This is a genomic window from Pseudogulbenkiania sp. MAI-1 (genome assembly GCF_000527175.1).
Classification (GTDB): Bacteria; Pseudomonadota; Gammaproteobacteria; order Burkholderiales; family Chromobacteriaceae; genus Pseudogulbenkiania.
In genome coordinates this window covers 3063882-3121412 of sequence record NZ_AZUR01000001.1, presented here as the reverse complement: position 1 = coordinate 3121412, position 57531 = coordinate 3063882, and the positions used below count along the sequence as shown (strand labels likewise).

General features: G+C 65.0%; 46 protein-coding genes, 2 rRNA genes and 1 pseudogene (2 of these 49 running past the window's edge). 21 read left to right on the top strand and 28 right to left on the bottom strand.

Going from position 1 to position 57531, the window contains the following annotated elements:
* The 10 genes from PSEMAI1_RS0114530 to PSEMAI1_RS20680 all read left to right on the top strand — a co-directional run.
* Positions 1–1755 (top strand): 23S ribosomal RNA (locus tag PSEMAI1_RS0114530); it begins 1136 nt to the left of the window's first position.
* Between the two features lie 115 nt (positions 1756–1870).
* Positions 1871–1984, top strand: a 5S ribosomal RNA gene (rrf, locus tag PSEMAI1_RS0114525).
* A 415-nt stretch (positions 1985–2399) separates the two neighbouring features.
* Positions 2400–6017 carry a trifunctional transcriptional regulator/proline dehydrogenase/L-glutamate gamma-semialdehyde dehydrogenase gene (putA, locus tag PSEMAI1_RS0114520; protein ID WP_024303584.1) on the top strand — a complete coding sequence of 1206 codons (3618 nt, stop codon included), beginning with the start codon at positions 2400–2402 and terminating at the stop codon, positions 6015–6017.
* A gap of 140 nt (positions 6018–6157) precedes the next feature.
* Positions 6158–7387: a branched-chain amino acid ABC transporter substrate-binding protein gene (locus PSEMAI1_RS0114515; RefSeq protein ID WP_024303583.1), complete on the top strand. Its 1230-nt coding sequence runs from the start codon at positions 6158–6160 to the stop codon at positions 7385–7387.
* 68 nt (positions 7388–7455) lie between these two features.
* Entirely contained in the window at positions 7456–8484 is a 1029-nt protein-coding gene (locus tag PSEMAI1_RS0114510) for an adenosine deaminase (protein WP_024303582.1), read from the top strand.
* 24 nt (positions 8485–8508) lie between these two features.
* Complete coding sequence (locus tag PSEMAI1_RS0114505) at positions 8509–8880, top strand: DUF1289 domain-containing protein (RefSeq protein ID WP_024303581.1); 372 nt, start codon at positions 8509–8511, stop codon at positions 8878–8880.
* A gap of 119 nt (positions 8881–8999) precedes the next feature.
* Positions 9000–9635 carry a DUF1326 domain-containing protein gene (locus PSEMAI1_RS0114500; RefSeq protein WP_036986312.1) on the top strand — a complete coding sequence of 212 codons (636 nt, stop codon included), beginning with the start codon at positions 9000–9002 and terminating at the stop codon, positions 9633–9635.
* Positions 9632–10396 (top strand): DUF2182 domain-containing protein, encoded by a 765-nt coding sequence (locus PSEMAI1_RS0114495; RefSeq protein ID WP_029770740.1) that lies wholly within the window; start codon positions 9632–9634, stop codon positions 10394–10396. The genes PSEMAI1_RS0114500 and PSEMAI1_RS0114495 overlap by 4 nt, the downstream gene beginning before the upstream one ends.
* 10 nt (positions 10397–10406) lie before the next feature.
* On the top strand, positions 10407–12974 hold the full coding sequence (locus PSEMAI1_RS0114490) for a cation-translocating P-type ATPase (protein ID WP_024303578.1): 2568 nt from the start codon (positions 10407–10409) through the stop codon (positions 12972–12974).
* 362 nt (positions 12975–13336) lie between these two features.
* Positions 13337–15184, top strand: a complete 1848-nt coding sequence (locus tag PSEMAI1_RS20680; RefSeq protein WP_232219925.1) for a methyl-accepting chemotaxis protein — start codon at positions 13337–13339, stop codon at positions 15182–15184.
* A gap of 266 nt (positions 15185–15450) precedes the next feature.
* On the opposite strand, the pseudogene PSEMAI1_RS20675 reads toward PSEMAI1_RS20680, so the two are convergent.
* The 15 genes and pseudogenes from PSEMAI1_RS20675 to xsc (PSEMAI1_RS0114410) form a co-directional block, all read right to left on the bottom strand.
* Positions 15451–15889 (bottom strand): annotated as a pseudogene (locus PSEMAI1_RS20675) (SDR family oxidoreductase); the annotation flags it as partial.
* Positions 15890–16001: 112 nt separating this feature from the next.
* The gene (locus tag PSEMAI1_RS0114475; protein WP_024303576.1) at positions 16002–16376 is read right to left on the bottom strand and encodes a lipoprotein; all 375 of its coding nucleotides are present in this window, start codon (positions 16374–16376) and stop codon (positions 16002–16004) included.
* A gap of 103 nt (positions 16377–16479) precedes the next feature.
* Positions 16480–17406 carry an ABC transporter permease subunit gene (locus PSEMAI1_RS0114470; RefSeq protein WP_084612706.1) on the bottom strand — a complete coding sequence of 309 codons (927 nt, stop codon included), beginning with the start codon at positions 17404–17406 and terminating at the stop codon, positions 16480–16482.
* Entirely contained in the window at positions 17399–18211 is an 813-nt protein-coding gene (locus PSEMAI1_RS0114465; RefSeq protein ID WP_024303574.1) for a taurine ABC transporter ATP-binding protein, read from the bottom strand. Before PSEMAI1_RS0114465 ends, PSEMAI1_RS0114470 begins: the two co-directional genes overlap by 8 nt.
* An 86-nt stretch (positions 18212–18297) precedes the next feature.
* Positions 18298–19329, bottom strand: coding sequence for a taurine ABC transporter substrate-binding protein (gene tauA / locus PSEMAI1_RS0114460; RefSeq protein ID WP_024303573.1), 1032 nt, complete (start codon positions 19327–19329; stop codon positions 18298–18300).
* Positions 19330–19557: 228 nt separating this feature from the next.
* Positions 19558–20994 carry an FAD-binding oxidoreductase gene (locus PSEMAI1_RS0114455; protein WP_024303572.1) on the bottom strand — a complete coding sequence of 479 codons (1437 nt, stop codon included), beginning with the start codon at positions 20992–20994 and terminating at the stop codon, positions 19558–19560.
* A gap of 39 nt (positions 20995–21033) precedes the next feature.
* On the bottom strand, positions 21034–21432 hold the full coding sequence (locus tag PSEMAI1_RS0114450) for a nuclear transport factor 2 family protein (RefSeq protein ID WP_024303571.1): 399 nt from the start codon (positions 21430–21432) through the stop codon (positions 21034–21036).
* A 276-nt stretch (positions 21433–21708) separates the two neighbouring features.
* Positions 21709–23217, bottom strand: coding sequence for a PLP-dependent aminotransferase family protein (locus tag PSEMAI1_RS0114445; RefSeq protein ID WP_024303570.1), 1509 nt, complete (start codon positions 23215–23217; stop codon positions 21709–21711).
* Between the two features lie 129 nt (positions 23218–23346).
* Positions 23347–24006 (bottom strand): thiamine phosphate synthase, encoded by a 660-nt coding sequence (thiE, locus tag PSEMAI1_RS0114440; protein WP_232219924.1) that lies wholly within the window; start codon positions 24004–24006, stop codon positions 23347–23349.
* The gene (locus PSEMAI1_RS0114435; RefSeq protein ID WP_024303568.1) at positions 24003–24800 is read right to left on the bottom strand and encodes a thiazole synthase; all 798 of its coding nucleotides are present in this window, start codon (positions 24798–24800) and stop codon (positions 24003–24005) included. The genes thiE and PSEMAI1_RS0114435 overlap by 4 nt, the downstream gene beginning before the upstream one ends.
* Positions 24801–24848: 48 nt before the next feature.
* The gene (thiS, locus tag PSEMAI1_RS0114430; RefSeq protein WP_024303567.1) at positions 24849–25052 is read right to left on the bottom strand and encodes a sulfur carrier protein ThiS; all 204 of its coding nucleotides are present in this window, start codon (positions 25050–25052) and stop codon (positions 24849–24851) included.
* Between the two features lie 75 nt (positions 25053–25127).
* Entirely contained in the window at positions 25128–27038 is a 1911-nt protein-coding gene (gene thiC / locus PSEMAI1_RS0114425; RefSeq protein WP_024303566.1) for a phosphomethylpyrimidine synthase ThiC, read from the bottom strand.
* A 23-nt stretch (positions 27039–27061) separates the two neighbouring features.
* Positions 27062–28099 (bottom strand): YeiH family protein, encoded by a 1038-nt coding sequence (locus PSEMAI1_RS0114420; RefSeq protein ID WP_024303565.1) that lies wholly within the window; start codon positions 28097–28099, stop codon positions 27062–27064.
* 309 nt (positions 28100–28408) lie between these two features.
* Complete coding sequence (locus tag PSEMAI1_RS0114415; RefSeq protein WP_232219923.1) at positions 28409–29779, bottom strand: amino acid permease; 1371 nt, start codon at positions 29777–29779, stop codon at positions 28409–28411.
* Positions 29780–30127: 348 nt separating this feature from the next.
* Positions 30128–31939 (bottom strand): sulfoacetaldehyde acetyltransferase, encoded by a 1812-nt coding sequence (gene xsc / locus PSEMAI1_RS0114410; protein ID WP_024303542.1) that lies wholly within the window; start codon positions 31937–31939, stop codon positions 30128–30130.
* A gap of 164 nt (positions 31940–32103) precedes the next feature.
* Between xsc (PSEMAI1_RS0114410) and PSEMAI1_RS0114405 the strand changes: the two genes are divergently transcribed.
* The 7 genes from PSEMAI1_RS0114405 to PSEMAI1_RS20965 all read left to right on the top strand — a co-directional run bounded on the left by PSEMAI1_RS0114405 (position 32104) and on the right by PSEMAI1_RS20965 (position 38392).
* The gene (locus PSEMAI1_RS0114405; RefSeq protein ID WP_024303563.1) at positions 32104–32925 is read left to right on the top strand and encodes an IclR family transcriptional regulator; all 822 of its coding nucleotides are present in this window, start codon (positions 32104–32106) and stop codon (positions 32923–32925) included.
* Between the two features lie 138 nt (positions 32926–33063).
* Complete coding sequence (locus tag PSEMAI1_RS0114400; RefSeq protein WP_024303562.1) at positions 33064–34044, top strand: AAA family ATPase; 981 nt, start codon at positions 33064–33066, stop codon at positions 34042–34044.
* The gene (locus PSEMAI1_RS0114395) at positions 34044–35771 is read left to right on the top strand and encodes a cobalt chelatase (protein WP_024303561.1); all 1728 of its coding nucleotides are present in this window, start codon (positions 34044–34046) and stop codon (positions 35769–35771) included. Before PSEMAI1_RS0114400 ends, PSEMAI1_RS0114395 begins: the two co-directional genes overlap by 1 nt.
* A gap of 62 nt (positions 35772–35833) precedes the next feature.
* Positions 35834–36202, top strand: coding sequence for a cupin domain-containing protein (locus PSEMAI1_RS0114390; RefSeq protein ID WP_036986308.1), 369 nt, complete (start codon positions 35834–35836; stop codon positions 36200–36202).
* Between the two features lie 57 nt (positions 36203–36259).
* Positions 36260–36613, top strand: coding sequence for a Lin0512 family protein (locus PSEMAI1_RS0114385; RefSeq protein WP_024303559.1), 354 nt, complete (start codon positions 36260–36262; stop codon positions 36611–36613).
* Positions 36606–36983, top strand: coding sequence for a Lin0512 family protein (locus tag PSEMAI1_RS0114380; protein ID WP_024303558.1), 378 nt, complete (start codon positions 36606–36608; stop codon positions 36981–36983). Before PSEMAI1_RS0114385 ends, PSEMAI1_RS0114380 begins: the two co-directional genes overlap by 8 nt.
* A gap of 521 nt (positions 36984–37504) precedes the next feature.
* Entirely contained in the window at positions 37505–38392 is an 888-nt protein-coding gene (locus PSEMAI1_RS20965) for a LysR family transcriptional regulator (RefSeq protein ID WP_024303557.1), read from the top strand.
* A 68-nt stretch (positions 38393–38460) separates the two neighbouring features.
* Here PSEMAI1_RS20965 and PSEMAI1_RS0114370 read toward each other — a convergent pair whose 3' ends face one another.
* The 4 genes from PSEMAI1_RS0114370 to PSEMAI1_RS0114355 form a co-directional block, all read right to left on the bottom strand.
* Positions 38461–38892 (bottom strand): hypothetical protein, encoded by a 432-nt coding sequence (locus PSEMAI1_RS0114370; protein WP_024303556.1) that lies wholly within the window; start codon positions 38890–38892, stop codon positions 38461–38463.
* Between the two features lie 44 nt (positions 38893–38936).
* Complete coding sequence (locus PSEMAI1_RS0114365) at positions 38937–39314, bottom strand: nuclear transport factor 2 family protein (RefSeq protein ID WP_024303555.1); 378 nt, start codon at positions 39312–39314, stop codon at positions 38937–38939.
* 80 nt (positions 39315–39394) lie between these two features.
* Positions 39395–40963 carry a BCCT family transporter gene (locus PSEMAI1_RS0114360; protein WP_051460231.1) on the bottom strand — a complete coding sequence of 523 codons (1569 nt, stop codon included), beginning with the start codon at positions 40961–40963 and terminating at the stop codon, positions 39395–39397.
* Positions 40964–41253: 290 nt separating this feature from the next.
* Positions 41254–42630 (bottom strand): FAD-binding oxidoreductase, encoded by a 1377-nt coding sequence (locus tag PSEMAI1_RS0114355; protein ID WP_024303553.1) that lies wholly within the window; start codon positions 42628–42630, stop codon positions 41254–41256.
* A 687-nt stretch (positions 42631–43317) separates the two neighbouring features.
* Here PSEMAI1_RS0114355 and PSEMAI1_RS0114350 point away from each other — a divergent pair.
* The gene (locus PSEMAI1_RS0114350; protein ID WP_369793198.1) at positions 43318–43668 is read left to right on the top strand and encodes a molybdopterin dinucleotide binding domain-containing protein; all 351 of its coding nucleotides are present in this window, start codon (positions 43318–43320) and stop codon (positions 43666–43668) included.
* A 146-nt stretch (positions 43669–43814) separates the two neighbouring features.
* On the opposite strand, the gene PSEMAI1_RS0114345 is transcribed toward PSEMAI1_RS0114350, so the two are convergent.
* Genes PSEMAI1_RS0114345 through hisD form a run of 3 tightly spaced genes read right to left on the bottom strand, consistent with a single transcriptional unit; the run spans position 43815 to position 47913 of the window.
* Entirely contained in the window at positions 43815–45302 is a 1488-nt protein-coding gene (locus PSEMAI1_RS0114345) for a pyridoxal-dependent decarboxylase (RefSeq protein ID WP_024303551.1), read from the bottom strand.
* Between the two features lie 18 nt (positions 45303–45320).
* Entirely contained in the window at positions 45321–46592 is a 1272-nt protein-coding gene (locus tag PSEMAI1_RS0114340; RefSeq protein WP_156943151.1) for a DegT/DnrJ/EryC1/StrS aminotransferase family protein, read from the bottom strand.
* A gap of 1 nt (position 46593) precedes the next feature.
* Positions 46594–47913 carry a histidinol dehydrogenase gene (gene hisD, locus PSEMAI1_RS0114335; protein WP_024303549.1) on the bottom strand — a complete coding sequence of 440 codons (1320 nt, stop codon included), beginning with the start codon at positions 47911–47913 and terminating at the stop codon, positions 46594–46596.
* A 130-nt stretch (positions 47914–48043) separates the two neighbouring features.
* Between hisD and PSEMAI1_RS0114330 the strand changes: the two genes are divergently transcribed.
* Entirely contained in the window at positions 48044–49543 is a 1500-nt protein-coding gene (locus PSEMAI1_RS0114330) for a PLP-dependent aminotransferase family protein (protein WP_029770736.1), read from the top strand.
* 139 nt (positions 49544–49682) lie between these two features.
* On the opposite strand, the gene PSEMAI1_RS20670 is transcribed toward PSEMAI1_RS0114330, so the two are convergent.
* Positions 49683–50630, bottom strand: a complete 948-nt coding sequence (locus PSEMAI1_RS20670; RefSeq protein ID WP_198019624.1) for a hypothetical protein — start codon at positions 50628–50630, stop codon at positions 49683–49685.
* On the opposite strand from PSEMAI1_RS20670, the gene PSEMAI1_RS22345 reads away from it, so the two are divergent.
* Positions 50619–50747 carry a hypothetical protein gene (locus tag PSEMAI1_RS22345; protein WP_255327055.1) on the top strand — a complete coding sequence of 43 codons (129 nt, stop codon included), beginning with the start codon at positions 50619–50621 and terminating at the stop codon, positions 50745–50747. The two genes, PSEMAI1_RS20670 and PSEMAI1_RS22345, sit on opposite strands and share 12 nt — an antisense overlap.
* Positions 50748–51187: 440 nt before the next feature.
* On the opposite strand, the gene PSEMAI1_RS20665 is transcribed toward PSEMAI1_RS22345, so the two are convergent.
* Complete coding sequence (locus PSEMAI1_RS20665; protein WP_084612759.1) at positions 51188–51886, bottom strand: MFS transporter; 699 nt, start codon at positions 51884–51886, stop codon at positions 51188–51190.
* A gap of 77 nt (positions 51887–51963) precedes the next feature.
* Between PSEMAI1_RS20665 and PSEMAI1_RS0114315 the strand changes: the two genes are divergently transcribed.
* Positions 51964–52113: a hypothetical protein gene (locus PSEMAI1_RS0114315; protein WP_198019691.1), complete on the top strand. Its 150-nt coding sequence runs from the start codon at positions 51964–51966 to the stop codon at positions 52111–52113.
* Positions 52114–52270: 157 nt separating this feature from the next.
* On the opposite strand, the gene PSEMAI1_RS0114310 is transcribed toward PSEMAI1_RS0114315, so the two are convergent.
* The 4 genes from PSEMAI1_RS0114310 to xsc (PSEMAI1_RS0114295) form a co-directional block, all read right to left on the bottom strand.
* Complete coding sequence (locus PSEMAI1_RS0114310; RefSeq protein WP_024303545.1) at positions 52271–54148, bottom strand: methyl-accepting chemotaxis protein; 1878 nt, start codon at positions 54146–54148, stop codon at positions 52271–52273.
* Between the two features lie 56 nt (positions 54149–54204).
* Positions 54205–54978: a sulfite exporter TauE/SafE family protein gene (locus tag PSEMAI1_RS0114305; RefSeq protein ID WP_024303544.1), complete on the bottom strand. Its 774-nt coding sequence runs from the start codon at positions 54976–54978 to the stop codon at positions 54205–54207.
* A 33-nt stretch (positions 54979–55011) separates the two neighbouring features.
* The gene (pta, locus tag PSEMAI1_RS0114300) at positions 55012–56031 is read right to left on the bottom strand and encodes a phosphate acetyltransferase (protein WP_024303543.1); all 1020 of its coding nucleotides are present in this window, start codon (positions 56029–56031) and stop codon (positions 55012–55014) included.
* 183 nt (positions 56032–56214) lie between these two features.
* A protein-coding gene (gene xsc, locus PSEMAI1_RS0114295) for a sulfoacetaldehyde acetyltransferase (RefSeq protein WP_024303542.1) crosses the window boundary here: on the bottom strand, positions 56215–57531 show its 3' portion. 495 nt of this gene lie beyond the right edge of the window; 1317 of the gene's 1812 nt are visible here — the last part of the coding sequence; the start codon falls outside the window, past its right edge; its stop codon occupies positions 56215–56217.

Here is a 57531-nt window from a genome sequence, read left to right as displayed (position 1 = left end):
TCAAACTGATAACCGAAGCCGCGGATTTGCACTTAGGTGCAGATGGTAGGGGAGCGTTCTGTAGGTCTGTGAAGGTGTGTCGTAAGGCATGCTGGAGATATCAGAAGTGCGAATGCTGACATGAGTAGCGATAAAGCGGGTGAAAAGCCCGCTCGCCGAAAGCCCAAGGTTTCCTACGCAACGTTCATCGGCGTAGGGTGAGTCGGCCCCTAAGGCGAGGCTGAAAAGCGTAGTCGATGGGAAACGGGTCAATATTCCCGTACTCTCGTATAGTGCGATGTGGGGACGGAGAAGGTTAGGTCAGCCAGGTGTTGGACGTCCTGGTTTAAGCCGGTAGGTGGGAGCGGTAGGCAAATCCGCCGCTCTATTAACACCGAGACGTGATGACGAGGCTCTACGGAGCCGAAGTGACTGATACCACGCTTCCAGGAAAAGCCACTAAGCTTCAGCTATACGAGAACCGTACCGCAAACCGACACAGGTGGGCAGGATGAAAATTCTAAGGCGCTTGAGAGAACTCAGGAGAAGGAACTCGGCAAATTGATACCGTAACTTCGGGAGAAGGTATGCCTCTTAGGGTGTAGGACCTCGCGTTCGAAGCCTCGAGAGGTCGCAGAGAATCGGTGGCTGCGACTGTTTATCAAAAACACAGCACTGTGCCAACACGAAAGTGGACGTATACGGTGTGACGCCTGCCCGGTGCCGGAAGGTTAAGTGATGGGGTGCAAGCTCTTGATCGAAGCCCCGGTAAACGGCGGCCGTAACTATAACGGTCCTAAGGTAGCGAAATTCCTTGTCGGGTAAGTTCCGACCCGCACGAATGGCGTAACGATGGCCACACTGTCTCCTCCTGAGACTCAGCGAAGTTGAAATGTTTGTGAAGATGCAATCTCCCCGCTGCTAGACGGAAAGACCCCGTGAACCTTTACTGTAGCTTTGCATTGGACTTTGAACAGACTTGTGTAGGATAGGTGGGAGGCTATGAAACCAGGACGCCAGTTCTGGTGGAGCCGCCCTTGAAATACCACCCTGGTGTGTTTGAGGTTCTAACCTTGGTCCGTGATCCGGATCGGGGACAGTGCATGGTAGGCAGTTTGACTGGGGCGGTCTCCTCCCAAAGTGTAACGGAGGAGTTCGAAGGTCACCTAGGTACGGTCGGAAATCGTGCTGATAGTGCAATGGCAAAAGGTGGCTTAACTGCGAGACCGACAAGTCGAGCAGGTGCGAAAGCAGGACATAGTGATCCGGTGGTTCTGAATGGAAGGGCCATCGCTCAACGGATAAAAGGTACTCCGGGGATAACAGGCTGATTCCGCCCAAGAGTTCACATCGACGGCGGAGTTTGGCACCTCGATGTCGGCTCATCACATCCTGGGGCTGTAGCCGGTCCCAAGGGTATGGCTGTTCGCCATTTAAAGTGGTACGTGAGCTGGGTTCAAAACGTCGTGAGACAGTTTGGTCCCTATCTGCAGTGGGCGTTGGAAGTTTGACGGGGGCTGCTCCTAGTACGAGAGGACCGGAGTGGACGCACCTCTGGTGTACCGGTTGTCACGCCAGTGGCATTGCCGGGTAGCTAAGTGCGGAAGAGATAACCGCTGAAAGCATCTAAGCGGGAAACTCGCCTGAAGATGAGACTTCCCTGAGGACTTGATCCTCCTGAAGAGTCGTTCGAGACCAGGACGTTGATAGGTCGGGTGTGGAAGCGCTGTGAGGCGTGAAGCTAACCGATACTAATTGCTCGTGAGGCTTGATCCTATCATTTGAGTGGCTTGGGCCACGCGGTGAAGTGTGCGACGTACGATCGATTACCCAAATTCGAAATGGAAGCCGACAGGCTTCCAGGCTTCTTCCAGTTTGTTGACAGTTTATGTCTGGCGGCCTTAGCGAGGTGGTCCCACTCCTTCCCATCCCGAACAGGACCGTGAAACGCCTTAGCGCCGATGATAGTGCGGCCTTGCCGTGTGAAAGTAGGACACCGCCAGACTCCCCTCAAGAAAGCCCAGCTCAACCGAGCTGGGCTTTTTGCATTGTGCGCCCGGCGGGGTGCGTTGCGCGCAAGTGCAACTTGACGGGCTGTGGTGGCCACTTGGGTGACTGGGAGGTGAAAGTCCTCCACTGGCCCGGCAAGGGGAACAGTTACCCTGGCGCAGTGGTCTCATTTCACGCTTGTCCATGCGTTTGTTTCCTTCTCGGCATTTTCGTCTACAACGGTAAGAAACTTTGCGTTGTCCTCGTGCAACAGGCGCAGCCCCGTCCAGTGGGGTTTTGCCACAGTTTTTCCCTGTTTTCCGGCTTTCCTGACGTGCCTTGGCTATATTTCTACACGCGCAATAAATAATGTATACAATAGTCAAAAATTCGTTGTTAGCCGAAGCTGATACATAGAGCAGGAGTTCAAGATGCAATTTGAGGTGTTTGCCCATACCCAGTCGCCGCTCAGGGACGCGATCACTGCGGCTTACCGCCGTGACGAGCGGGAGTGTGTACAAGCCTTGCTGCCGCAGGCGGCGATGAGCGAGGCGGAGGTACGCACGGCTCAGGATCTGGCGCGTCGTCTGGTGTCGCGTGTTCGCAAGGAACGGACCCGGGCCAGCGGGGTGGACGCCTTGATGCACGAGTTTTCGCTGTCGAGCCAGGAGGGGATCGCCCTGATGTGCCTGGCCGAGGCGCTGCTGCGCATTCCCGACCGCGAGACGGCCGATCGCCTGATCCGCGACAAGATCAGCAAGGGCGACTGGAGCGCCCACCTCGGTAACAGTTCGTCGCTGTTCGTCAACGCCGCGGCCTGGGGCTTGCTGGTGACCGGCAAGCTGGTGGCTTCGCACAGCGCCAAGGGCCTGTCGGCGGCGATGACCAAACTGATCGCCAAGGGCGGCGAGCCGCTGATCCGCAAGGGCGTGGACATGGCGATGCGCATGCTGGGCAAGCAGTTCGTGACCGGTGAGACCATCGGCGAGGCGCTGGACAACGGCGTCGAGCGCGAGTCGCGCGGCTACCGTTTCAGCTACGACATGCTGGGCGAGGCGGCGATGACCGAGGAGGACGCGCAGCGCTACTTCGACGACTACGTGATGGCGATCCACGCCATCGGCAAGGCGTCCAACGGCCGTGGCGTCTACCAGGGGCCGGGCATCTCGGTGAAGCTGTCCGCCATCCATCCGCGCTACGCCCGTGCCAAGCATGAGCGCATGATGGGCGAGCTGCTGCCGCGCCTGAAGCAGCTGTTCCTGCTGGCCAAAGAATACAATATCGGTTTGAACATCGATGCCGAGGAGGCTGACCGCCTGGAAATCTCGATGGACCTGGTCGAGGCCTTGGCCAACGATCCGGACCTGGCTGGTTTCGAAGGTATCGGCATCGTGGTACAGGCCTACCAGAAGCGCTGTCCTTACGTGATCGACTTCCTGATCGATCTGGCGCGCCGCACCAAGCATCGTTTCATGGTGCGTCTGGTGAAGGGTGCCTACTGGGACGCCGAGATCAAGCGTGCCCAGGTGGATGGCTTGCCGGGCTACCCGGTGTACACGCGCAAGGTGTACACCGACGTGTCCTACCTGGCATGCGCCAAGAAGCTGCTGTCGGCCCAGGACGCGATCTATCCGCAGTTCGCCACGCACAATGCTTACAGCCTGTCGGCCATTCACACGCTGGCCGGCGACAAGGATTACGAGTTCCAGTGCCTGCACGGCATGGGCGAGACCTTGTACGACCAGGTGGTCGGTTCGGCCAACCTGGGCCGGGCCTGCCGTATCTACGCACCGGTCGGCTCGCACGAAACGCTGCTGGCCTACCTGGTGCGCCGTCTGCTGGAGAACGGCGCCAACTCGTCCTTCGTCAACCGTATCGTCGATGAATCGGTGTCGATCGACGAACTGGTGCAGGATCCGGTGGCGGAGGCCGCGCGTCACGGCGGCCAGCCGCACGCCAAGATTCCGCTGCCGCTGGAGCTGTACGGTGCCGAGCGCGCCAATTCGCGTGGCCTGGACCTGTCCAACGAGCAGGTGCTCGCGACCCTGCAACTGGGGCTGATGGAATCTGAAAAGCAGTACTGGCAGACCTGCCCGCTGCTGGGCGACGGCGAGGTGACCACGGCCGAACCGCAGCCAGTGCGCAATCCGGCCGACCGCAACGATATCGTCGGTCAGGTGTATGAAGCGACCGAGGCCGATGTGGCGCGTGCGCTGGATCTGGCGGAAAGCGCCGCGGCACGCTGGGCTGAAACGCCGGTGGCCGAGCGCGCCGCCTGCCTCGAGCGCATGGCGACGCTGATGGAAGACAATATGCCGGCGCTGATGGGCCTGGCGGTGCGCGAGGCCGGCAAGACCTTGACCAACGCTATCGCCGAAGTGCGCGAGGCGGTCGATTTCTGCCGCTATTACGCCGCGCAGATCCGTGCCGAGTTTGACAATGCCAGCCATGCGCCGCTGGGGCCGGTGGTGTGCATCAGCCCGTGGAACTTCCCGCTGGCGATCTTCACCGGCGAGGTGAGTGCCTCCCTGGCCGCCGGTAACCCGGTACTGGCCAAGCCGGCCGAGCAGACCAGCCTGATTGCCGCTTTTGCCGTGCGCCTGTTCCACGAGGCCGGTGTGCCGCGCGACGTGCTGCAATTGCTGCCGGGCCGCGGCGAAGTGGTCGGCGCCGCGCTGACGCGCGATCCGCGTATCCAGGGCGTGATCTTCACCGGATCGACCGAAGTGGCGCAGATCATCCACCGTACGCTGGCGCAGCGCGGTGGCGAGGTGCCGCTGGTGGCGGAGACCGGTGGCCAGAACGCGATGATCGTCGACAGCTCGGCGCTGCCGGAACAGGTGGTGGCCGATGTGCTGTCCTCGGCCTTCGATTCGGCCGGCCAGCGCTGCTCGGCGCTGCGCGTGCTCTACCTGCAGAGCGACATCGCCGACAAGGTGATCCGCATGATCAAGGGGGCGATGGATGAGCTGACCGTGGGCAATCCGGCTCAGCTCACCACCGACGTCGGACCGGTGATCGACGCCGAGGCGCAGCAGAATCTGCTGGCGCATATCGACAAGATGAAGGCGCGGGCGCGCTGGACCTATCAGGCCAAGCTGCCCGAAAACGCCGGCCAGGGCACCTTCGTGCCGCCGACCATGTTCGAGATCGACAGCCTGAAGGATCTGACCCGCGAGGTGTTCGGCCCGGTGCTGCACGTGCTGCGTTTCGAGGCATCCGACATCGACCGCGTGGTGGACGAGATCAATAGCACCGGCTATGGCCTGACCCACGGCATCCACAGCCGTATCGACGAGACCATCGAGCGCATCGTGTCGCGCATCAAGGTGGGCAACGTCTACGTCAACCGCAACATCGTCGGCGCCGTGGTCGGGGTGCAGCCGTTCGGCGGCGAGGGCAAGTCCGGCACCGGACCTAAGGCCGGCGGTCCGTTCTACCTGTACCGCCTGACCCGCGCCAAGTGGCAGCCGGCGCTGAAGCTGACCCCGCAGTCGGCCAAATTGCCGGCGCTGCAGAAGCTCGACGCCGAGCTGGGTGGATTCGGGTTGGATGCGTCGACCCAGTCTCGCCTGCGTCAGGCACTGGGCGAGGCGAGCCGGCACACGCCACTGGCGCATGGGGTGGAGCTGCCGGGGCCGACCGGCGAGAACAACTCGCTGCTGTTTGCGCCGCGTGGCAAGATCGGCTGCGTGGCGTCGTCGACCGAAGGCCTGCTGCGGCAGTTGATCGCGGTGTTCGCCACCGGCAACCGCGCGGTGCTGGAGGAGAGTGAGAGCACGCGCAAGCTGGCCGGGAAGCTGAATGGTTACGTCGAGCTGAGCCGTGATGTAGTGGAAGCCGATGTCGCTGGCGTGCTGTTTGCCGGCAAGGCGGATGCAGCGGATCAGCTGCAGCGCCGTCTGGCCGCGCGCGACGGGGCGCTGATCCAGCTGCTGGCGGCCGACTCGGACGACATCAATCTGCACCGGCTGGTGGTGGAGCGCGCGGTTAGCGTAAATACCACGGCCGCGGGAGGAAATGCCAGCCTGATGAGTATGGGAGACTGATCGGGCTTGTCATGGGGTGGCGGGATTGGAATAATGCCGCCACACGTTTTACAAAGCGTTTGATATCAACTGCAGTGACATCCGCGCCGATCTACCGGTTGGTGTGGGAGAAAATCCTGACTACAAACAGAGGAAAAACGATGCAAGTGACCAAGCTGACCACGATCTCGTTCGCCGTAGCTGCCGCCCTGGCGGTTTCCGCCTGCGGCAAGAAAGAGGAACCGGCCGCCGAGCAGGCTGCTGGTGGCGCTCCGTCTGCCGAGACCACGGTCAAGATCGGCTTTGCCGCTCCGCTGACCGGCCCGCAGGCTCACTACGGCGAGGAATACAAGAACGGTGTGACCCTGGCGATCGAAGACGCCAACGCCGAGAAGCCGACCATCGACGGCAAGCCGGTCAAGTTCGAGCTGGTAGCCGAAGACGACCAGGCCGACCCGAAGACCGCGACCCAGGTGGCGCAGAAGTTCGTCGACGAGAAGGTGAACGGCATCATCGGCCACTTCAACTCGGGCACTTCCATCCCGGCCTCCAAGATCTACTCCGACGCCGGCATCCCGATGATCGCCATGGCGACCTCGCCGGTGTTCACCGCTCAGGGCTACAAGAACACCTTCCGCTCGATGACCTCCGATACCCAGCAGGGTAGCGTGATGGGCAAGTTTGCCGTCGAGAAGCTCGGTGCCAAGAAGATCGTTATCGTCGACGACCGTACCGCTTACGGCCAGGGTCTGGCCGACGAGTTCGAGAAGGCGGTCAAGGCTGCCGGCGGCAACGTGGTGAAACGCGAGTTCACCAACGACAAGGCTACCGACTTTGCCGCGATTCTGACCTCGATCAAGTCGTCCAATCCGGACGTGATCTTCTACGGTGGTGCCGACGCTCAGTCCGCGCCGATGGCCAAGCAGATGAAGCGCCTGGGCATCAAGGCTCCGCTGATTTCCGGCGAAATGACCAAGACCCCGACCTTCCTGCAACTGGCAGGCAAGGAGGCCGAAGGCTCCATCGCCTCGCTGGCAGGTCTGCCGCTGGAACAGATGCCGAAGGGCCCGGATTACGCCAGCCGCTACAAGGCGCGCTTCAACATGGACGTGGCGACCTACTCGCCGTACGGCTACGATGCCACCCGCACCATGATCGAAGCGATGAAGCAGGCCAACTCGGCCGATCCGGCCAAGTACCTGCCGGTGCTGGCCAAGATCGAGAACACCAATGCGGTGACCACCTCGAACCTTTCCTATGATGAGAAGGGTGATCTGAAAAACGGTGGCATCACCGTTTACAAGGTGGAAAACGGCGCGTGGAAAGTGCTGGAGACCATCGGCGGAGGCGCCGCCGCCGCTGCTCCGGCCGCCGCTTCGGCTGCCCAGTAATTCCGCCTGTCCGGGAAACCACAACGGCGCAGTGTATACTGCGCCGTTTTTTTCATTGGAGAACGACCATGGCCAGCCAGGATGTCGACGACTTGATCCGTCGCTTGCCCAAAACCGAGCTGCATCTGCATATCGAGGGCACGCTGGAACCGGAAATGATGTTCTCGCTGGCGCAGCGCAACGGTGTCACCTTGCCCTACGCCAGTGTGGAGGCAGTGCGAGCCGCCTATGATTTCAGCAACCTGCAGTCCTTCCTCGATCTGTACTACGCCGGTGCGGGCGTGCTGCAGACACGCCAGGACTTCTACGATCTGACCCGCGCCTACCTGCAACGCGCCCACGCCGACAACGTGGTGCACGTCGAGATCTTCTTCGACCCGCAGACGCACACCGCGCGCGGCATTCCCTTCGTCACCGTGCTCGACGGCATTCGCGACGCGCTGGATGAGGCGCGGGCGGAGTGGGGCATGAGTTCGCGGCTGATCCTGTCGTTCCTGCGCCACCTGTCCGAGGACGAGGGCTTCGCCACCCTGGCCGAGGCCTTGCCCTATCTCGACCGCATCGACGGTTTCGGGCTCGATTCGAGCGAGTTGGGCCATCCGCCGTCCAAGTTCGCCATGCTGTTCGCGCGTTGCCATGAGCTGGGCCTGCCGTGTGTGGCGCACGCCGGCGAGGAGGGCCCGCCGGACTACGTGTGGGAGGCGCTGGAACTGCTCAAGGTCTGCCGCATCGATCACGGCGTGCGCAGTCTGGAAGACCCGGCGCTGGTGAAGCGGCTGGCCGAGATCGGGATGCCGTTGACGGTGTGCCCGCTGTCCAACGTGCGCCTGAAGGTGGTGGGCGAGCTGGCCGAGCACAATCTGCGCCGCTTGCTCGAGGCCGGCCTCAAGGCCATGGTCAACTCCGACGACCCGGCTTACTTCGGCGGCTATCTCAACGACAACCTGCTGGCCTGCCGTCAGGCGCTCGAGCTGAGTGCGGACGAGGTGGTCACGCTGGTCAACAACAGCTTCGAGGCGAGCTGGCTGCCGGAGGCCGACAAGCAGCGTTGGCTGGCCGAGGTGGCGCGTATCCACGCCGAGTGGATGGCGGCCTGAACGAGTGGTATCAGGAGAAGGGGCATGAGCGAGGGCAAGCTGACCCCGTCGCCTTGCATCAAGCAATGCCGGCTCGACGAGGCAGGCCAGACCTGTCTCGGCTGCCATCGTACGCTGGACGAGATCGCCGGCTGGTCGGGGTTCGACGAAGCGGAAAAACGGGCGGTCTGGGCCCGTCTGCTGGCGCTGCCGCGGCAAGTCGAAACCAAGAGCTGCCACCGTTGCGGCGCCGGATTTCGTTGTGGTGAAGGCGGGCAGGACGGCGGCTGCTGGTGTGGCGAGCTGCCGCCGGTGCTGCCGCTGATGCCGGCCGGCGGCGACTGTCTATGCCCACCCTGCCTGCGCGAGACCTTGCGCCAGGCCTACGCCGCACGTGGCCTGCCCGCGCCGTTCTGAGCCTCTTTCCCTCTTCCTTGCCCTCTCTCGTTCCGGCCACTGCCGGCTGTCCCATCTGCTAGGGTTAAAGCTGAACGCCATGGCGTGTTGCGATGACGGTTGCCGGACAGGAGGGTGCGATGGACATGATCGAATGGCGCCTGCAAGGTGTCGAGTTTGCCACCTGCAATTGCAACTGGGGCTGTCCTTGCCAGTTCAGTTCGCCGCCCACGCACGGCAAATGCGAGGCGGTGGTGTCGATGCACATCGACCAGGGGCAGTTTGGCGACGTCAACCTGGACGGGCTCAGCTGGGTCGGCGTGTTCGCCTGGCCGGGGGCCATCCACCAGGGCAACGGCAGTTGCCAGCTTTACGTCGAGGACAGAGCCAGCCCGGCACAGCGCGAGGCGCTGCTGACCATCCTGTCCGGGCAGCATTCCGATCCCGGCGCCAACGTGTTCCAGATCTTCAGCACGACGCTCAGCCAGGTCTACGAACCGCAGTTCGTGCCGATTTCGTTCTCGGTCGATCCTGACAACCGCGTGGCCCGGACCTCGATTCCGGGTGTGCTGGAGGCGAGCGGCGAGCCGATCCGCAATCCGGTGACCGGCGCGGCGCAGCGGGCGCGCCTGACGCTGCCGGACGGCTTCGAGTTCACCGAGGCCGAGATGGCCAGCGGCAGCTACGCCACGCAAGGTTCCATCTCCATTGCTTCGCAACAGGGGCACGGCCACTTCGCCCGTCTGCACCTGACCGGCCACGGTGTGGTCCGTTGAGGCATGCTCTGCGCCCCGGGCAATGGCCGGTGCTATTGTGCCTGCTCGCCCTGAGCGGGCTGGCCTGGCTGGCCCTGTGGCGGCTGGGCGAGACCATGCCGGCGATGGGCATGGCCGGCATGGTGATGGAGGCGCCAATGGCGATGCCCTGGCGGCCGGCCGATTTCCTGCTGGCCTGGGCGATGTGGGCGGTGATGATGGCCGGGATGATGCTGCCCAGCGCGCTGCCGATGATCCTGCTCTATCAGCTGGTGGCGGGCCAGCGCCAATCCCGCCGTGAGGCGGCGTGGCAGGTGCTGCTGTTCGCCGCCGCCTACCTGCTGGTGTGGAGCGGTTTCAGCATTGCCGCCACGCTGCTGCAATGGTGGCTCGACCAGTCGTCGCTGCTGACGGCATCGCTCGCCATCGCCAGTCCCTGGCTGGGCGGCGGCATCCTGTTGCTGGCCGGCGTCTACCAATGGCTGCCGCTCAAAGAGACCTGTCTCGGCCACTGCCGCTCGCCGCTGAATTTCCTGTTCAGCCACTGGCATGCCGGGGCAAGCGGGGCGTTGCGCATGGGGATGGCGCATGGCCTGTATTGCCTGGGTTGCTGCTGGGCGGTGATGGGGCTGCTGTTCGTGGTCGGGGTGATGAACCTGCTGTGGGTGGCCTTGCTCAGCGCCTTCGTGCTGCTGGAGAAGCTGGTGCCGTTCGGGCGCTGGGGCAGCCGCCTGATCGGTGGCGTGCTGATGGCTTGGGGCGTGGCGATCTGGCTGCGATGAGTCCGTCGAGATGCCTGCCGATTTTTCCCGTGCCGTGCCGAACCACCTGCCAGATGGCCTGAGCGATGCCGAGGCCGCCGCCCTGCTGGCCCGCGTCGGTCCCAACATCCTGTTTGCCGAACCACGCCGCACGCTGTGGCGGCTCACCCGCGAAATCCTGCGCGAACCGATGTTCCTGCTGCTCTTGGTGGCGGGTTCGATTTATCTGCTGCTCGGCGACGTACGCGAGGCGCTGCTGCTGCTGGGCTTCGTGCTGGTCGTGGTGATGATGACGGTGCTGCAGGAGCGGCGCACCGAGCGCGTGCTGGAGACGCTGCGTGAATTGGCCAGTCCGCGCGCGGTGGTGCGTCGAGCAGGGGAGCAGAAAATTGTCGTCGCCACCGAGTTGGTGCCGGGCGACATCGTGCTGATCGGCGAGGGCGACCGGGTGCCGGCCGACGGTATGCTGCTGGTGGCCAACGAGCTGTCGCTGGACGAATCGCAGCTGAGCGGCGAGTCGGTGCCGGTGCGCAAGCTCGCCGGCCTGGCCGGCGCGGCCAGGGTGGGCGACCCTGGCGGCGATGATACCCCCTTCGCCTATGCCGGCTCGCTGGTGGTGCAGGGGCAGGGGGTGATGCGGGTCTGCGCCACCGGCAAGGAGACCGAGCTGGGCAAGATTGGCCGGATGTTGGGCGGAATCGAGCAACCAGCGTCCCCGCTGCAGCTGGAAACCCGCCACGCGGTACGCCGTCTGGCCGTGTACGGGCTGGTGCTCTGCCTGGGCGTGCTGGTGTTGTACGGGCTCACCCGCGGCAACTGGCTCAACGGCCTGTTGGCGGGCATCACGCTGGCGATGGGCATCCTGCCGCAGGAGTTCCCGGTGATCCTGACCGTGTTCATGGCGCTCGGTGCGCGGCGCATCGCTCAGGTGGGCGTGCTGACGCGGCGTCTCAACGCCATCGAGACGCTGGGGCAGACCAGCGTGCTGTGCGTCGACAAGACCGGCACGCTGACCCACAACCGCATGGCGGTGCGCCGGCTCTACGTCGATGGCCGTCTGCAGGTGATCGACGACACGCTCACCACGCTGGACGAACCGTACCACGAACTCCTCGAGTACCTGATCCTGGCCAGCGAAATCGACCCGATCGACCCGATGGAGCGGGCCTTTCACCGCCTCGGCAACAGCTGTCTCGCCGGTACCGAGCACCTGCGTCCCGACTGGGCGCTGACCCAGGAGTACGAGCTGACGCCGCAGCTGCAGGCGATGAGTCACGGCTGGACCGCGCCGGACCGGGACTATTACCCGGTGGCCAGCAAGGGCGCGCCGGAGGCCGTGTTCGATCTGTGCCACCTGAGCGAGGCGCAGTGCGCGCAACTGATGCATGAGGTCGAAGCCCTCGCCGAGCAAGGACTGCGTGTGCTGGCTGTGGCCAAGGCGCGCCACGACGGGGCCGAGTGGCCGTCGCACCAGCATGATTTCGAGTTCGAATTCCTCGGCCTGGTCGGGCTCGCCGACCCGGTGCGCGCCGAGGTGCCCGACGCCATCGCGCAGTGCCGCCAGGCCGGGGTGCGGCTGGTGATGATCACCGGCGATTATCCCGTCACGGCGCGGGCGGTGGCCCGTCAGGCCGGCATCGACGACGGCATGGTGGTCAGCGGCGAGATGCTGGAGCAACTGGACGATGCGGCGCTGTGTAGCGTGGTGCGCGAGGCCTGCGTGTTCGCCCGCGTGCGACCACACCAGAAGCTGCGGCTGGTCGAGGCGCTCAAGGCCAACGGCGAGGTGGTGGCGATGACCGGCGACGGTGTCAACGATGCTCCCGCCTTGCGCGCGGCGCACATCGGCATCGCCATGGGACGGCGCGGCACCCAGATCGCACGCGAGGCGGCGGCGCTGGTCCTGCTCGACGACAACTTCACCGCCATCGTCGATGCGATGCGGCAGGGGCGGCGCAGTTACGACAACCTGGTGAAGGCGGTCACCTACGTGATCGCCGTGCATCTGCCGATGATCGGCCTGACCATCGTGCCGCTGCTGGTCGGCTGGCCGCTGCTGCTGGCGCCGGCCCATGTGGTGTTCCTGGAACTGGTGATCGACCCGGTCGGCTCGATCGTGTTCGAGAACGAAACCGCTCATCCCGGCCTGATGCGGCGCCCGCCGCGGCCGGCTGGCGAGCCGCTGTTCTCGCGCCGCTTGTTGGCGCGTAGCTTATGGCAGGGGAGCGTGCTGCTGGCCGGCGTGCTGGTGCTCTACACCGGGGCCGTGCTGCTCGGTGCGGGCGCCGACGAAGCGCGCAGCATGGCGTTCCTGACGCTGGTCATGGGCAACCTGGCGCTGGTGTTCCGCAATCGCGACCCGGGTGCTCACCGCCGGGAGCGTAACCACGCCTTGTGGTGGGTGATCGGCATCACCCTCGGCATGCTGCTGCTGGTGACCCAGCTTAAGCCGCTGGCGGCCTTGTTCCGCTTCGGGCCGGTGACGGCGTGGCAGTACCTCTATTGCTTCTTCGCAGCCGCAGGTATCTACCTGCTGGCCGGCTTGCTGCGGAACGGTCGGCGCGGGGTTGTGGTGGACGCGGAGCAGGGTGGCGGCTAGGTACCTTCTCGACGTGAAAACAGCAAGGTCCGGCCGATCTTGCCTTGGCTTGACCTTGTCCGGCAATGAAGACTCGCGTGGATATTTCGAGGAATGTTTCTTCTCGCAAGGTTTTTTGTAAATTTAAGTTTAAGATTTTTTATTAGTTAAATGGATTGATTTGACTCAAATATATACGAATGCATTTTTCATAATATTTATATAAATGACATATTATGAGGTGGTGCATTATGTTTTCGACCATTGGAAGGCGGCTGGTATTACTCATGTTGGTGCCCTTGCTGGTGCTGTCATGTTTTTCTCTGGTGCTGATCTGGCAAAACTATACCGAGTACCAAAAAGCCAGGACGACGCGGTAACTGATGGAAGTGGCTATCGCCACCGGCAACCTGATTCACACGCTGCAAATCGAGCGCGGTGCGTCCGCCGGATTTTTGCAGTCACACGGCGCCAAGTTCGCCGACAAGTTACCCGCTGTCCAGCGGGCCTCCGATCACAAACTGCGGGTGTATCTGCAGTCCATCTCGCAAGACCGAGTGCTGCTCGATGCCTCGATGACCGACAATGCGCAACGGCAACTGCAGCAACTGGCTGACTGGCGGCAGAAGATTATTCGGCAGAGCACATTACCGGCACAAAGCTCCGCCTATTTCACCCATGCCATCGCTCAGCTGATGAAGACCATCGCCGTATTGGGCCGGCAAAACGATCAGGCCGATATCGTGCGCCGTTTGCAGGCTTACCAGACGCTGATCCTGGCCAAGGAGAATGCCGGCCTGGAACGGGCATTGTCGGTGCCGGTATTTATCGGCGACACAGTGACGTGGCCACAATACCGCCTGATTCTGTCCAGGATCGACAGTCAGAACACCCTCTTCGAGGTGTTCAATACGCTCGCCCGGCCGGATGAGATGGCCGGTGTCGCCGCGGTGATGCAAAGCCCGCAGGCCCGCCAGGTACAACAATACCGCGATCTGATGGAGATGCATTTTGCCGAAGGGGGCTTCGGGGTCAACGCCGAGCAGTGGTTTGCTGCCATTACCGCCAAAATCGATGCCCTGTTTGCCATCGAACAGCAGTTGACCGCCAGTATCCAGGCTCAGACGCAGGCCCAAGAGGGGCTTGCGTGGCGCAATCTGTGGTTCGTGATGGTGGCCGGCGGGATGACCATGCTGCTGACTGCCCTGGTTGGATTGTGGGTGGGGCGCAGCATTGGCCGTCCCTTGTTGAGTGTCGCCGATGCAGTGGAGCAAACCGTCGCCAACCGCGACTTGTCCCGCACGGTTTCGGCCAAGGGCGTGCTCGAGGCCCGGCAGATCGCGACGGCCTTCAACCATATGCTGCAGTCCTTCTCGAGCCTGATCCTGGATACGCAGCGTTGCGGCCAGAACATGGGGGTGGTCGCCTCGCAAGTGGCGGAGAGCAGCGTGCAGGTAAAGCAAAGCGCACAGCTACAGTCCGAAGCGGCCTCTTCGGTGGCCGCCGCGGTGGAGCAGACCTCGGCCAGCATGAGCGAGGTGGCCGGGAGTGCCCGTTCGGTGATGGAACTGGTGCATCAGACCAGGAATGAAACGGGTCGGGCCCTGCAAGTGATGCATGAAACCGTACAGCAGGTCAGGCAGATTGCGGCCCAGATTCACGAGTCGAGCAGCAATATCCGCTTGCTCGACGACAGTTCCAAACAAATCGGCGGCATCATCAATGTCATCAAGGAGATTGCCGAGCAAACCAATCTGCTGGCGCTCAATGCGGCCATCGAGGCGGCGCGGGCGGGCGAGATGGGGCGTGGCTTCGCTGTGGTGGCGGATGAAGTTAGGAGCCTGGCGGTACGCACCGCTACGGCGACTGCAGAGATTGCGGTGCTGATACAGGCGGTGCAGCAACGAATCGGTACCACTGTCAGCGGCATGCAGAGGGCCGACAAACTCTCACAGATCAGCTTGCAGTCGGTCAGTGCCAGCGAACAGGGCTTGGGGCATATCGACGAGGGTTCGCAACGGATCACTCAACATATGCTGAATATTGTCGGGGCGATCGAAGAGCAGGATCAGGCCTTGCGCGGCATCGCGCAGAACATCGAGCAAATCGCGCGAATGACCGAGGCAAACAGCGTTGTGGCAAACAGCAACAGCCGCCACGCTGAAAGTCTTGACCAGTTGTCGGGGAGTCTGGCCTTGGCCATCAGCCAGTACCGCGTCGTGCCGGTTTGAGCATCCCGTAACCTGCGCTGCCAGGGCCGTTTTCTCGTGCCGGGACTAGACATCTACACCGCTTGTTTGGGAACGGAACAAAACAATCGGGGCATCGATTCCTTGAATCGATGCCCCGATAAGGTGGTGGTGGGGTAGGCTGAAAAACGCAGGTGACCGCAGCTCGCTTAAGCTCGGCTAGAGCCAACCGCCATGGCGCCGCAGAGTCGCAATGGCATTTTCATGAACTGCGCGGTTCCTTTCCTCACTCCCCACAAGTCTGGTGCTTACTCTTCCGGCACGTTCATCGAGTTGATGTTGAAACCGCCGTCTACGTAGGTGATCTCGCCGGTGATGCCGGAGGCCAGGTCGGACAGCAGGAAGGCGGCGGTGTTGCCGACTTCTTCGGTGGTCACATTGCGGCGCAGGCAGGACTGGTTGGCGGCGATCGACAGCAGCTTGGAGAAGCCGGAGATGCCGGAAGCGGCCAGGGTCTTGATCGGGCCGGCGGAAATGCCGTTGACATGGATGCCGTCCTTGCCCACCCATGGCGGCCATGAAGCGCACCGAGGCTTCCAGGCTGGCTTTGGCCAGCCCCATCACGTTGTAGTGCGGGATGGCGCGCACGGCGCCGAGGTAGGACAGGGTCAGCAGGGCGCCATTGCGGCCCTTCATCATCGGGCGAGCAGCCTTGGCCAGCGCCGGGAAGCTGTAGGCGGACACGTTGTAGGCGGGGCGTGCGCCAGCCCGGTCAGCAAAAGGGTGGCCAATACGGTGTAACGGTTTTTTTCTTGAGGCATGAGAATCGTCTCTTCGCGGGTGGGAGGACTGGAGCGGATTATTCCCGGACCAGATGCCAGACGTTCTTGACGTTGTCTCCCAGGGTGTCGCCCGCCGCCTGATCCTTCGCGAAGTAATACAGTGGCTTGCCCTTGTACGCCCATTGCTTGCTGCCATCGTCACGGGTGATGACCGAGAGCTCACCCGTCGGAATGGCGCCGCTATCCGCGCGCAGCGGCGGCCAGATGGCGGGGCATTCGCCGTTGCAAGCGCTCTTGCCGCTGCCGGCCACGTCCTTGTCGAAGGTGTAGAGCGTCATGCCGCGCGTGTCGGTCAGTACGCCCTGGGTCTTGGTGACTGGTGCGTCGCCGGCCCAGGCCATGCCCGTCATCAGAAAAACCAGACTACTTGCTGCCAGATTCCATCGTTTCATCGCGTTCCCGTGGGGTTGAGGGTGGTTGGGGAGGGGCGTGGCCGCCTCCGGGAGGTCGGCCACGCCTATTCTTGAGCTGCGTGCTACGGCACAGGGCTTGTCATCAGACCTTGCCCTTCCAGGGCACCAGCACGCGCTCGAGGTAGCGCATCAGCAGGTCGAAGGTGAAGGCGAACAGACCGATCACGATCACGCCCATGATCACCACGTCGCTGGCGAGAAACTCGGCGGCGTTGAGCACCATGAAGCCGAGTCCGCGGGTCGAGGCCACCATTTCGCCGGCGACCAGCGTGGTCCAGCCCACCCCGATGCCGATGCGCATGCCGGTGAAGATTTCCGGCAGCGCCGACTTGAGGATGACGTGGCGGATCACCTGCATACGCGAGGCGCCCATCGAGTAGGCGGCGTGGATCTGCTCGATCGACACCGAGCGCACGCCCGAACGCGCCGAGATGGCCATCGGGGCGAAGATGGCGAGGAAGATCAGGTAGACCTTGGAGAACTCGCCGATGCCGAACCAGATGATCACCATCGGCAGGTAGGCGAGCGGCGGCAGCGGGCGGTAAAACTCGATTGGCGGATCGAAGATGCCGCGTGCCACGCGGCTAACCCCCATCAGCACGCCGATCGGAATGGCGGTGACGCAGGCCAGGGCAAAGGCGCCGAACACGCGGTACAGGCTGGTCTGGGTATGCTCGAGCAGCGTGGCGTTGGCGAAGCCCTCGGTCGATACCAGGATGAACTTGTCGTACACCGCCTGCGGCGACGGCAGGAACAGCGGGGACACCCAGCCGGTGGCGGTCACCAGCACCCACAGCGAGAACAGCAGGGCGACGGTGATGAAGCTGATGAGACCGCTGCTGCCCTGGCCGGGAGCGCCGAATTGCTCGCCGGGGCGGACCGATTTCTTGCTGAACAGTTTCGACAACATGCCTGGGCCGTCGTGGGGCTTGGCCGGGTGGCTACTCAGCGAGATCGAGCCGCGCTGACGGCGGAGAGAGACATTCGAGTCGTGTTTCAGGTTAGACATGGGACACCTCTTTCGCTTCGGCGGCACGCTCGTCGCCATAAATGATGCCAAGCACGGTTTCACGCATCTTGATGAAGTCGGGGCTGGACTTGATCGTCCTGGCATCGCGGCATTCCAGGAAGCGGCGGTTGAAGTCGAGCTCGTAGGTGTGGGTGATGCGACCCGGGCGCGGCGACATGACGATCAGCCGGCTGGCGAGGAACAGGGCTTCTTCGACGCTGTGCGTGATGAAGAAGAACATCTTCTGGGTTTCCTGCCAGACGTCGAGCAGCAACTCCTGGATGGTTTCGCGGGTGAGGGCGTCGAGTGCCGCCATCGGCTCGTCCATCAGCAACATGGCCGGGTTGCAGGTGAGCGCCCGGGCGATGCCCACGCGCTGCTGCATGCCGCCGGAGAGCTGGTAGATCATGTGGCTGTGGAAGTCCTGCAGGCCCACCAGCGCCAGGTTCTTGGCGGCCAGTGCGCGCCGTTTTTCCTTGCTCACGCCTTGCAGCTTGAGGCCGAATTCGGTGTTTTCCATCACGTTGAGCCAGGGCAGCAGGGCGTGTTTCTGGAACACGACGCCGCGGTCGGACCCGGGGCCCATGACCTTGTTGCCGCCCAGCGTGATGCTGCCTTCGGTGGGGGAGATGAAGCCCGCCATCAGGCTCAGCAAGGTGGTCTTGCCGCAACCGGATGCGCCCAGTGCTACCACGAAGTCGCCGCTCTTGATGGAGAGGTTGATGTTGTCGAGCGCATGGACCTGCTCGCCCGGGCGACGGCCCGGGTAGCGCACGCTGACATTGCTGACTTTAAGCTCTTGCATGAGAGTTCTCCTCAGATCAGATTCGGTCCTTTGGGACGTTGCCCGGGCCGGTACGGTGTCCCGGCCGGGCGTCCCCTGCCGGGCGCTTATTGTTTTTGCTTGAGTGCGGCTTCGGCGTACTTCGACGTGACGAAGGCGCTGTAGTCCGGGGCCAGCGCGTCGATGCGCTTCTGCTCCTTGAGGAATTCAGCCGTCGCCTTGAGAGCCTTGACGGCACCGCCGGTCTTGCCGCCACCGAGCCAGGTGGGGGAGATCTGTTGCTGGAGAGTCGGGTAGGCGTAGAGCTTGACCGCGTCGGCGGCTTCTTTGGCCGTGCTGCCCAGCATCTTGGCCATGGTCTTGGCCTGGGCCGAATCTGCGCCCCAGGCTTGCGGGTTGGCGCGATAGGCGGCATCGGCGTTGGCGATGGCCTTGGTAAAGCTCGCCATGAAAGCCGGGTTGGCGTCGGCCCAGGCGCGGCTCACCGCCATGCCGTCGAAGGTGGCCTTGCCCTTCCTGGACAGCTCGCCCGAGTTGATCAGCACCTTGCCGTTCTGCTTTATGCGCGCCAGGGCCGGGTCCCAGACATAGGCCGCGTCGATGTCGCCGCGCTCCCACGCCGCGGCGATCTGGTTGGGCTGCATGTTGAGGATTTCCAGTTCGCTTGGTTTGATGCCCCAGAGCTTCAGCGCGAACATGGTGTGGAAGTGGGTGGTGGAGACGAAGGGCACGCCGAATTTCTTGCCCTTGAGGTCGGCCGGCTTGGTGATGCCGGAACCGTTGCGTACCACCATGGCTTCGGCTTCGTTGATGTCGTCGAGAATCCAGAACAGTTGCAGCGGCAGGCCGCGGCTCACGGCGGCGGCGAGCGGGCTGGAACCGATCACGCCGATCTGCACGTCACCCGAAGCCATGGCGGTAGCGACCTTGGCGCCCGATTCGAACTGGCGCCAGTTGATCTTGTAGCCGGTGGCCTTTTCGGCCGAACCATCAGCGATCACGGTCAGCAACGGACCGGCGGTCTGCTGGTAGGCGATGGTGACTTCCTTCTGCTCTGCGTGTGCCATGCCGCCGGCGCCGAGCGCCAGCAGGGCTACCGACAACTTGAGAACCTTCTTGAAACTGCGTGCTCCGTACATGACTTTCTCCATCGTAATAAGAAATTATTAATTTGCCGGCATTTATACGCCGCATGGATTGTAATAGGGCGATTCAGTAAGGCCGATCTGACGGTGTCTATCGGGCATCGAGTCGGCTCGATGCCGCCGTGGGGCGTACTCCTTTCTTTACTGGGCGGCACGTCTCGCGTGAGCCGTGCGCGGCGGTCAGGCGCCCGGCAGGGGGCCGGGCGATCGGCGAATGGGCGCCTAGATGACTTCGTCCTTGAGGTGATACCAGCGATACAGCCACCATTGGCCGAAGCGGCGGAAGGGGGCGAACAGCTCCGATTCCACCACCTCGCGCACGTTCGGGAACGGCAGCTTGGAGCGGAAGATCGGCAGGTCCGGGGTGCCCTTGCCAGCGATGCTGGCGGCCAGGCGGCGGCCGGCTTGCGCCGAGTACATGACGCCGTTGCCACCGTAGCCGAGGGCGTAGTAGATCGTCTGCTTCGGGTCCGGCTGGTAGATGCGCGGCATCATGTCGTGGCTGACGTCGACCCAACCCCACCAGGAGTAGTCGATCTGGATGCCTTCCAGCGCAGGAAACTTGCGGTGCAGGTCGCGGATCAGGAACTGCTTGTACTTGTCCTCGGGCGCATCGTTGCCGGTGATGGCGCTGCGGCTGCCGATCTGTACCCGGCCATCCGGCATCAGGCGGTAGTAGTGGCGCAGAATGCGGGTGTCGGTGATGACTTGCGTGGTGCGGAAGTTGCAGGCATCGATCTCGGCTTGCGTCAGCGGACGGGTGACGATCGAGTTGGACAGGATCGGCAGCAGTCGGTTTTTCAGCTGCGGGTGCAGCCCCTGCGAGGTGTAGCCGCCGGTGGCGATGCCGACGGCACGAGCCCGCACGATGCCGCCTGGCGTCTTGAGGTAGTGCACGCCGTTGCGGGTCTCCCAGCCCATGACCGGACTCGAGGGGTGAACCTTGGCGCCGAGCGCGCGCGCCTTCTTCAGGTAGCCGAAGGCGAGCTTGCCGGCATGGATGCCTATCCCTTCCGGCTCGTGCATGGCGCCGGCGGCTTCCTTGTCGTCGACGTAGTCACGCTTGACGGTGTCAGCGTCGAGGATGCGGGCGTCATAGTTGAACACCTCGCGCAGGATCTTGGCTTCCTTCTCCAGTGCCGGCATGGCCTTGGGCCGGTGGGCGATGTAGAGGTGGCCGCCCGGCTGCGGGTCGCAGTCGATGTCCTTGATCAGGTTCTTGAAGGTTTCCATGCCGGCGCAGACTTCCTCGTGCATGCGCAGCGCGGTGTCGAGGCCGTAGCGGGCGATCCACTGCGAGCGCTTCAGACGGCCCGAGGCGCACTGGGCCTGCCCGCCATTGCGGGTGCTGCAGCCCCAGCTGACGCGGTTGGCTTCGAGCACGGTAGCCTTGATGCCGTATTCCTGGGCGAGGAAGATCGCGGTGGTGAGCCCGGTGAAACCGGAGCCGATGATGGCGACGTCGACGTCGATGTCGTGGGTGATCGGGCCGTCATCGGGCGGCGGGTCGCCGGCGGTGCCGATCCAGTAGGTCGGGGCGTAATCGCGGCCCTGGCCCGGGGTGCTGGCGACCAGCGGGTCGTAGGCCGGATCGTAGGGGGTGGACGGGCCGGTAGAGCGGCCCGTGTTCACCACGCGCTTTTGAGTAATGACATCCATGCTCGGACTCCTCGATGTTGACGCGATGTGAGTCCGGGCTCAGTTGCCGGCCTGAGCGACCGGCGGACGGTCTTTGCGGTAGGCGTTTTTCACCGCGATCTTGCCGTCACGGAAGGTGAACACGTCGACCATGCGTGCCTCGATGCGCGTGCCATCGGCCTTGGTGCCGCTGAAGGTGGATTCGCTGACCCCGCGGTCGCCGTGAACGAAGTGATCGCCGTCGAGCCAGGCGGCGTCGGGGAAGGTTTGCCAGGCGAGCTGGAAGCTTTCGCGCACCGCTTCGCGACCCTTGAACGTACGGCCGAGCAGGTCGGGGCCGGCCACGGCATGGAATTCGCAATCGTCGGCCATGAAGCTCATCAGGGCGTCGATATCGTGGCGGTTCCAGGCGTCGCTGAAGGCCTGCAGAAATTCGGCAGTCACTGGGGTATTGGACATCTCGTTCTCCTAAGCAGTTCTGATGTTGTGGGTGGTCCGTGCTGCCGTGGCGGCCAACGCCACGCGGGAGGACCACTGCATTTGACGACTTCAGATTAGTGAGCTGGAGGGCGATGCAGTAGGGCCAGTTCGGTTAAATCGTTTGGGCCAGTTTGGGCCAGAAGGCGCCGCATGGTCGGCGGGCTGGCGGGCGACGCCGGGAGGGAAACAGGGCATGCCTGCTCCCCGGTGGCGATGGGGCGCGACCGGGGGCGAGGGAGGGGCGTGGCACCCGGCTCAGTGCGGGCGGGCCGGTTTCAGGCGGCGCAGGACCTCGGCCAGGGTGCGGACGCCGGGTTCGATCTTCTCGATTGGGATCGATGAGAAGCCCAAGCGGAAGCAGTTGCGGGGCATGGCGGTCTTCATGAAGAAGACGTTGCCAGGCTCGATCAGCACGCCGCTTTCTTCCGCGCGTTGGGCCAGTTCCTCGGCATCGAGCCAGTCCGGTCCGACGATCCAGCACGAGGCGCCGCCCGAGATCGGCACCGGGTGTACTTCGGGCAGGTGGCGTGCGAGCGCGTCGGTGAGCACCTGAGCCCGTTCCCGGTACGCCGCGGACAGCCGACGGTGGTGCGAATCGTAATGCCCGAGCGAGAGGAACAGGGCGAAGGCGCGCTGGATGTAGGCGGAGGGGTGGCGCAGCATCAGCCGGCGGATGCCGCGCAATTCGGCGATCAGCTCGGCAGGACCGACGATGTAACCGATGCGCAGTCCAGGGGCGAGGTTCTTGGACAGGCTGCCGACGTAGATGACGCGGTTGCTGCGGTCGAGGCTTTTCAGCGTCGGCGTGAGGTCGCCCTGGAAGCGGCTCTCGCTTTCGTAGTCGTCCTCGATCAGTACGAAGTCGGCCTCTTCGGCCATCTGCAGCAAGGCCTGGCGCCGCGCCAGCGGCATGGTTACCGTGGTCGGGCACTGGTGGCCGGGGGTGACGTAGACGTAGTCGCAGTTGTGCAGCGCGCCGCTGACCATGAGGCCTTCTTCATCGATCGGCAGCGGCAGCAGGTGGCTGGTGCGGCTGCCGAAGATGTTGCGCGCGTCCGGATAGCCCGGGTCTTCCACGCCGACCGGGGTGTCGGCACTCATCAGCAGGTCGGCCAGCAGGTAGAGTGCCTGTTGCGCGCCGACGGTGATGACGATCTCGTCGGCCGAGGCCCACACGCCGCGCCGCGGCAGCACCCGGGTGCGGATTTGCTGCACCAGTAAATCGTCATCGCGCAGGATCATGTCTTGCGCCCACTCGTGGATGTCGAGCACGCTGAGCGCCTTCAGGCTGCACTCGCGCCAGTCGGCGGTGGGAAACAGGATGGGGTCGTACTGGCCGTAGATGAACGGGTAGGGATAGTCCTGCCAATTGGCGCGCTTGACGATGTTGCGCTGCCGGGTGGGACGGAACACGAAGCGCCGCTCCCAGTCGGGGCCGTTGGCCGGGGAACTGTCGTGCGGGGCGGTCTGGGCGGGGAGGCGCCCGGCGAGGATGTCGGCGTTGACGAAGTAGCCGCTGCGCTCGCGGGACACCAGGTAGCCTTCGTCGACCAGCTGTTGATAGGCCAGCACCACGGTGTTGCGCGCCACGCCGAGCTGGGCCGACAGCTCGCGGCTGGAGGGCAGGGGGATGCCGACCGGTAGCTGGCCGTCGAGGATGGCCGAGACTAGCATCTGGCGAATATTGCCTTGCAGACTCATGCCGCTCTTCGCATGTTGTTGGAAAAGCTGGTTCCACATGGTGCCGGTCAACTTGGTGCTCATCGTTCCTTCTCTGTGACGGTGCCGTTTCAACATATCACCCTGCTTATAGACTAAGTGATTGTCCGCCGTTTGGCGATGGCCGCCCCGCGGAGGCGGCGTCACCCATGTTGCGGGTGACTCGGCGTGCCGTCAGCGTGCGGCGAGGATGGCGCGGGCCGCTTCGTCCGGTGCCGGGGCATCGAACAGTCCGCCGATGACGGCCAGTATGTCGACCCCGGTTTGCCAGGCGAGCGCGGCGTTGGCCGGGGTGATGCCGCCGATCGCCACACACGGTACGTCCAGCGGCGGCAGCGCGGCAAACAGCGCGAGCGGGGCGGAGACCGCCTCCGGCTTGCTGCGAGAGGGAAACAGCGCGCCGAAGGCGACGTAGCTGGCGCCGTTGCCGACCGCCTGCACCGCCAGCGCCGGCTGGTCGTGGCAGGTGGCGCCGATAATGGCGTGCGGCCCGAGGCGCTGGCGTGCCGCGCAGATGCTGGTGTCGCTCTGCCCGAGGTGGACGCCGTCGGCGCCGACCTCTTCGGCCAACCCTACGTCGTCGTTGACGATGAACCAGGCGCCGTGTTGGCGGCACAGCACCTGGATGGCTGTGGCCTGCTCCCGGCGCAATGCCGTATCGCGGGATTTGTTGCGGTACTGCACCAGGCTGGCACCGCCCGCCAGCACCGCTTCGACGCGCGACAGCAGCCAGGCGCTGTCGCTGGTGTCGGGGGTGACGGCATAGAGCCCGTCGAGCCAGATCGTGCGTGCGGGCCGTGGCGTGGCGTTATTCACCGTGGCGAGCCCTCTCATCCGCCGCGCGCCGGGGCGATCATGCCGCTGGTGGGCGAGCTGGGTTCGGCGCTGTAGAGCTTGCGCGGCATGCGCCCGGCCAGATACGCCTCGCGCCCGGCCAGCACGGCGTGTTTCATCGCGCTCGCCATGTGCACTGGCAGGCGGGCGTGGGCAATCGCCGAGTTCATCAGCACCGCGTCGCAGCCCAGCTCCATGGCGATGGCGGCGTCCGAGGCGGTGCCGACCCCGGCGTCGACCAGCACCGGCACCCGGGCGTTGTCGATAATCAGGCGCAGGTTCCACGGGTTGAGGATGCCCATGCCGGAACCGATGATCGAGGCCAGCGGCATCACCGCCACGCAGCCGATCTCCTCCAGGCGCTTGGCCTGGATCGGGTCGTCCGAGCAATAGACCATGACGTCGAAGCCTTCCTTCACCAGTGTTTCCGCCGCCTTGAGCGTTTCCGGCATGTTGGGGTAGAGGTTGCTCGGGTCGCCCAGCACCTCGAGCTTGACCAGCGTGTGGCCGTCGAGCAGCTCGCGCGCCAGACGCAGCGTGCGCACCGCGTCCTCGGCGGTGTAGCAGCCGGCGGTGTTGGGCAGCAGGGTGTACTGCGATGGCGGCAGCACGTCGAGCAGGCTCTGCTCGCCCGGATGCTGGCCGATGTTGGTGCGGCGAATCGCCACGGTGACGATCTCGGCGCCGGCGGCGTCCACCGCTTCGCGGGTTTCGGCGAAGTCCTTGTACTTGCCGGTGCCGACCAGAAGGCGCGAGGAATAGGTCTTGCCGGCGATGATGAGCGGGTCGTTCATGTCGAGTTCCTTCGGTAACGGGCGGTCGTCAGGCAGTGAGTGGCGGGCTCAGCCGCCCCCCACCGCGATGATGATTTCGAAACGGTCGCCCTCGGCAAGGCGGGTGTCGTCGTAGCGGCTGCGCGGCAGGATGTCGCCGTTGCGCTCAATGGCGACGCGCCGCCCCTGCAGCTCGAGATGATCGAGCAGCTGGCGCACCGTGAGCGGGGTGGCGAGCTCGGTCGGCTCGCCGTTGACCAGGACGGTAGGCATGTGGGTATCTCCAGTGGGGTGGGGGTACGCCGGGTGGCGAAGCCGGGCTTCGGCCAACCTTGGCGGCACCCGCGCTCAGATCTTGTCGTACAGCTTGGCGCCGCCCTTGACGAACTCGATCGCCTTCACCTCCATGCCCTTCTCCAGCGCGTCCTGCTCGGAGATACCCTGCTGCTCGGCGAACTCGCGCACGTCCTGGGTGATCTTCATCGAGCAGAAGTGCGGGCCGCACATCGAGCAGAAGTGCGCCACCTTGGCGCTGTCCTTCGGCAGCGTCTCGTCGTGGAACGAGCGCGCGCGGTCCGGGTCGAGGCCGAGGTTGAACTGGTCTTCCCAGCGGAACTCGAAGCGCGCCTTGGACAGGGCGTTGTCGCGGATCTGCGCGCCCGGATGGCCCTTGGCGAGGTCGGCGGCGTGGGCGGCCAGCTTGTAGGTGATGATGCCTTCCTTCACGTCGTCCTTGTTCGGCAGGCCGAGGTGCTCCTTCGGCGTCACGTAGCACAGCATCGCGGTGCCATACCAGCCGATCTGCGCCGCACCGATGGCCGAGGTGATGTGGTCGTAGCCCGGCGCGATATCGGTGGTCAAGGGCCCCAGGGTGTAGAACGGCGCCTCGTGGCACCACTCCAGCTCCTTGTCCATGTTCTCCTTGATCAGCTGCATCGGCACGTGGCCCGGGCCTTCGATCATCACCTGCACGTCGTGCTGCCAGGCGATCTGGGTCAGCTCGCCCAGCGTCTTCAGTTCACCCAGCTGCGCCGCGTCGTTGGCGTCCCACACGCTGCCCGGACGCAGGCCGTCGCCGAGGCTGAAGGCCACGTCGTAGGCCTTCATGATGTCGCAGATCTCCTCGAAGTGGGTGTAGAGGAAGTTTTCCTTGTGATGCGCCAGGCACCACTTGGCCATGATCGAACCACCACGCGACACGATGCCGGTCATGCGGTTGGCGGTCATCGGCACGTAGCGCAGCAGCACGCCGGCGTGGATGGTGAAGTAGTCCACCCCCTGCTCGGCCTGCTCGATCAGCGTGTCCTTGAAGATCTCCCAGGTCAGGTCCTCGGCCTTGCCGTTCACCTTCTCCAGCGCCTGGTAGATCGGGACGGTACCGATCGGCACCGGGCTGTTGCGCAGGATCCACTCGCGCGTCTCGTGGATGTTCTTGCCGGTGGACAGGTCCATGATGGTGTCCGCGCCCCAGCGGATGCCCCAGGTCATCTTGTCCACTTCTTCGCTGATCGACGACGTCACGGCCGAGTTGCCGATGTTGCCGTTGATCTTCACCAGGAAATTGCGGCCGATGATCATCGGCTCGGATTCCGGGTGGTTGATGTTGTTCGGGATGATGGCGCGGCCGGCGGCCACTTCCTGGCGCACGAACTCCGGGGTGATCTCGTCGACCAGCCCGGCGCCGAAGCTCTGGCCCGGATGCTGGCGCGTCATCAGTTCGACGAGGCGCGCGTTCTTGCCGCCGGCGCTCTTCAGGCTCTCAATGTAGGCCTGGCGGTTCAGGTTCTCGCGGATGGCGATGTATTCCATCTCCGGCGTGATGATGCCCTTCCGGGCGTAGTGCATCTGCGTCACGTTACAGCCCGGCTTCGCCTTACGCGGCTGGCGCGTCAGGTTGAAGCGCAGGTCGGCCAGTTTCGGGTCGGCCTCGCGGGCACGGCCGTACTCGGACGACAGGCCGGCGAGCTGCTCGGTGTCGCCGCGCTCCTCGATCCAGGCGGCGCGGATGGCCGGCAGGCCGGAGCGGATGTCGATCTTGGCATCCGGGTCGGTGTAGATGCCGCTGCAGTCGTAGACGTAGATCGGCGGATTTTTCTCGCCGCCGAACTGGGTCGGGGTGTCGGCCTGGCTGATCTCGCGCATCGGCACGCGGATGTCGGGACGCGAACCTTGTACGTAGATCTTGCGGGAATTGGGCAGCGGCTGGATGGCGGCTTCGTCCACCACCATCTCGGTGTTCAGATTGGTTGGCGCGTTCATGGTCATCCTCGTTTATTTACTTATCAGGCACCGAAAACTCGGCTCAGGTACACCACCAGCAGCATGTAGCCGGCAATGAAGACGGCCTCGCTGCTCATCAGCACGATCGGCTTCCAGCCCAGTTCCGCCAGCTTCTCCAAGGAAGTCTTGACGCCGAGGGCGGCGATCGAGGTCACCAGGCACCAGCGCGATACGGTCGAACTTGCTTCCACCAGTTGGTGGGACAGCCAGCCCATGCTGTTGAGCACGGCCAGCCCGGCAAATACCACCAGGAACAGCGGCAGGATCGGGGTCTTGCTGCCGGCTGTAGCGGTTTTCTTGCGCTCGGCGTGGAAGGTCAGCGCCAGGATGACCACCACCGGCATCAGCATGGCGACGCGGAACATCTTGGCCAGCGTGGCGGCATCGCCCACTTCCGGCGAAATGATCAGGCCGGCGCCGACCACCTGGGCGACGTCGTGGATCGAACCGCCGAGGAACAGCCCCGCTTCCGCCGTGGTGAGGCCGACGTTCTTGACGATCAGCGGGTAGAGCACCATCGCCACGGTGGAGAAGATCGCGATGCCGATCGCCGTGAGCAGGGTATAGCGCTCGTTTTCCCGCGTGGCCGGCAGGGTGGAGGAGATTGCCAGGGTGGCCGAAATGCCGCAGATGCCGGTGCCGCCGCCGGAGAGCAGCCCCAGCATCGAGGGCAGGCCGAGTAGACGCGCCATCAGGATGCCAAAGCCGATGGTCAGGCCGACCGCGCCGATCAGCGCGCCCACCCCGACCAGGCCGAGGTCGCTGACGTCGCTGGCGACGATGCGCGCGCCGAGCAGGGCCACGCCGAAGCGCACCAGCTTCTTGGCCGACAGCTCGATACCGGGCTGGCATTTCTCGGAGTCGGCCAGAAAGTGGAAGGCGATGCCGATGAGCAAGGCGTAGAGGAATTGCGGGCCGCCGTAGTGCTCGGACACGAAGGTGGCGGCGACGGCGATGACGCCGCAGAGCATGACACCGGGAAGGAGGGCCCGGGTCTGGGCGAACATCACAGGCTGGGCGAGACTGCTGGGGGGAATCATCGTGTGGGTCTCCGGTGATTGACTTCGGTTTACCGCGCTGTATCCGGCCCATGGCCAAGCGGCTGAGGGGAACGGCCCGGCGGGGACGGGGCTGGCACGCGCGTACTGCCTGAGCTGGCTAGTGTGAAAATTACAAAAAACGGTACAAAAAATTCCGTATATTGTTTTTTGAAAAACTATAAGCCGGCCAATCAAGGAGTGCAATAGTAAATTTCAAATTTCGGTACAAAATGTACTGATATTTTATTTTGTGGGGAAAAGGCAGCGGGCCGCCGAGGAGGTGCCGGCGGCCCGCTGGAAGGGGAAGGGTTAGAGCTTGGTGCAGTCGGTCGACGCTTCAGCCAAGGTGATGGCCGGGGCATTCCGGCGGCAGATCTGACGCACCACGTAGCCCACCAGCAGGATGCCGAGGCTGGCCACGCCCAGCAGCAGCGGCGTGCGCTGATCGGGGATGAAGGCCATGGCCACCACGATGCCGATCATGCCGGCGATGGCGAGGTAGGTCAGGTAGGGGTAGGCCCACATCTTCACGCGCAGGCGTTCCGGGGCCTCGCGTTCGAGGCGGGCGCGCAGGCGCAGCTGGGAGATGGCGATCAGGATGTAGACGAAAATCGCCACCGTGCCGTAGGAGTCGACCAGGAAGGCGAACACCGTGTCCGGCGATACGTAGGACATCACCACCGCCGCGTAGCCGAACAGCGTGGCGAACAGGATGGCGCGCACCGGCACGCCGTTGCGGGTCAGCTTGGCCAGCGATTTGGGTGCGTCGCCACGCTTGGTCAGGGCAAACAGCATGCGCGACGACGCGTACAGGCCGGAGTTGAGCGCCGACAGCACGGCGGTCAACACCACGGCGTTCATGATCTGCGCCGCGGCCGGGATACCCATCGCGTTGAGCGCGCTGACGTACGGGGTGGCGATGCCGGGTGAATTCCACGGCACCAGGCAGACCACCAGCAGCACCGAGCCGACATAGAAAACCAGCACCCGGGTGATGACGGAGCTGGTGGCCTTGGCGATGGCTTTTTGCGGCTCGGCGGTTTCCGCGGCGGCGATGGTGACGATCTCGGCGCCAAAATAGAAGCCGGTTGCCGCCACCGCCCCGGTCAGCACCGGCACCCAGCCGTGCGGGGCAAAGCCGCCGTGCGCGGTCAGGTTGCTGACGTTGAAGCTCGCGCCCGGCCACATGCCGAACACGTACAGGCTCGCCAGGAACAGGAACACGACGATGGCGCCGACCTTGATCGAGGAGAACCAGAACTCGAATTCACCGAACGACTTCACCGAGATCAGGTTGGTCAGGGTGAGCGTCACCAGCAAGGTCAGACTGATGATCCAGGTCGGCATATCGGGCAACCAATAGTGCACCAGGTTGGCCCCGGCGACCGCCTCGAGCGCCACTACGATGACCCAGAAGTACCAGTACATCCAGCCGGTGAGGAAGCCGGCCAGTTCGCCCACGGCCGGGCGGTCGTGCCAGGCCTCGCGGGCGTATTCATAGAAGGAGCCGCCGCTAGGCAGGGCGACAGCCATTTCTCCCAGCATGCGCATGACCAGGACCACAAGCAGGCCGGTGAGGAGGAAAGAGAGAATGGCGGCGGGGCCGGTGGCCTTGATCACCACGCCGCTGCCGACAAACAGACCTGCGCCAATCACACCACCGAGTGCAATCATGGTCATGTGGCGCTGCTTCAGGCTGTGCTGGAGCCCGTTTGAATGCTGCTGGTTGCCTATCACTTTGATATATCTCTGTATTTCTTTATTGTAGGACGCCACGGTTTGTTGAATTGTAAGGGTATGGCTGGGCGCGAGCGCCGCCACCCATTCCGTGGTCGTTCAGGGTCGTGTGCTGTCCGTGCTCCCTGACAGTGGAGGCATCCGGGCAGCCTGGTGGGTTATCTCGGTTTCGGTTCACCTTTCAGAAACGATGATGTCGCCGCGACTATGAGGCAGGGCGGACCGTGAGGCGTACACTGCCTGCGACACGGCCCGCTTGTCTTCACTTTTTCGCGTCAGCGCGGTTGTTGCTCACACGTAATCCTTGTACTTGTCGAGGAATCGTACCGGCTTGGAGAGGGCATCGCGGCGGAAGGGATCGCCCAGCTCACGGGTGCACATGATCTCGATGATGCAGGTCTTGCCGTGGTTCATCTGCAGGTCGATGGCCTTCTGCAGGGCCGGGCCGACATCCTCGAGACGGTCGACGGTGATGCCCTCCGCCCCCATGGCGCGGGCGATCGCGGCGAAGCTCTGGTTGTCGAGCTCGCCGGCGACGAAGCGGCGGTTGTAGAAATCGACCTGGTTCTTCTTCTCGGCACCCCACTGGCGGTTGTGGAACACCACGGCGGTGACCGGGATGTTGTGGCGCACGCAGGTCATGGTCTCCATCAGGCTCATGCCCCAGGCGCCGTCGCCGGCGTAGGAGATGGCCGGGCGATGTGGCGCCGCCACCTTGGCGCCGATGATGGTCGGGAAGGCATAGCCGCAATTGCCGAAACTCATCGCCGCGAAGAAACTGCGCGGCTTCTCGAAGCGCAGGTAGCTGTTGGCCACCGAATTGATGTTGCCGATATCGGTCGACACCATCACATCCTCCGGCATCGCCTTCTCCAGCTCGCGCAGCACCTGGCGCGGATGCAGGTAATGGCCGCCGTTGAAGGTGCGCTCCTGGGCATTCTGCTCGATCATGTCGAGGCTGAACGGATCGCGCTCGTGCGTCCACTCGTCCAGCTCCTTCTCCCAGGCCGCCTTCTCGGTCGCGATCTTGTCGGCGCGCTCGGCGCGGGTCGCATCGCAGGCCAGGGTACGGTTGGCCAGACGCTGCGTCAGCGCCACCGCCGCCGCCTTGGCATCGCCGCAAATGCCCACCGAAATCTTCTTCACCAGGCCCAGCATCTTGTTGTCGGCGTCGATCTGGATGATCTTCGCGTTCTTCGGCCAGTAATCCATGCCATGCTGCGGCAGCGTGCCGAACGGCCCCAGGCGGGACCCCAGCGCCACCACCACGTCGGCCTGGGAAATCAGCTTCATCGCCGCCTTCGAGCCCTGGTAACCGAGTGGACCGCACCACAGCGGATGGCTGGCCGGGAACGAATCGTTGTGCAGGTAGCTGTTGACCACCGGCGCCCCCAGGCGCTCGGCCAAGGCCTTACACTCCTCGACGGCATCGCCCATCACCACGCCGCCGCCGGAAATGATCACCGGGAACGTCGCCTGCGCCAGCAACTCCGCTGCCTCGTTCAGGCTCTGCTCGCCACCGGCCCCGCGATCCAGACGCGAGGGTTTGGGGATCTCGGCGGTAATCTCGCCGTAGAAATAATCGCGCGGGATATTGAGCTGGGTCGGGCCCATCTCGCTCATGGCGCGGTCGAAGCAGCGGCCGGTGTACTCGGCCATACGGGCCGGGTGCGTGACATGCCCCTGGTACTTGGTGAATTCCTGGAACATCGGCAACTGGTTACACTCCTGGAAGCCGCCCAGGCCCATCGTCATGGTGCCGGTCTCCGGGGTCACGATCACCACCGGGCTGTGCGCCCAGTAGGCGGCGGCGATGGCGGTGACGCAGTTGCTGATACCGGGGCCGTTCTGGCCGATCACCACGCCGTGGCGGCCGGACACGCGGGAATAGCCATCCGCCATGTGGGCGGCGCCCTGCTCGTGGACCACCGGGATCAAGCGGATGCCGGCGGGGGCGAAAATATCCATGGCATCCATGAAGGCCGACCCCATGATGCCGAACATATCGGTCACGCCATTGGCCACCATGGTTTCGACGAAGGCTTCGGAAGGGGTCATCTTGGTGGGGCCGACGGGCACCGTACGGTTGGCTTGCTCGCTCATGCTGACTAGTCTCCTGTGGGTATCATCTCAAAACCGGTACGAAATATTCCGATATGTGAGACAAGACTCAACTCTAGGAGGGTGTATGCGGCAAGTCAACAACAAATTTCGTAAAACGATACTTGTTGTATCAAAAACAGAAACTGAACTATGATGGAAACGCCATGAACGACACACCACAGACCCCGAAGAGCGAACCGGCCCGGCTCGATGGCGACACGCCGACGCTGCGGCTGTTCGCGTTGTTGGAAGTGATCGCGGAAAAGGACCAGTTCTTCACGCTGCAAGGACTGGTGGAAGAAACCGGGCTGCCCAAGCCGACGCTGCACCGCATGCTGCAGCAACTGGAAAGCGCCGGGATGCTGCAACGCGACGGCGACGGGCGGCACTACAGCACCGGGGTGCGGCTGCGGCGCATGGCCGAGAACCTGCTGCTCAACAACACCGTGCACGGCGCGCGCCACGCGGTGCTGCGCCAACTGGTGGAAGAAGTGGGCGAAAGCTGCAACATCACCGCGCTGTCGGGCAGCGAAGTGCTGTACCTGGACCGGGTGGAAACCCCGGCGCCGCTGCGCTTCTACCTGCACCCCGGCTCGCGGGTGCCGGCGCACTGCTCGGCGAGCGGCAAGCTGTTCCTGGCGCAGATGAGCCCGAGCCAGCGGCGCCGGCTGCTGGAGCACGTGCCGCTGGAACGCTACACCGCGAAGACGCTGACCGACCTGGGGGCGCTGGAGCGGGAGATCGAGCGGGTGAAGCGGGACGGCTACGCGGTCGACGACGAGGAATTCCTGCCGGGGCTGTTCTGCCTGGCGGTGCTGGTGCCGACGCCGGGGGGCAAGTCCAACACCGGGATCGCGATCCAGGCGCCGGTGCTGCGGCTGACGCCGGACAAGGCGCTGCAGCTGCTGCCGGCGTTGCAGCGGGCGGCGGCGGCCTTGGCCAAGATCGAGGCCGAGGCCATGCCCGAGGCGCGGGAGGGCGAATGAGGCCTGCTTTGCCGCCTGCCCGCCGCCGGCTTGCCGCCACCTGGCCCGCCCGGCTGACCGCCGCTCGGGGGCGCCAGGGTGCGACGATTATTTGACCCACGCCGCGCAGCACGTCGCGGCAACCACTGGAGAGCTCCCGTGACAGACATCAGCCAGATTCAGCCCGACCGCATGGTCTCGGTGCGCGAGGTATTCGGCATCGATTCCGACCTGAAAGTGCCCGCCTTCAGCGAGCGCGACGACCACGTGCCCGAGGTCGACGAGGCCTATCGCTTCAACCCGGACGTGACGCTGGCGATCCTCGCCGGCTTTACCCGCGACCGCCGCGTGATGGTGCAGGGGCTGCACGGCACCGGCAAGTCCACGCATATCGAGCAGGTCGCCGCGCGCCTCAACTGGCCGTGCGTGCGCGTCAACCTGGACGGCCACATCAGCCGCCTCGACCTGGTCGGCCGCGACACCATCGTGCTGCGCGACGGCCTGCAGGTCACCGAATTCCAGGAAGGCATCGTGCCCTGGGCGCTGCAACGCCCGGTGGCGCTGATCTTCGACGAGTACGATGCCGGCCGCCCCGACGTGATGTTCGTGATCCAGCGCATCCTCGAGCGCGACGGCAAGTTCACCCTGCTCGACCAGAGCCGGGTGATCCGGCCGCACCCGTATTTCCGCCTGTTCGCCACCTCCAACACGGTCGGGCTTGGCAACCTGTCCGGTCTGTACCACGGCACCCAGGTGCTCAACCATGCCCAGATCGACCGCTGGAACATCGTCGCCACGCTCAACTACCTGTCGCGCGACGAGGAGATGGCGATCGTGCTGGCGCGCGTTCCCGCCAAGGACAACGCGCAGGGGCGCCAGCTGGTGGCGTCGATGGTGGCCGTGGCGGAATTGACGCGCAAGGGCTTTGCCGCCGGCGATCTGTCGACGCTGATGTCGCCACGCACCATCATCAGCTGGGCGGAAAACTGCGAAATCTTCCGCAACCCGGCGCTGGCCTTCCGCCTGTCCTTCCTCAACAAGTGCGACGAGGCGGAGCGCCCCATCGTCGCCGAGTACTACCAGCGCTGCTTCGGCGTCGAACTGGACGAATCCTGGATGCTCACGGCGGGGGCGCAGTAATGGCCAGCCGGCAGCAGAATGCCCAGCGGCAGCAGCAGATCGAGGAGCTGTGCGCGGCCGCGATCCGGGCGCTGACCGGCGATGCGGCGCTGCACTACCGCGGCGGCCGGCTGCATCGCGCGACGCGGGCGCTGCCGGTGCACGCCCCCCATCTGCGCGTCGACCCCGGGGCCGACGACTTCGTGGCCTGTCGGGCGGCGGCCGACGGCATGGCGCTGCGCCTGCGCCATTCCGATGCCGTCCTGCACCGCAGCCTATGCCCGGAGGAGCCAGTCGATCGTCTGATCTTCGAGCTGCTGGAACAGATGCGCGTCGAGACCCTGGCGCCCGCCGACATGCCGGGCATGGTGCGCAACCTGCGCCAGCGCTTCGAGGACTGGTCGCGCGCGTTCTACCGTTCCGGGCTCACCGAGGGCGAGGCCGGCATCCTGCTCTACACCGTGGCGCAGATGTGCTGGTCGCGCCTCAACGCGCTGCCGGTGCTGCACGAGACCGAGGATTACATCGAGAGCACCCGCTGGTCCCTGGTGTCGGCGCTGGGCAGCGCGCTGGCCGGCATCCGCCGTCAGCGCCACGACCAGGCCGCGTTCGCCCCGCACGCGCTGGAGATCGCCCGCATCGTCGGCGACAAGGTGCGCGCCAACAGCGCCCAGCCGGGGGAGGGGGAGACCGGAGAGGCGGCCGAGGGCGACGTCCGTGCCGCCTTCGCGCTGCTGCTCGACTTCGACCAGGACGAGGGGGGCGACGGCATCGCCGCCGCCGTCAGTGGCGCCAGCAAGGTGTTTGTCGAGGCGGAACAGGCCTACCGCGTCTACACCACCCGCTACGATGTCGAGCTGGCGGCCGGCACGCAGGTGCGCCGGGCGCTGCTGGAGGAGTACCGCGAGCGCCTCGACCGGCGCGTCGCCGCCCAGGGCGTCAATATTCCGCGCCTGGCGCGCCTGCTCGGCGCCGTGCTCGCCGAGCCGCGCCGCGACGGCTGGCGCTTCGGCGAGGAGGAAGGGCAGGTCGATGGCCGCCGCCTGTCCCAGCTGATCACCTCGCCGGCCGAGCGCCGCCTGTTCCGCCGCGAGCAGTTCAAGCCGGCGGCGGACTGCCAGGTGAGCGTGCTGGTGGATTGCTCGGGCTCGATGAAGACGCATGTCGAATCGGTGGCGACCCTGGTGGACATCCTGCTGCGCGCGCTCGAGATGGCCGGCGTCGGCACCGAGCTGCTCGGTTTCACCACCGCCGCCTGGAACGGCGGCCGTCCCTACCGCGAGTGGATGAGCCGCGGGCGGCCGCGCCACCCCGGCCGGCTCAACGAGGTCTGCCACCTGGTGTTCAAGGACGCCGAGCGCAGCTGGCGGCGCGCGCGCCGTGACATCGCGGCGTTGCTCAAGGCCGACCTGTTCCGCGAGGGGATCGACGGCGAGGCGGTCGACTGGGCGTGCAACCGCATGCTGGCGCGCGGCGAGGCGCGGCGCATCCTGGTCGTGATCTCGGACGGCTGCCCGGCCGACGGCGCGACCGGGCTGGCCAACGACCCATTCTACCTCGACAACCACCTCAAGGACGTGGTCGCGCGCTGCGAGCAGCAGGGCGCCGTGGAGATCCTCGGCCTCGGCGTCGGCCTCGACCTCAGCCCCTTCTACCGCCGTTGCCTGGCCACCGACATGACGCGCGGGCTGGACAACGAATTGTTCTTCGACATCGTGCAGCTGTTCGGCGGCCGCCACCGGCGCTGAAGCGCGCGCCGGAAAGGAACACCCGGACACTGCACCGCATCGACCGACGAGGCCCCACGACAATGACGATCAAGGTCATCGATTTCAGCCAGGACGACGGACAGCGCGAGAGCAGACGGCTCGCCGACCTGCCCGGCCGCGTCGTCGACGGCGACCCGCGGCACCAGAGCACCACCTTCTTCGAGAACCTGGCCGGGGATTTCATCGCCGGCACCTGGACCAGCACGCCGGGCCGATGGCATGCGTTCACCGACCGCGACGAGTTCTGCTACATTGTCAGCGGCCATGTCCGTCTGATCGCGGCCGACGGCAGCGCGCAGACCTTCCGCACCGGGGACGCATTCCTGATCCCGGACGGTTTCCGCGGTTACTGGGAGGTTATCGAAACCACGACCAAGCACTTCGTCATCCGGAGCTACACACCCGGCTGACCGCGCCGGGCGACGGTCGTCCGTCGCCCGGAAACACTCGACAAGGGAGCACCGACAATGGCCAAGACCCGCATGGTCACGCAGTTCGGCATGGGGACTTCGATCCGCAGCCAGGACTACACCCAGGCCGCGGCGCGCGCGATCCGCGACGCGCTGTGGCACAACTCGCTCAACGTGGCGACCGCCTTCGGCTTTCCGCGCGAGGCGATGCTGATCGACGTGGAGATCGGCGTGCAGAAACCCGAGGCGGTCGACACCACCGTCCTGCTCGACATCTTTCCCTACGGCCAGCCCACGATCCGCGTCGTGCGCGGCGGCCTCGACGTCTGCAAGCCCGATGGCAGCGATCCCACGGTGATCGCCAACGCCGCCCTTGTGGTGTCCTTCGACATGGAGCGCAGCGATGACTGAGAAACGCATCATCCTCGAGATGGGGACCGGCAACGACCTCTACGGCGGCGACTACACCAAGGCCGCCTGCCGTGCGGTGCAGGACGCCCTGCACCATTCCTCCATCGTGCTGTTCAAGTCGCTCGGCTACGACCACCGCGACATGCGCGTCCAGGTGACGATCGGCGTGCAGCAGCCCGACAAGGTCGATGCCGCGGTGGTCGCCGCCACGCTGCCGCGCGGGCGCGCCGAGGTGAAGGTGGTGTTCGGCGGGCTGGACGTCCACGACCCAGTGCAGGAGACCACGCACGTGATCGCCACCGCGGCCGTCGCCGCGCTGCTGCCGGTCGAGCCCGGGGCCTGGCGCCTGAGCGCGCCCGCGCAGGCCTGAACGCCGCCGTCCGACCGCGGTTGCCCGCGGGCTTACGCGTGCGTACCACCGGGGCCTCGACCGCTGCCAGCAGGGTCCGGTCCGCTTCGTCGAGATGGAGCCCCCGGGCTTCGAGCCGGCCGAGCGTGTCATCGAGCTCCCAGGGCGCGGCGAGCAGGCGCTTGCGGCCATTGCGGAACTGCACGTGGAGCCAGTAGGCATCCGTTTCCGGCGAATGCCGCAGGTAGAGGCGCGCGACCTCTTTCGGCGAGGACAGCGCCGTCGCCAGCACGCTCTCCTTCTTGGTACGCCCCCTGAAGTAGGAGATCGCCAGAAAGGCGGCAAGGTCCACGATCTGACAACAATTCGCTCCCCGACCTTCCCGGGCTGCAGTTCCGAACGGCCAAAATGGCTGTCTCGGAACGGTAAGACTAGTTTTCGCTGGCCGGCGCGTAGGCCCCCGCAACAGATCAAGGTGCGAACAGAGGGCAGCACGGCACGAAACCGCCGCCCTCCGATCCGAACTGGACTGAGAGGCTTTCATGAGAATTGGCAACCTTCAACTTAACTGGCTCCGAACCTTCGAAGCGGCCGCTCGGCTTCTGAGTTTCTCGCTTGCAGGCGAAGAACTGCACCTGAGCCAGTCAGCCGTCAGCCAGCAGATAAAGCTGCTGGAGCACAAGCTCGGCAAGGACCTGTTCCTGCGCCAGACGCGCTCAGTCCAACTGACCACCGAGGGGCGCGCCCTTCTTGATGTCGTCAGGGAAGGGCTGCAGCGGCTAAATTCCGGCATGAACAGCATCTTCAGCTCCTCGGCCGACGGGGTGCTGGAGCTGCATGTGAACAACACCTTCGGCGAACTGTGGCTGGCGCCGCGCATCGGCCGCTTTATCGCTCACCGGCCGCAGCTGTCGGTGCGCATGCTGCAGACGAACTGGGATCTTGAATACCAGGCGGCCAATACCGAGCTGGAGATCCGCTACGGCAATGGCAGCTGGCCGGGTTTCGAGACCCGCAACCTGCTGCCGCATACCTTGCGGCCATACTGTTCGATCGCCCACGCCAACCGGCTGCACCGCGCCGAGGGCTTCGCGCATATGCCGCTGATCGATGTGCTGGGCACACCGAATGGCTGGCTCGACTGGAAGCGTGTGTACCACCCCGAGGCGGCCGAGCGTCCGGCACGCATCCATGTCGACAGCTACGCCATCGCGGCCAGCATGGCCATCGAGGGCATTGGCGCCTGCCTGCTCTACGACGACTTCGTGAGCGGCTCGCGGCTGGAGCCGTTCCTGGTGTGCCCCTTCGACGCGCCGATCAGCTGCGACGCCGGGTATTACCTGACCTGGCGCAGCGACAAGCCGCTGTCAGCCGCCGCCATCGAGTTCTGCGCCTGGCTCGACCTCGAGCCGCCCTTCGGCCCAGGTTAACGGCCGAGCGCCACCCCGCACGCAGTGGCGGGGTGGCGCTCGGGGCGTTCGGCGTGCCGTTGCGCGGCCTACATTGCCGGTGGCCAGACAAAGTCCGGGCGCAGGCCGGCGTGCACCGGCAGACCGTCGTCCGGCGCGGGGGCGGCCGGATCACGGTTGGCGTGGTAGGTCGGTGCCGGGAAGCCGGGCGGGTAACCCATCAGTGCGGGAATGACGCCGCGAATGCGGCCGAGCTGATCACCGATCATGATTGGCGCGCCGCAGCTGCGGCAGGTGGCGAAGACCAGCGGATTAGACGGGTCCTCGACATCAAACGGCTGGCGTTCGACCAGCTCGATGTTCTCGACCATGAGCTCGTCGTGATTGAAATAGGCCACCTGCGCCGCGGCCTGGCCAGTCCGGTGTTGCGTGGCGGCGCCATGGCAGATGTGGTTGTCGATGGGGGCGTGATCGGAATGGGTGCGGATGTGCGCGCATCCGCCTTCGAATGTGTATGACATGGGGTGTCCGTGGGTTGGTGAAATCGATGCGGGAGCCCGGCGGCTTAAAGCGGGTCGAGCAGCGGGCGTTGCTTGCGGAAGGCCTGCTTTCGGATGATCTTGCCGTCGCGCAAGGTGAACAGGTCCACGCTGTCCGCGTGATGGCGATAGCCGTCGGGTTGCGTAGCCACAAAGGTCGACTCCGACACGATGCGATCCTGGGCGAAGTAGTGCTTGCCGTTGATCCATTGCACATCGGGCATCGTGCCCCAGGTGGCTTCGAACTGCGCCATGACGGCTTGTTTGCCGACGATCCGGGTGCCGTGGGCGTCCGGCCCGGCCACGGTGTCAAACACGACGTCGTCATGGAAGTAGGTTTTCACGGCTTCGATGTCATGCCGGTTGAAGGCGTCGAACATGGCGTTCAGTTCTGCTTCGGTCATCTCAGTCTTCCTTGAATTGGGGGAGGGGTGGCGGCGCCGAGGCACCGCCTGGGGGATATGGCGCCGGCGCCATGCCGGGCTTACATCTGCCCTGCCTTGGCCGAGCGGAGCATGCGATTGACCGACACGATGTAGGCGATGCTCACGATGAAGAAGGGCGCGCCGACCACGATGGCCAGTGACTTGATCGCCGTGAATCCGCCGGTGAGCTGGAACACGATCCCGGTCAGGCCGATCACAACGCCCCACAGCAGGCGCATCGACACGCGGGGATTTTCCTCGCCGTTGGACACCTGCATGGCGACGAAGAACGAGGCCGAGTCCGAGGTGGTGACGGCGAACACGATGGTGCAGAACAGTACGGCCAGGCTCAGCCACCAGCCGTAGGGCATGGAGTTGAGCAGCATGTACACACCGGACTCCGGGTTCTTCTGGACGGCTTCCCACAGCGGCGCGATGTGGTTCACCTCGGTATAGCCGGCCGAGCCGCCCCACACGCTGAACCACACGATGGCCAGCACCATCGGCACCAGCGTGGTCCCGAACACGAACTCCCGCAGCGTGCGCCCTTTCGAGATGCGCGCGATGAAGCCGCCACAGAAGGGGATGTAGGACACATACCAGAGCCAGTAGAACACCACCCACCAGCCTAGCCACTCGCGCTGCTTGACGTTGCCCGCATCGCTCCAGAACGACATCGTCAGCATCGAGCCGAAGTAGTCGCCGAACTGCTGGGTCGTCAGGTTGAGCAGGTAGTGGACCGGCGCGTTGCCATACACGATCAGCGCCAGCACGATCAGCCCGGCGATCACCATGTTGGCCACGCTAAGGAACTTGATGCCCTTCTCGACGCCGGTGGCCGCCGAGGCCACGTAGGCCACGATCAAACCCATCAACACCACCACCTTGCCGAAGGTGCCCAGCTCGATCTCGAACAGCATCGAGATGCCGTAGCTGATGGAGGCCACGCCCAGACCGATCATGGTGGCGTTGCCGCCGATGGTGCCCAGAATGCCCAAGCCATTGGCCAAGCGGCCCCACAGGCTGCTGTTGCAGCGGTCACCGAGGATGCCGTACAGGCCGGTCGCCACGGTCAGCGGCTTGCCCAGGCGGTAGGCCGGGAAGGCAATCGCCCAGGCTGCCACCGCATACAGCGCCCAGCCATGCATGCCCCAGTCGAGCAGGGTGATCTGCACCGCCTTGGCAATACCGGCTTCCTTGCCGGCCGCGCCCATGTCAATCACATGCGGCGATTCATGCAAGTGGGTGAGAGGCTCGGCCACGCTGAAAAACACGAAGCCGATGCCCAGGCCGCAGCAGAACAGCATCGACACCCACGAGACGAACGAGAACTCGGGGACGGCATCTTCCTTGCCCAGCTTCAGGTCACCATACGGGCTGATGGCCAGATAGAGGCAGAAGAACAGCGTCACACCGACGCCTAACAGGAAGGCCCAGCCGAAGTTGAAGATCAGGAAATTGCGCACGCCCACCAGCCAGGTGCTGGTGCTCTCTGGCGCCAGCAAGGCGTAGGCCATGATGGCGACGTATACCGTCAGGACCGGCCAGAACAAGGTGCGGTCATAGTCGCCGAACAGCGATGTCGCCGACCCGCTGCGGGGCGGGCTGTGTATGAGTTCATGTTCCATTTTTGTCTCCTCTTGTAGATGCTCTTCCTGCACTTGGTACGGGCCCGTGTTGGCGGCGCCTTCTGGTGTGTCGTGCAGGTCGTACGGTGCTGCTGGTGCGTGTCGTTGAAAACTCTCGCCAGAACCGGCGCCGTGTGTGCGCCAAGTTTGAACTTCATTCTTCGCAAATCGGTGGCCGTCGACAAACCTTGAAATGCTGGTCGATGGATCAGTAAGGCTTATGCCTCAATCGGCGCGGTCGATTTATTGGGCGGACGGATGTACCAGACTGGGCGCCCCACCCCGCCAGATCAGACGAACCGGTCGCGCAAGGAGAAGTAGGTATAGAGCACGTGCTGGCCCAACCGCCTGATCGGCCGCAGCGGATGGCTGGGCAGCGGCGAGCTGAAGATCGGCAGGTCCGCATCCGCCAGTCGCTTGCCGGCAATCAGCGCTGCCAGCTGTTTCGACGCATAGGCGGAAAACGACACCCCGTTGCCCGAGTAGCCCTGCGAGTAGAACACCTGCTGCTTCGGGTCGGGCTGCACCACGCGCGGCATCATGTCGTGTGAAATATCCATCCAGCCATGCCAGAAGAAGGGCGTCTCGATCCCTGCCAGCGCCGGGAACTTGCGCGCAATCGCCTCCTGCACCACGCGCAGATGCTTCGGGTTCTCGGCATCGCCACCGCTGATCGCGCTGCGCGTCCCGATCTGCAAGCGCTTCTCGGGCAGGTAGCGGTAGTAATAGCGCAGCTTGCGAGTGTCGGTCGTCAGCAGCGTCGAACGAAAGCCGCAGGCCGCTACCTCGTCATCGGTCAGCTCGCGCGTCACTACTGAGTTGGCCATGATCGGCATCACCTTGTAGGCGGTCAACTTGTGCAGGTTTGGACTGGTGTAGCCCGCCGTGCAGACGCCCACCGCTTTCGCCCGTACGGTGCCGCCCGGCGTGCGCAAGTGATGCACACCGTTTACCGTCGTCCAGTTCTGTACCGTACTGCCGGTGTGGATGCGCGCCCCCAGCCGGCGCGCCACGCGCGCATAGCCATAGGCCAGCTTCAGCGGCTGCACCGCAATGCCCACCGGCTCCAGCATGGCGCCCTGGCACTCCTGGTCGCCAATGTACTCCTTGAGTACCGTGTCGCGGGTCAGCAGTCGGGTCTTGTAGCCCAATACCTCATTGCACAGGCGCGACTCGGCCACCAGCCCGGCCATCGCCTTGGCACTGTGGGCGATCAGCAAATTACCTTCGCCATGCGGCTCGCAGTCGATCTCCACGTCTTCGGTCATCGCCCGGAACACCTCATAGCCCTCCAAGCTGTTTTTGTGCAGGCGGCGGGCCACATCCGCGCCCCACTTCTTCACCCACTGGCTGCGGCTCAGCCGCCCCCAGGCCAGGTGCCCCTGGCCGCCATTGCGGCTGGTGCAGCCCCAGCCGATCTGGTTGGCCTCGAGCACCACCGCCTTGATGCCATGTTCACGCGCCAGGAACAGCGCGGTCGCCAGACCGGTAAAACCGCCGCCGATAAGGGCGACATCGACGTCCATGTCGCCGCTGACCGGGCCATCGTCTTCCGGCGGCTCGCCAGCGTGATAGCGCCAGTAAGTGGGTGAGTAGTCCACCGCCGTGCCGGGGGATTCGGCATACAGCGGGTCATAGTTCGGATCGTAGGTTTGCGGAGACCGCATGAGCGTTTTCCTTTTTATGAGTGAGATCGCGCAGCCGCGCTTACTCTGCCGTGAATGTTCTAGCGACGCTCCGACGCTGAGGATCCGCACCGGTTATCTCACTCGATGCAGCCCCCTCACACATCTGAGCAGCCCTTAGAGGCGAGTCTTCCCGTTGAGTCCGTAAGCGGGCACCATGCGCCGCGTTTCCAGATGGCCCAACCCACAAGCCGGAATCGTGCTGCCTCGATGCGTATACTAAAGATGCAGTTTACGGACCACAAACGGTCAATTTCCGGTCAATGCATCACCCAGGCTTATGCATCAATAACTCATACGAATATCGAAGACTCCTAAAACCTCGGCGTGCGAGCCTCGCGTACGGTCACATTACGCGCATAGCAAGGCACCAAGGCCTCGCCGGGAACCGTTGTCAAGATCGTGGAGGACGCTGTCTCGTCAGTAATGTTGAGCGGCTGCACGCCCGCCGTCCTACTCGGAGCCTGCGTACCAACTCTGGAGCGAGGCGCTCGAGGCGAAGTTCCGCAGCCTGGGACTGTCGGCGCTGCCCGAATTCTATAGCGAGGCCGAGCAGCTCTATGACCTACCTTACCTGGAACCCCGCTCCGACGACGATGAGGCGCTGCCGCTCTCGCCGTTCTTCGCCCGGCCCGCGGCCGTCGCCCCGGCTGGCGCCGCCGTCGGCGGATTCGCCCGACCGCGCTGCACTTCTACTCGGGGACGCACTACTTCTGGCAGGCGCAGGAGATGTGGCCCGACCTCTACTGCCAGCTGCATCCGGACAAGGCGCGGGACATCGGCGTGGCGGACGGGGTGCGGGTGCTGATCGAGACCGCGCACGGCGCGATCGAGGCGCGCGCGTGGATCACGGCCGGGATCCGCCCCGACACCGTGTTCGTCCCGATCGGCTGGGACCAGACGCAACCGTTCCATCCGTGGCCGTCGGTCAATGCGCTGACCGCCGGCGCGCTCGACCCGGTGTCCCACCAGAGCAACCTCAAGCTGCACCTGTGCGGGGTGCGTGCCGCCGCGTCCTGATAGGATTTGCCTTCAACCGGCTAAGGTCGTAGGGTCGCCTTGCCCTGCGACAAGCACGGTCTGCGGCTCCCCGCCTCGTTAGCCGATCGAATGCCAAGCCATATGAATGGTCTGCGGGCGCACCGGCTTAGCGCATCAGGCTTTTTTCAGCCTGCAAGGCCATCTTTCAACAGCTCCTGTCCGATACGCTGCACCTCGCGCACCAGCAGGTCCAGATCGGCACGCGTCGTGCGGTGGTTGGTGATGTTCACGCGGATCGCGGTGCGCCCGTTGACCTGCGTGGTGGACGGCGCGGCGATGCCCTGGGTCTGCAGCTGCACCACGATCTCGTCGTTTAGTGCGTCGGTGGTTTGCGCGTCTTGGCCTTCGATCTTGTAGCGGAAGCAGCAAATGTTCATGGCCACCGGCGCCACCAGCGTCATCTGCGGGCACGCGCTCACTAACTCGCCCAGGTAGGCGGCCTGGTCGCAGTTTTGTGTGATCAGCGCCCCGAGCTTGGCCGTGCCGTGCTCGGCCAGCTGGGCCCAGACCTTGAGTGCGCGGAAGCCGCGCGAGAGCTCTGGTCCGTACTCCACCGGCCAGGGATTGCCGGCTGCCAGCCCGCGTGATGCGCCTTTGAGGTATTCCGGGCGCTCTGAGAAGGCGCGGCGGTGTGCTTCTTCGGAGCGCATCAGGACGAAGCCTGCGTCGTAGTTCACGTGCAGCCACTTGTGGAAATCAAATGCCAGCGAGTCGGCGCGCTGCAGCCCGGTCAGGCGCGGACGCAGGCGCTCGCTCAGCACGCCCAGGGCGCCGAACGCACCGTCGATGTGCAGCCAGAGCTGCTCGGCCTGCGCGATGTCGGCCAGGGTCTCCAGATCGTCGATGGCACCGACGTTCACTGCGCCTGCCGTACCGACGATGAGAAAGGGTGTGAGGTTGGCCGCCCGGTCTTGCGCGATGGCGGTTTTGAGTGCCTCGGTGTCGATCTCGAAGCGCTCGTTGACCGCGATCTTGCGCAGGGCGTCCGAGCCCAGGCCCAGGATGTCGAAGGCGCGGGCCACGCAGGAATGGGTTTGCGCCGAGGTGTAACCCACCAACTGGCCCCGCGAGGTCTTTTGCAGCCCGGTCTTGCGGCTGCTGAAGTCAAAGCGGCGGTCGCGCGCCGCTTTTAGGGCAATGACGGTGGCGATCGATGTGCCGCTCACGATCAGGCCGCTGGATGTCGCGGGAAACTGAAACAGCTCGCGGCACCAGTTCACCACCTGCTTTTCCACATGCATCGCGCCGTGGTCGCGCCCGCCGAGGTTGGCATTGAGGGCGGCGGCGGTGATGTCGGCCATGAGGTTGCCAGGTGTCCCCGATCCATGCACCCAGCCAAAAAAACGTGGGTGGGTGTTGCCCACGCCGTAGGGCAGCAAGGCTTCCATGTGGGCCTGGGTGGCTTCTGGCCCGATGCCAGCTCTGGGCAAAGGTACTTGGTAGTCCGCTTGCAGCTCAAGTGGCAACGGGGTCCAGACTGGGCCTTCCCGGTAGTGCTCCATGCGGTCGACCGCAGCGTCCAGCAGGCGGTGGGCTTGGGCACGAAAGGCTTTCCAGTCGGTGGGGTCCAGCGTCTGCTCGGGCGCAAAGGTCGGGTGTTGGGATGGATTCATGGCTTGTCTTTCAGATGTTCAACCGCCGGGCGGGTGGGTGGCCGCAGTGGTGGCGGCTACGTGCACGATTTGGCCGATCAGGCGACAGTCGTCGGGCGTGAGCGAGAGCGGGGTGCGCAGATCGAGCAACTGGCTAAGGACGCGTTGTGACTGAGGGAGCGGCGCTTGTTCCGGCAGGTATTGCCAGTGACCGAAGTGGCTGGTGAATGCCGTGGGCACGCGCAAGCCAAACCACTTGAGGTACAGACCGCGCGCCGCGCACTCGGTCAGAAAACGTTCAATCTGCGCGGGCGACAAATCGAGCGAGAACTGGATCGAGCTGGGCACGAAATCTTCGCGCGCATCGCGTACCGGCAGCGAGACCTGGGGCACGCTGGCAAACGCCTGGGCCAGGTCGTCGTAGATGCGCCGCCAGCGCAGACGCCGCTCGGGCAGCAGCGCAATTTGTGGGCGCAGCAGGGCTGCAGCCAGATTGGACATGCGCATGCTGAAGTTGGGTGTGATGTAGCGCCAGCGCTCGAACACCTCGGCCGGTGGGCGCAGCACATGCTGGTCGTACATCATGTAGCAGCCCGACATCAGAATGACCTGCGCAGCGATGTCATCGTCGTCGGTGACCAGCAGGCCGCCTTCGCCGGAGTTGATGTGTTTGTAGGTCTGGCTGCTGTAGCAGCCGATGCGGCCAAAAGTGCCGGTGTGCTGGCCGTCCCAGCGCGCGCTCATGGTGTGGGCGCAGTCTTCGACCAGGGCGATGTTGTGGCGCTCGCAGATGCCCTGCACGGCGCGCAGGTCGGTGATGTGGCCACGCATGTGCGAGAGCAAAAACACGCGCGCTCCGCTGCTGGCCGCCTTGCGTTCCAGATCGGCCAGGTCGGTGGTGTAGTCGTCCTGCGTTTCGACCAGCACCGCTGACGCACCGGCGTGCGCAATTGCGCCGGGCACCGGGGCGAGCGTGAAGCTGCTGGTGAGCACCTTGTCGCCAGGTTGCACGCCCAGGGCCTTGAGCGCCAGGAACATGGCCGCGCCGCAGGAGTTGACGGCCACGCAATATTTCGCGCCTACGTAGGCTGCGTATTCCTGTTCCAACAAAGAGGGCTCGGGTGTGCCGGCGCCCTGTTCGCCGTAGCGGTGCAGGCGGCCGCTGCGCATCAGCGCCACGGCTTGCTCGATGGCGACTTCGGGAATGGGCTCGGACTCGCTCAGGTCCTTGCCGAACCACAAACCGTCGGCGGCGCGGGTGGTGGTGGTGGTGGTGGTGGTGGTGGTGGTGGTGGTGGTGGTGGTGTTCATGTCAGTGCTGGTGGCCTTGCAGGGTACCGAGTTCGAACTGTTCTTGCGGAAAGTACTTCTTGAGGCGGATGTCGCCGGTGCGGGCGTGGCCCTCCATGCCTTCCAGTCGGGAAATGCGTGCTGCCACCTGACCGACCTCGCGGCTGGCTGCGCGGTTCAGGCGCTGGTAGGTCACGGTCTTGATGAACTTGCCCACGCTCAGGCCACCCGAGTACCGCGCCGCGCCCCGGGTCGGCAGGATGTGGTTGGGGCCGGCGCATTTGTCGCCATAGGCCACGGTGGTTTCTTCGCCCAGAAACAGCGAGCCGTAGTTGGTCAGCCGCTGCAGCCACCAGTCCAGATCGGATGCCATTACCTGCAGGTGTTCCGGCGCGTAACGGTCGCTGATTTCGCAAATTTCTTCGCGGGTCGGTGCGAACACCACCTCGCCGTAATCGCGCCAGGCAGCCGTGGCAGAGGAGCGGGCCGGTTCGGGCAGGGCGGCGATCACGCGCGGCATGATGGCGATTACCTTCTCGCCGAGGGCGCGCGAGGTGGTGTACAGCCACACCGGCGAGTCCGGCCCGTGTTCCGCCTGGCCGGCCAGATCGGCGGCCACGATCTCTGCGTCGGCGTTCTCGTCGGCAATGATGGCCGACTCTGTGGGTCCGGCGACCACGTCGATGCCGATGCTGCCGAACAGCGTGCGCTTGGCTTCGGCCACGAAGCGGTTGCCGGGGCCGACGATGATGTCAGCCGGTGCCTTGGCATACAAGCCGTAAGCCAGAGCAGCGATGGCCTGCACGCCGCCGAGCGCGAGCACTGTGTGGGCGCCACACATCTGCATGGCGTAGAGGATGGCCGGGTTGACGCCCGCCTCTTTGTGGGCTGGGGAGGTGGCGACGATGTTGGGCACACCGGCCACGTGCGCGGTACACACGCTCATGATGGCGGATGCCGCGTGGGCGTAACGCCCACCCGGCACATAGCAACCCGCGGTGTTGACTGGGATCAGCTTCTGGCCGGCCACCAGGCCGCTCATCAGCTCGACTTCAAATTCACCCAGCGAGTCGCGCTGGCGCTGGGCGAAGTCGCGCACCCGCTGGTGGGCGAACGCGATGTCTTCGCGCACCGTCAGCGGCACGGCCTTGACCGCCTCGGCGATGTCGGCCTCATCGAGCACGATCTTGCCGTGATAGCCGTCTAGGTCGCGGGCGTAGCGCTCCACCGCTTCGCGGCCTTCGGTCTTGATGGCGGTCAGCATGCGCTGCACGGTCTCGCCTGTGGCCGCGTCGATGGTGGCCTGGGGTGGGGTGGCTTTTTTCAGGTATTCGATAGTCATGATGTATCCGTAGGTGCGTTGGGTGAGTTGGAGTGGTGAAGAGGTGTGGTAATACTAGGATTGTGCGCAGTACCGTGTTAGGGCCATAATGAACTTGTTTTGGTGCCAGAATTCCATCGCCCTCCGCCTCATGCGTCCCGCCCAATCCGTCACCGATATCTGGGTCAAGCTGCTGCCCCGTTTCGAGGGCAGCAGCGCCACCTTGCAAGGCCGCATCAAGGAAATGATGGTGCGCAGCATTTTGGATGGCCTAGTGCCCAGCGATGCAGCCATGCCGCCCAGCCGCAGCCTGGCGCAGGCTTTGGGGGTGTCGCGCAACACCGTCTCGCTCGCGCTGCAACAGCTGGTAGACAAGGGCTTTCTAGTCTCGCGCGAGCGCAGCGGCCTGTTCGTGAACCCCAATATCGTGTTGGGTCAGGCCGGTCGCAACGAGCCCGATGAAAATTCGGGTATCGACCTGGGGTGGCGCGCACGTTTGAAGACTGCCGTCAGCCAGCAGCGCAACATTGCCAAGCCCGCCCGATGGCAAGACTTCGCCTACCCCTTTGTGTACGGCCAGTTCGACGCCACGCTCATGCCGTTGGTCGATTGGCGAGCGTGTTCGCGGCAGTCTTTGCTGGTCCCTGCGGTGCGCCAATGGTCACAAGACCATGTGGACCGCGACCACCCGGGCCTGGTCAGCCAGATCCAGCACCGGCTGCTGCCCGCGCGCGGAATCGTGGCGCAGCGCGATCAGATCCTAGTCACGGCCGGTGCGCAGATGGCGTGTTACCTGCTCGCCCAGGTGCTGATGGACTCAGAGACGGTGGTGGGAATGGAGGACCCCGGCTATCCCGACGCTCGCAACAACTTCGCGCTGCGCAGTGGCCGCGTGCTGCCGCTGGCGATCGATGAGCAGGGGCTGCTGCCCTCGCGCAAGCTGGGACAGTGCGATTACGTCTACGTCACACCCAGCCACCAGTGCCCCACCAGCGTCACCATGCCGCTGGCGCGGCGCCAGGCCTTGCTGGACATGGCGCGCAAGAAGAATGTGGTGCTGTTTGAAGACGACCACGAGAGCGAGCTCAATTTTTCGGGAAGACCCTTGCCCGCCCTCAAGAGCCTGGACTCAGACGGGCGTGTTATCTATCTCGGCAGTCTGTCCAAGACCTTGGCCCATGGGCTGCGCCTGGGCTACATCGTGGCCGCGCCCGAGCTGATCCGCGAGCTGCGGGCGCTGCGGCGCCTGCTGATGCGGCACGTGCCGTCGAACAACGCCCACATCGCAAGCCTGTTCATCGCCCAGGGGTACCACGATGCCTTCATTCGCAAGCTCAACGTCACCTACCGCGAACGCCGTGGAGTACTGCTGGAAGCGCTGGCACGCTGGCTTCCCGACTGCACAGTGAGCCTGGCCCATGGTGGATCGGGTGCCTGGGTGCAAGGTCCGGAGGGGCTGGACGCCACGGTGCTGGCGCAGGTGGCTCAGGCGCGTGGCGTGCTGATCGAACCGGGCAGTGTGTTTTTCGCGCGCCCCACCGCCGCGCAGAACCGCTGCTTTCGCATGGGCTATTCGGCGATCCCCAGCGCAGCCATTGAAGCCGGTGTGCGCGAACTGCAGCAGGCGTATGTGGCCTGCATGCGTTGCTAGTCTGAGAACCTATTTACGCTTTCCGGAGCATTCGAGAATAGGCAAGTGAAAAGAAAGCCATACGCCAGCACACCAAGTCCACAACGGTGGACTTGGTGATTGCGCTTAATCGTCGCTCTTGCGTCGCCGGCGCCGCGCGTCAGGCTTTTTTCAGCTCGCCGTACACCATGCAGTCGTCGTGGAACACAGCTTCGCGCGCCGGCAGGCGGGCAACGGCCTCGGCCGAGCAGCTCGCGGCGACCAAGACGCCGGAGGCGGCATCGCCTGGGCGGGGCCAGGCGCGCAGCCCCTGCGCATCCAGCGGCAGCACGCCGCCGTTCGCGATGGACAGCGCGCGCGTCAGCCGGAACTCGTCGAAGCAGCGGTAGAGCTGGGCGTACAGATTGGCTTTCTCCAGCATGTCGCCGGTGCCGAACGGCGACCAGTGGTCGGTGACGCTGTCTGTGCCGGTCATCAGGAACATGCCCTGCTCGGCCAGGAGCGGCAGCGGCATCGCGCCCTTGCCGAGCGGCAGAGGCGAGGCGATTGCGATGCGCTGTGCCGCCAGTCGCGTGCCGATGTCGGCTACTTGGGCGTCGTCCAGCGTCGCCATAACGAACGCATGGCTGAACGTGACCTTGCCGCGTAGGAATGGGTTCGCGTCCACCTGGCGGATGATGTAGTCGATCGCCGCGAGCCCGGACGGACGGCCTTCGTTCAGGTGGATGCCAGCGCAGGCATCGAGCGCGATGCCGAACAGGGTGTCGAGCGAGCGTTCCATGTCGTCGTCGACCTGGGCGCGCAAGAGGCCATGCTGCGGAAAGGTGACGATCTCGCAGCTGAAGTCGGCGCGGTGCTGCTCCAGCGCCCATTGCAGGTGCTCGAGGCTCATGAGTCCGCTGACCGGATCGATGTTGCAGTGGCTGCGGGCGACCGTGGTGCCCTTGCTCTGCAGGGGCCGGATCAGCTTGTCGGCCCGGCTCTGCGACGCGGGCAACAGCCGCGGGGTCAGCGTCTTTTCCTGCTCGATCATGTCGGCGATGGTCTTGCTGCGTCGCGGCGCCTGCCACGGCTCGCCGTAGAAGGTCTTGTCGAGATGGATGTGCATGTCGCGCAGCACCGGCAGCAGCAGGCCCTGGGCGTCGTAGCGTGGCAGCTCGGCCGGAAAGCGAACGCCCTGCGGTTCGACGCGGACGATGCGGCCGTCGCGGATTCCAGCGTGTAGAGGCCGGTGCGGGTGGCGACGACCTTCCCGTCGTCGTACTCGAAGCCTTCTTCGAGGCGGACGCGGCTGAGAAGGTAATGGGGTTTGCCTGGCGTCGAGAGGCTAGCGCGGCAGGCTGTGCCGGCGGCGGCCGGACTGGCCGCACCGCCCGTGCCCAGTGCCGCGCCGGCGACGACGAGATTGCGGGTGTTGCCCAGAGAAGCTCTCCGGCTCTCTGGCATCGTGGGGTTCATGTTGTCTTATATGGACGTGCAAAGGCGCGCAGCACGGCGGGCCCCCGCGTACCGGGGCGCCCGGCGGCCCGGTGCACCCGGCACCGGGACCCGAACAGTTAGCAGGGGCCGGCTGACCGCGCAGGCACCAGAGCGGCGATATTGTCTGGTCCAGAACTCCGTCCGGCGCAGCAGTGGGCTGCTGCGCCGGTTGCGGACAGGTTCAGGTCAGGAGCAGGCCAGGCTCGGGCGCAGTTGCTGCAGGGCGTGCGCCTTGCGACCGATCCAGGCGGCGGACAGCGCGTTGACCACGCCGGAGAACAACACGTAGACGCAGATCATCCACGGCTCGCCCTCGCCCTTCTGCAACAGGTAGGTGGCGATGATCGGGGTGATGCCGTTGGCGAAGATGCCGGAGAACTGGTAGACGAAGGAGATGCCGGAATAGAGGATCTTGGCGTCGAACAGCTCGGCGAACAGGGTGGCCTCGGGGCCGTAGATCGCCGCGTAGAACACCCCGAACGGGATGATGATCTCGAGCCAGACGAGCAGGATATCGCCGCCGCTGTGCTTCATCAGCCAGAAGCCGGCGAAGGCCGACAGGCCGGTCAGGGGCGAGCCCCAGAAGTAGATGCGGGTGCGGCCGATCTTGTCCGACAGGCGGCCGAGCAGCGGGATGGTGACGACCATTACCAGCGCGGCAGCCATCACGCCGAGCTGGGCGTCGGTGCGGGTGAGCTTGAGCGTCTGCGACCAGGCCGCGTTCGCCCCGCATGCCCAGGAGATCGCCCGCATCGTCGGCGACAAGGTGCGCACCAGAGCGCCCAGCCGGGGGAGGGGGAGACCGGCGAGGCGGCCGAGGGCGACGTCCGTGCCGCCTTCGCGCTGCTGCTCGACTTCGACCAGGACGAGGGGGGGCGACGGCATCGCCGCCGCCGTCAGTGGCGCCAGCAAGGTGTTTGTCGAGGCGGAACAGGCCTACCGCGTCTACACCACCCGCCACATTGCCGCGCGGGCGGGCCGAGGTGACGGCGGTGTTCGGCGGCCTCAACGTGCATGACCCGGAGCAGGGCACCACGCACGTCATCGCCACCGCCGCGGTGGAGGCGTTCCTGCCCGCCGACAGTGACTGGCGCCTGAGCGAACCGGCCTGAGCGGTTGCCCGGTCGCCGTCGGCAGCCGGGCTGGTTTTCCCGGCATGCCTGCCGCAAGGCCGGGGCCGGATCGTCAGCACGAGGTCTGGTCGTGCCCGACCACCGGCCTGTTCGCGGCAACACCCACCGCCGGCTCACGGCCACCGGCGGCGGGGAATCAGACCTTGAAGCGTTCCAGCAAAGCGTCCTGCTGTTCCACCTGCTCGACCATCACCTGGCAGTGATCCAACTGCGTCGCCGCACCCTGCGCCACGGCGTGGCTGATGTCGCGGATGCCGTCGGTGCGCCGGCTCAGTTCGCGCGTGGCCACGCTTTGCTCCTTGGCGACTTTGGCGATGTGCAGGTTCATGTCGTTGATGCGCGTGATCGCGTCGCGGATCCTGCCCAGGATATCGTTGGCGCTGGCGGCGTCATCGACGGTCTGTTTGGCGGTGTCGCTGCATTGCAGCATGCTGCTCTCGGCGCGTTTCACGCCGTTTTGCAACTGCTCGATGATGTCGCGGATCTCGGCGGTCGAGCTCTGGGTCAGCGAGGCAAGGGTGCGCACCTCGTCGGCCACCACGGCGAAGCCGCGCCCCTCCTCGCCCGCCCGCGCCGCCTCGATGGCCGCGTTGAGCGCCAGCAGATTGGTCTGGTCGGCGATGCCGGCGATCTTGGTCAGAATCGACTCGATGTGGCGGCTGAGCAGCACCAGCTCGTTGATGGAGAGCCCGGTCTCGCCCAGCTTGTCGGCCAGCAGCTGGATCGTGCTGGTGGTGCGCGACACCACCGCCACGCCGTGCTCGGTTTCCACGTTGGCGGTTTCGACGGCGCGGGCCGCCACCTCGGCGTGTTCCGCCACGGCCTCGGCGGCGCCGTTCATGTCGTTCATGGTATGGGCCAGGTGGTCGAGCTCCTGCAGCTGCTGGTACAGCCGTTCGGAGGCGGATTGCGCCTGGCGGGAGGTGGCAGTGCTGGTCTGGCGCACCCGCGCGGCGCTGCTCATGACGTTGCCGATCAGGGTTTGCAGATGCTGCACGAAGCCGTTGAATTCGTGCGAGAGCAGTGCCACTTCGTCCTTGCCCGTGGCCGGCAGGCGGCGCGTCAGGTCGCCTTCGCCGCGGTTGATGTCCTGCAGGGCGTGATGCAGCCGCTGCAAAGGTGACAGCAGCCGCCCCATCAATACGCCCAGCACCAGCAGGCTGAGCGCCACGCCAATCACCGCGCCCACCAGCGCGCGCTGGCTGGCGGCGTCGGCCTCGTGCATCAGGGCGGCTTCGTCGAGCACCACGCCCAGGTACCAGTGCATGCCGTGCAGGCCGCTGAGCGGCACGAAGGAAACGAGTTGCCGCCGTGCGCCGTCGACTGCGGTCAGTGCCGGCGTCAGCGCAGGGCGTTGCCCGTCGAACAGTCGGCTGTAAGGCTGGCCGTTCAGCTTGGCGTCGGGGTGCGAGATGATCTTGCCGTTTCCCGTCAACAGGAAGGCGTAGCCGGCGCCGTTGAAGTCGAGCGCGTTGACCGCGGCGGCGATGCTTTGCAGGCTCAAATCGCCGCCGAACGCGCCCATGAAGCGGCCGTGGTCGCTGAGTTTCGCTACCGCGGATATCAGTATCTCGCCGGTGGCGGCGTCGGCGTAGGGCTCGGTGAGCACCGCTCGTGGGGCCTGGCGCGCCACCGAATACCACGGCCGCTGGCGCGCGTCCCAGCCGGGCGGGTTCCACTTCGGGTCGTTGGTGAGACGCTTGCCGTCGCTGTCCAGGCCGCCGAAGACCAGCAGGAACTGTTCTTTCAGCAAAGGTTGGCCGAAGACCTGCTGAATCCGCTCGGGGCGGAAGTCGGCATCGATGCTCTGCGCCATCAGGTCGATCAGCTGCAGCTTGGCGTTGAGGCCGTTTTCGATCTGGCGCGCCAGCGCGTTGCCGGCCTGGGCGATGCTGGATTCTGCCTGCGAGCGCAGGCTGCTGCGCAGCTGGCTCACTTGCACCAGCGACAGCAGGCTGACGGTGAGAAACAGCACGGCGGCGCCGGCGAGGCCGGCCTTGTGTGAGATCTTCATGTCGAGAGCTTCTTGTTGGTTTGGTTGGGGGATGAGGCCGCGGCCGGCGGGGCGGTTCAGGCGCCTCCCGGTCCGAGCAGCGCGGGCAGGGCGCTGAGCATCAGGCTGACCCCGATCAGTAGCAGGATGCAGAAGGCGATGCGGCGCATTGTCGCCGGGGCGACCGGGGGCGGAAAGCGGCGCCCGAGCAGGGTAACGAAGGTCGCCAGCAGCATCGATAGCCCGGTCAATAGCCAGACCGATGCCGACAGCTCGCCCTGGCTCGCCACGAACAGGGTGCGGGTGCCCGAGGTGAAGGCAAACACCAGGAGCAGCATGCTGCGCACCGCCGCCAACTCCATCGGCTGGCGGTAGAAGTGAAAGATCACCGGCGGCCCGGCCATGCCGAACAAGCCGCCGAACAACCCGGAAAACAGCCCGCTGACGAAGAAGCTGCGGTCGGGCGAGCGCTCAGCCAGCTGCGTCGGTCGCAGCGCGAACACGATGCCGCTGTAGGTGATGGCGCCGCCCAGCAGGAACTGCAGCAGCAGCGAAGCCGTACTGCTCAGATAGTTGAGCAACACCACGCCGGCGATGATCGACGGCAGCACCCCCACCAGCACGGCGCGCGCGGCGCGCCAGTCGATCAGGTGCCACTTGCCGCGCAACGCCACCGCGCTGTTGACCAAGGTGACCATGCTGACCACGGCCGCCGAGACCGGCACCGGGGCCAGCGCAAAGCCACTGGTGGTGCCCATCACGATCATGCCGAGCCCAAAACCGGTGACGGTCTGGAAATAGGTGCCGACGGCGATGGTGGCGAGCAGGGCGAGGAGGGTGTCGAGGCTCATCGGGGTGTCCCTGGCGGCGGATCGGCGGGCGCGCTAGCCCGCGGCAGCGGTCTCGCGGGCGGCGTGCGCCTGCACCACCGTCACCGCGATGACGTGGAACACGTCGTCGGCGCTGCAGCCGCGCGACAGGTCGTTGGCCGGCTTGGCCAGCCCCTGCAGCAGCGGCCCGATGGCCACCGCGCCGCCCACTCTTTCGGCCAACTTGTAGCCGATGTTGCCCGCTTCCAGGTTGGGGAAGATCAGCACGTTGGCCTTGCCCTTGACCTGCGAGTCCGGCAGCTTGCGGTTGGCGATCTCCGCCACGATCGCGGCGTCGAGCTGCACGTCACCGTCGATGGCCAGCTCGGGGCGCTGCGCCTTGACCTGGGCCGCCGCCTGCGCCACCTTGTCGACCGCCGCGTGCTTGGCGCTGCCGTTGGTGGAGAACGACAGCATGGCCACGCGCGGCTCCTCCATCAGCAGCTGGCGCGCGCTGTCGGCCGCGGCCATGGCGATGTCGGCCAGTTCGCTGGCGTTCGGGTCCATCACCAGGCCGCAATCGGAAAAAATCAGCCCGCCCTTGAGCGAGTGGAACGGCTCGCACAGCATCATCAGGAAAAAGCTGGAAACCAACCGGAAGGAAGGCTGCAAGCCGATGACCTGGATCGCGGTGCGCACCACGTCGGCGGTGGTGCGTACCGCGCCGGAAACCGTGCCGTCGGCCCGTCCGGTCTTCACCAGCAGGTTGGCGCAGACCAGCGGGTCGCGCGCGGCGCTGACGGCCTGTTCTTGCGTCATGCCCTTGTGCCGGCGCAGTTCGAACAGCGCCTCGGCCAGCTCCGCCTGCAGCGGGGCGTCGGCAGGGTCGTGGAAGTCGATGCCGCTCAGGTCGAGGCCGCGCTGTCGAGCCTGTGTCTCGATGGCGACGCGGTCGCCGACCAGCACGATGCGGGCGATGCCCTCGCGCGTGGCCCGGACCGCGGCGTCGAGCACGCGCGGATCCTCCCCTTCGGAAAGGGCGATGCGGGCGGGGGCGTGGCGGGCCTGCTCGATGATGCTGGTGAGTGCTCTCATGGTGGGGACTCCTGATAAAACCTTTCCCGGCAAGGGGAAAAAAAGGGCCGGAACCCGGTGCGAGGGATGCCCGGGCCCCGGCTAACACTCAACATGGATTGAGTAGGAGGATGAAAGGGTCGAAGTCATTGCCTCGGGATGCACCCCTGCTGATCAGGTCGGGGTGCGTCCCGTCTTACTTGATCACACGTAATCCTTGTACTTGTCGAGGAAGCGGACCGGCTTGGAGAGGGCATCGCGGCGGAAGGGATCGCCCAGCTCACGGGTGCACATGATCTCGATGATGCAGGTCTTGCCATGGTTCATCTGCAGGTCGATGGCCTTCTGCAGGGCCGGGCCGACATCCTCGAGACGGTCGACGGTGATGCCCTCCGCCCCCATGGCGCGGGCGATCGCGGCGAAGCTCTGGTTGTCGAGCTCGCCGGCGACGAAGCGGCGGTTGTAGAAATCGACCTGGTTCTTCTTCTCGGCACCCCACTGGCGGTTGTGGAACACCACGGCGGTGACCGGGATGTTGTGGCGCACGCAGGTCATGGTCTCCATCAGGCTCATGCCCCAGGCGCCGTCGCCGGCGTAGGAGATGGCCGGGCGATGTGGCGCCGCCACCTTGGCGCCGATGATGGTCGGGAAGGCATAGCCGCAATTGCCGAAACTCATCGCCGCGAAGAAACTGCGCGGCTTCTCGAAGCGCAGGTAGCTGTTGGCCACCGAATTGATGTTGCCGATATCGGTCGACACCATCACATCCTCCGGCATCGCCTTCTCCAGCTCGCGCAGCACCTGGCGCGGATGCAGGTAATGGCCGCCGTTGAAGGTGCGCTCCTGGGCATTCTGCTCGATCATGTCGAGGCTGAACGGATCGCGCTCGTGCGTCCACTCGTCCAGCTCCTTCTCCCAGGCCGCCTTCTCGGTCGCGATCTTGTCGGCGCGCTCGGCGCGGGTCGCATCGCAGGCCAGGGTACGGTTGGCCAGACGCTGCGTCAGCGCCACCGCCGCCGCCTTGGCATCGCCGCAAATGCCCACCGAAATCTTCTTCACCAGGCCCAGCATCTTGTTGTCGGCGTCGATCTGGATGATCTTCGCGTTCTTCGGCCAGTAATCCATGCCATGCTGCGGCAGCGTGCCGAACGGCCCCAGGCGGGACCCCAGCGCCACCACCACGTCGGCCTGGGAAATCAGCTTCATCGCCGCCTTCGAGCCCTGGTAACCGAGTGGACCGCACCACAGCGGATGGCTGGCCGGGAACGAATCGTTGTGCAGGTAGCTGTTGACCACCGGCGCCCCCAGGCGCTCGGCCAAGGCCTTACACTCCTCGACGGCATCGCCCATCACCACGCCGCCGCCGGAAATGATCACCGGGAACGTCGCCTGCGCCAGCAACTCCGCTGCCTCGTTCAGGCTCTGCTCGCCACCGGCCCCGCGATCCAGACGCGAGGGTTTGGGGATCTCGGCGGTAATCTCGCCGTAGAAATAATCGCGCGGGATATTGAGCTGGGTCGG

Bases quoted from the DNA above. Each gene is read 5' to 3' on its own strand.
- putA (WP_024303584.1), top strand. From the start codon at position 2,400: ATGCAATTTGAGGTGTTTGCCCATACCCAGTCGCCGCTCAGGGACGCG.
- PSEMAI1_RS0114445 (WP_024303570.1), bottom strand. From the start codon at position 23,217: ATGAGCACCAAGTTGACCGGCACCATGTGGAACCAGCTTTTCCAACAA.
- PSEMAI1_RS20665 (WP_084612759.1), bottom strand. From the start codon at position 51,886: ATGCCGTCGCCCCCCCTCGTCCTGGTCGAAGTCGAGCAGCAGCGCGAA.
- PSEMAI1_RS0114345 (WP_024303551.1), bottom strand. From the start codon at position 45,302: ATGAATCCATCCCAACACCCGACCTTTGCGCCCGAGCAGACGCTGGAC.
- PSEMAI1_RS0114515 (WP_024303583.1), top strand. From the start codon at position 6,158: ATGCAAGTGACCAAGCTGACCACGATCTCGTTCGCCGTAGCTGCCGCC.
- PSEMAI1_RS0114420 (WP_024303565.1), bottom strand. From the start codon at position 28,099: ATGATTCCCCCCAGCAGTCTCGCCCAGCCTGTGATGTTCGCCCAGACC.
- tauA (WP_024303573.1), bottom strand. From the start codon at position 19,329: ATGTACGGAGCACGCAGTTTCAAGAAGGTTCTCAAGTTGTCGGTAGCC.
- PSEMAI1_RS0114370 (WP_024303556.1), bottom strand. From the start codon at position 38,892: ATGTCATACACATTCGAAGGCGGATGCGCGCACATCCGCACCCATTCC.
- PSEMAI1_RS0114490 (WP_024303578.1), top strand. From the start codon at position 10,407: ATGCCTGCCGATTTTTCCCGTGCCGTGCCGAACCACCTGCCAGATGGC.
- PSEMAI1_RS0114360 (WP_051460231.1), bottom strand. From the start codon at position 40,963: ATGGAACATGAACTCATACACAGCCCGCCCCGCAGCGGGTCGGCGACA.
- thiS (WP_024303567.1), bottom strand. From the start codon at position 25,052: ATGCCTACCGTCCTGGTCAACGGCGAGCCGACCGAGCTCGCCACCCCG.
- PSEMAI1_RS0114355 (WP_024303553.1), bottom strand. From the start codon at position 42,630: ATGCGGTCTCCGCAAACCTACGATCCGAACTATGACCCGCTGTATGCC.
- PSEMAI1_RS0114505 (WP_024303581.1), top strand. From the start codon at position 8,509: ATGAGCGAGGGCAAGCTGACCCCGTCGCCTTGCATCAAGCAATGCCGG.
- hisD (WP_024303549.1), bottom strand. From the start codon at position 47,913: ATGACTATCGAATACCTGAAAAAAGCCACCCCACCCCAGGCCACCATC.
- PSEMAI1_RS0114500 (WP_036986312.1), top strand. From the start codon at position 9,000: ATGGACATGATCGAATGGCGCCTGCAAGGTGTCGAGTTTGCCACCTGC.
- thiE (WP_232219924.1), bottom strand. From the start codon at position 24,006: ATGAGAGGGCTCGCCACGGTGAATAACGCCACGCCACGGCCCGCACGC.
- thiC (WP_024303566.1), bottom strand. From the start codon at position 27,038: ATGAACGCGCCAACCAATCTGAACACCGAGATGGTGGTGGACGAAGCC.
- xsc (WP_024303542.1), bottom strand. From the start codon at position 31,939: ATGAGCGAGCAAGCCAACCGTACGGTGCCCGTCGGCCCCACCAAGATG.
- PSEMAI1_RS0114390 (WP_036986308.1), top strand. From the start codon at position 35,834: ATGACGATCAAGGTCATCGATTTCAGCCAGGACGACGGACAGCGCGAG.
- PSEMAI1_RS0114475 (WP_024303576.1), bottom strand. From the start codon at position 16,376: ATGAAACGATGGAATCTGGCAGCAAGTAGTCTGGTTTTTCTGATGACG.
- PSEMAI1_RS0114455 (WP_024303572.1), bottom strand. From the start codon at position 20,994: ATGGATGTCATTACTCAAAAGCGCGTGGTGAACACGGGCCGCTCTACC.
- PSEMAI1_RS0114385 (WP_024303559.1), top strand. From the start codon at position 36,260: ATGGCCAAGACCCGCATGGTCACGCAGTTCGGCATGGGGACTTCGATC.
- PSEMAI1_RS0114340 (WP_156943151.1), bottom strand. From the start codon at position 46,592: ATGAACACCACCACCACCACCACCACCACCACCACCACCACCACCACC.
- PSEMAI1_RS0114450 (WP_024303571.1), bottom strand. From the start codon at position 21,432: ATGTCCAATACCCCAGTGACTGCCGAATTTCTGCAGGCCTTCAGCGAC.
- PSEMAI1_RS0114435 (WP_024303568.1), bottom strand. From the start codon at position 24,800: ATGAACGACCCGCTCATCATCGCCGGCAAGACCTATTCCTCGCGCCTT.
- PSEMAI1_RS0114365 (WP_024303555.1), bottom strand. From the start codon at position 39,314: ATGACCGAAGCAGAACTGAACGCCATGTTCGACGCCTTCAACCGGCAT.
- PSEMAI1_RS20670 (WP_198019624.1), bottom strand. From the start codon at position 50,630: ATGCACATCCATCTCGACAAGACCTTCTACGGCGAGCCGTGGCAGGCG.
- PSEMAI1_RS0114415 (WP_232219923.1), bottom strand. From the start codon at position 29,779: ATGACCATGATTGCACTCGGTGGTGTGATTGGCGCAGGTCTGTTTGTC.
- PSEMAI1_RS0114405 (WP_024303563.1), top strand. From the start codon at position 32,104: ATGAACGACACACCACAGACCCCGAAGAGCGAACCGGCCCGGCTCGAT.
- PSEMAI1_RS0114395 (WP_024303561.1), top strand. From the start codon at position 34,044: ATGGCCAGCCGGCAGCAGAATGCCCAGCGGCAGCAGCAGATCGAGGAG.
- PSEMAI1_RS0114305 (WP_024303544.1), bottom strand. From the start codon at position 54,978: ATGAGCCTCGACACCCTCCTCGCCCTGCTCGCCACCATCGCCGTCGGC.
- PSEMAI1_RS20680 (WP_232219925.1), top strand. From the start codon at position 13,337: ATGGAAGTGGCTATCGCCACCGGCAACCTGATTCACACGCTGCAAATC.
- PSEMAI1_RS20965 (WP_024303557.1), top strand. From the start codon at position 37,505: ATGAGAATTGGCAACCTTCAACTTAACTGGCTCCGAACCTTCGAAGCG.
- PSEMAI1_RS0114330 (WP_029770736.1), top strand. From the start codon at position 48,044: ATGCGTCCCGCCCAATCCGTCACCGATATCTGGGTCAAGCTGCTGCCC.
- pta (WP_024303543.1), bottom strand. From the start codon at position 56,031: ATGAGAGCACTCACCAGCATCATCGAGCAGGCCCGCCACGCCCCCGCC.
- PSEMAI1_RS22345 (WP_255327055.1), top strand. From the start codon at position 50,619: ATGGATGTGCATGTCGCGCAGCACCGGCAGCAGCAGGCCCTGGGCGTC.
- PSEMAI1_RS0114510 (WP_024303582.1), top strand. From the start codon at position 7,456: ATGGCCAGCCAGGATGTCGACGACTTGATCCGTCGCTTGCCCAAAACC.
- PSEMAI1_RS0114465 (WP_024303574.1), bottom strand. From the start codon at position 18,211: ATGCAAGAGCTTAAAGTCAGCAATGTCAGCGTGCGCTACCCGGGCCGT.
- PSEMAI1_RS0114470 (WP_084612706.1), bottom strand. From the start codon at position 17,406: ATGTCTAACCTGAAACACGACTCGAATGTCTCTCTCCGCCGTCAGCGC.
- PSEMAI1_RS0114380 (WP_024303558.1), top strand. From the start codon at position 36,606: ATGACTGAGAAACGCATCATCCTCGAGATGGGGACCGGCAACGACCTC.
- PSEMAI1_RS0114310 (WP_024303545.1), bottom strand. From the start codon at position 54,148: ATGAAGATCTCACACAAGGCCGGCCTCGCCGGCGCCGCCGTGCTGTTT.